The organism is Leptospira weilii (genome assembly GCF_006874765.1).
Taxonomy (GTDB): domain Bacteria; phylum Spirochaetota; class Leptospiria; order Leptospirales; family Leptospiraceae; genus Leptospira; species Leptospira weilii.
Window position 1 is genome coordinate 2,495,001 of sequence record NZ_CP040840.1, and the last position, 55,082, is coordinate 2,550,082.

Annotated in this window: 64 protein-coding genes and 4 pseudogenes (2 of these 68 cut by a window edge); 46 read left to right on the plus strand and 22 right to left on the minus strand. The window is 41.3% G+C overall.

The genetic code is table 11. The features are described from left to right. Positions 1-481, minus strand: the 5' portion of a protein-coding gene (locus FHG67_RS11975) for a DedA family protein (protein ID WP_016758643.1). Its footprint begins 125 nt before the window's first position; the window shows 481 of its 606 coding nt (coding positions 1-481); its start codon is at positions 479-481; its stop codon lies off the left edge, out of view. A 127-nt stretch (positions 482-608) separates the two neighbouring features. On the opposite strand from FHG67_RS11975, the gene FHG67_RS11980 reads away from it, so the two are divergent. Then, positions 609-1,754: a deoxyguanosinetriphosphate triphosphohydrolase gene (locus tag FHG67_RS11980; RefSeq protein WP_172616500.1), complete on the plus strand. Its 1,146-nt coding sequence runs from the start codon at positions 609-611 to the stop codon at positions 1,752-1,754. Positions 1,755-1,786: 32 nt separating this feature from the next. Here the strand turns inward: FHG67_RS11980 and FHG67_RS11985 are convergent, their stop codons facing one another. The 8 genes from FHG67_RS11985 to FHG67_RS12020 form a co-directional block, all read right to left on the minus strand. Continuing rightward, complete coding sequence (locus tag FHG67_RS11985; protein WP_004498445.1) at positions 1,787-2,476, minus strand: LA_2272/LA_2273 family lipoprotein; 690 nt, start codon at positions 2,474-2,476, stop codon at positions 1,787-1,789. 63 nt (positions 2,477-2,539) lie between these two features. Further along, a complete protein-coding gene (locus tag FHG67_RS11990; protein ID WP_036075267.1) occupies positions 2,540-3,178 on the minus strand; it encodes an LA_2272/LA_2273 family lipoprotein in 639 nt (212 codons plus the stop codon). Between the two features lie 153 nt (positions 3,179-3,331). Then, positions 3,332-4,060: an LA_2272/LA_2273 family lipoprotein gene (locus tag FHG67_RS11995; RefSeq protein ID WP_004498489.1), complete on the minus strand. Its 729-nt coding sequence runs from the start codon at positions 4,058-4,060 to the stop codon at positions 3,332-3,334. A gap of 2 nt (positions 4,061-4,062) precedes the next feature. Further along, positions 4,063-4,767 carry an LA_2272/LA_2273 family lipoprotein gene (locus FHG67_RS12000; RefSeq protein WP_004501314.1) on the minus strand — a complete coding sequence of 235 codons (705 nt, stop codon included), beginning with the start codon at positions 4,765-4,767 and terminating at the stop codon, positions 4,063-4,065. Positions 4,768-4,884: 117 nt separating this feature from the next. Further along, the gene (locus FHG67_RS12005; RefSeq protein ID WP_232423617.1) at positions 4,885-5,130 is read right to left on the minus strand and encodes a hypothetical protein; all 246 of its coding nucleotides are present in this window, start codon (positions 5,128-5,130) and stop codon (positions 4,885-4,887) included. A gap of 147 nt (positions 5,131-5,277) precedes the next feature. After that, positions 5,278-5,571, minus strand: a complete 294-nt coding sequence (locus tag FHG67_RS12010) for an LA_2272/LA_2273 family lipoprotein (protein ID WP_244947465.1) — start codon at positions 5,569-5,571, stop codon at positions 5,278-5,280. A 128-nt stretch (positions 5,572-5,699) separates the two neighbouring features. Continuing rightward, positions 5,700-6,830 (minus strand): cysteine desulfurase family protein, encoded by a 1,131-nt coding sequence (locus FHG67_RS12015; RefSeq protein WP_142499797.1) that lies wholly within the window; start codon positions 6,828-6,830, stop codon positions 5,700-5,702. Then, positions 6,805-8,094, minus strand: a complete 1,290-nt coding sequence (locus tag FHG67_RS12020; protein WP_142499798.1) for a hypothetical protein — start codon at positions 8,092-8,094, stop codon at positions 6,805-6,807. The genes FHG67_RS12015 and FHG67_RS12020 overlap by 26 nt, the downstream gene beginning before the upstream one ends. Before the next feature lie 134 nt (positions 8,095-8,228). Between FHG67_RS12020 and FHG67_RS12025 the strand changes: the two genes are divergently transcribed. From FHG67_RS12025 to FHG67_RS12035, 3 genes are all read left to right on the plus strand, one after another. Continuing rightward, positions 8,229-10,247 (plus strand): tetratricopeptide repeat protein, encoded by a 2,019-nt coding sequence (locus FHG67_RS12025; protein ID WP_142499799.1) that lies wholly within the window; start codon positions 8,229-8,231, stop codon positions 10,245-10,247. Positions 10,248-10,372: 125 nt separating this feature from the next. Next, positions 10,373-11,161, plus strand: a complete 789-nt coding sequence (locus tag FHG67_RS12030) for a LolA family protein (RefSeq protein ID WP_061218850.1) — start codon at positions 10,373-10,375, stop codon at positions 11,159-11,161. 130 nt (positions 11,162-11,291) lie between these two features. After that, a complete protein-coding gene (locus FHG67_RS12035; protein WP_004498467.1) occupies positions 11,292-12,059 on the plus strand; it encodes an enoyl-CoA hydratase/isomerase family protein in 768 nt (255 codons plus the stop codon). Positions 12,060-12,534: 475 nt separating this feature from the next. On the opposite strand, the gene FHG67_RS12040 is transcribed toward FHG67_RS12035, so the two are convergent. Further along, positions 12,535-13,614, minus strand: a complete 1,080-nt coding sequence (locus FHG67_RS12040; protein WP_142499920.1) for an ankyrin repeat domain-containing protein — start codon at positions 13,612-13,614, stop codon at positions 12,535-12,537. A 237-nt stretch (positions 13,615-13,851) separates the two neighbouring features. Beyond that, a complete protein-coding gene (locus FHG67_RS12045; RefSeq protein ID WP_142499800.1) occupies positions 13,852-15,543 on the minus strand; it encodes an FAD-binding oxidoreductase in 1,692 nt (563 codons plus the stop codon). A 334-nt stretch (positions 15,544-15,877) separates the two neighbouring features. On the opposite strand from FHG67_RS12045, the gene FHG67_RS12050 reads away from it, so the two are divergent. Further along, on the plus strand, positions 15,878-17,527 hold the full coding sequence (locus tag FHG67_RS12050) for a glycerol-3-phosphate dehydrogenase/oxidase (RefSeq protein ID WP_142499801.1): 1,650 nt from the start codon (positions 15,878-15,880) through the stop codon (positions 17,525-17,527). Positions 17,528-17,532: 5 nt separating this feature from the next. On the opposite strand, the gene FHG67_RS12055 is transcribed toward FHG67_RS12050, so the two are convergent. From FHG67_RS12055 to FHG67_RS12065, 3 genes are all read right to left on the minus strand, one after another. Continuing rightward, positions 17,533-18,111, minus strand: coding sequence for a TetR/AcrR family transcriptional regulator (locus tag FHG67_RS12055; protein ID WP_002632796.1), 579 nt, complete (start codon positions 18,109-18,111; stop codon positions 17,533-17,535). 125 nt (positions 18,112-18,236) lie between these two features. After that, positions 18,237-18,728, minus strand: coding sequence for an Mpo1 family 2-hydroxy fatty acid dioxygenase (locus FHG67_RS12060; protein WP_002632799.1), 492 nt, complete (start codon positions 18,726-18,728; stop codon positions 18,237-18,239). A gap of 399 nt (positions 18,729-19,127) precedes the next feature. Then, the gene (locus tag FHG67_RS12065; protein ID WP_004498085.1) at positions 19,128-20,024 is read right to left on the minus strand and encodes a hypothetical protein; all 897 of its coding nucleotides are present in this window, start codon (positions 20,022-20,024) and stop codon (positions 19,128-19,130) included. A 72-nt stretch (positions 20,025-20,096) separates the two neighbouring features. Between FHG67_RS12065 and FHG67_RS12070 the strand changes: the two genes are divergently transcribed. From FHG67_RS12070 to FHG67_RS12080, 3 genes are read left to right on the plus strand one after another with little or no spacing between them, the layout of a single operon-like run. Next, on the plus strand, positions 20,097-20,594 hold the full coding sequence (locus FHG67_RS12070; RefSeq protein ID WP_002632811.1) for an NYN domain-containing protein: 498 nt from the start codon (positions 20,097-20,099) through the stop codon (positions 20,592-20,594). Positions 20,595-20,596: 2 nt separating this feature from the next. After that, positions 20,597-22,081: an MBOAT family O-acyltransferase gene (locus tag FHG67_RS12075; protein ID WP_142499802.1), complete on the plus strand. Its 1,485-nt coding sequence runs from the start codon at positions 20,597-20,599 to the stop codon at positions 22,079-22,081. Between the two features lie 9 nt (positions 22,082-22,090). Then, positions 22,091-23,161, plus strand: coding sequence for a DUF1574 domain-containing protein (locus FHG67_RS12080; protein ID WP_142499803.1), 1,071 nt, complete (start codon positions 22,091-22,093; stop codon positions 23,159-23,161). Positions 23,162-23,296: 135 nt separating this feature from the next. On the opposite strand, the gene FHG67_RS12085 is transcribed toward FHG67_RS12080, so the two are convergent. From FHG67_RS12085 to FHG67_RS12100, 4 genes are all read right to left on the minus strand, one after another. Continuing rightward, the gene (locus FHG67_RS12085; protein WP_004499702.1) at positions 23,297-24,031 is read right to left on the minus strand and encodes an SIR2 family NAD-dependent protein deacylase; all 735 of its coding nucleotides are present in this window, start codon (positions 24,029-24,031) and stop codon (positions 23,297-23,299) included. Then, complete coding sequence (locus tag FHG67_RS12090) at positions 24,028-24,576, minus strand: DJ-1 family glyoxalase III (RefSeq protein ID WP_004501337.1); 549 nt, start codon at positions 24,574-24,576, stop codon at positions 24,028-24,030. The genes FHG67_RS12085 and FHG67_RS12090 overlap by 4 nt, the downstream gene beginning before the upstream one ends. Before the next feature lie 174 nt (positions 24,577-24,750). Further along, the gene (locus FHG67_RS12095; protein ID WP_061218732.1) at positions 24,751-25,308 is read right to left on the minus strand and encodes a hypothetical protein; all 558 of its coding nucleotides are present in this window, start codon (positions 25,306-25,308) and stop codon (positions 24,751-24,753) included. A 108-nt stretch (positions 25,309-25,416) separates the two neighbouring features. Continuing rightward, positions 25,417-26,124: a queuosine precursor transporter gene (locus tag FHG67_RS12100; RefSeq protein WP_142499804.1), complete on the minus strand. Its 708-nt coding sequence runs from the start codon at positions 26,122-26,124 to the stop codon at positions 25,417-25,419. Positions 26,125-26,287: 163 nt separating this feature from the next. On the opposite strand from FHG67_RS12100, the gene FHG67_RS12105 reads away from it, so the two are divergent. Together FHG67_RS12105 and FHG67_RS12110 are read left to right on the plus strand one after the other, a co-directional pair. Beyond that, positions 26,288-27,907 carry a glycosyl hydrolase family 18 protein gene (locus FHG67_RS12105; protein ID WP_142499805.1) on the plus strand — a complete coding sequence of 540 codons (1,620 nt, stop codon included), beginning with the start codon at positions 26,288-26,290 and terminating at the stop codon, positions 27,905-27,907. Then, complete coding sequence (locus FHG67_RS12110; protein WP_004497503.1) at positions 27,888-28,832, plus strand: L-threonylcarbamoyladenylate synthase; 945 nt, start codon at positions 27,888-27,890, stop codon at positions 28,830-28,832. Before FHG67_RS12105 ends, FHG67_RS12110 begins: the two co-directional genes overlap by 20 nt. A 523-nt stretch (positions 28,833-29,355) precedes the next feature. On the opposite strand, the gene sppA is transcribed toward FHG67_RS12110, so the two are convergent. Continuing rightward, entirely contained in the window at positions 29,356-31,110 is a 1,755-nt protein-coding gene (sppA, locus tag FHG67_RS12115; RefSeq protein WP_061231085.1) for a signal peptide peptidase SppA, read from the minus strand. A gap of 109 nt (positions 31,111-31,219) precedes the next feature. On the opposite strand from sppA, the gene uvrA reads away from it, so the two are divergent. Then, positions 31,220-34,117 (plus strand): excinuclease ABC subunit UvrA, encoded by a 2,898-nt coding sequence (gene uvrA, locus FHG67_RS12120; protein ID WP_142499806.1) that lies wholly within the window; start codon positions 31,220-31,222, stop codon positions 34,115-34,117. Between the two features lie 38 nt (positions 34,118-34,155). Beyond that, positions 34,156-35,205: an acyl-CoA dehydrogenase family protein gene (locus FHG67_RS12125; protein ID WP_004497496.1), complete on the plus strand. Its 1,050-nt coding sequence runs from the start codon at positions 34,156-34,158 to the stop codon at positions 35,203-35,205. Between the two features lie 34 nt (positions 35,206-35,239). Here the strand turns inward: FHG67_RS12125 and FHG67_RS21770 are convergent. Continuing rightward, positions 35,240-36,051 (minus strand): annotated as a pseudogene (locus FHG67_RS21770) (IS5 family transposase). Between the two features lie 340 nt (positions 36,052-36,391). On the opposite strand from FHG67_RS21770, the gene FHG67_RS12145 reads away from it, so the two are divergent. The 33 genes from FHG67_RS12145 (at position 36,392) to FHG67_RS12305 (ending at position 53,678) form a co-directional block, all read left to right on the plus strand. Then, positions 36,392-37,276: a S1/P1 nuclease gene (locus FHG67_RS12145; RefSeq protein ID WP_004497495.1), complete on the plus strand. Its 885-nt coding sequence runs from the start codon at positions 36,392-36,394 to the stop codon at positions 37,274-37,276. A 247-nt stretch (positions 37,277-37,523) separates the two neighbouring features. Next, a complete protein-coding gene (locus FHG67_RS12150) occupies positions 37,524-37,919 on the plus strand; it encodes a hypothetical protein (RefSeq protein WP_080634023.1) in 396 nt (131 codons plus the stop codon). A 2-nt stretch (positions 37,920-37,921) separates the two neighbouring features. Further along, positions 37,922-38,143, plus strand: a complete 222-nt coding sequence (locus FHG67_RS12155) for a hypothetical protein (RefSeq protein ID WP_004501335.1) — start codon at positions 37,922-37,924, stop codon at positions 38,141-38,143. Then, positions 38,140-38,364, plus strand: a complete 225-nt coding sequence (locus tag FHG67_RS22395) for a hypothetical protein (protein ID WP_036075240.1) — start codon at positions 38,140-38,142, stop codon at positions 38,362-38,364. The genes FHG67_RS12155 and FHG67_RS22395 overlap by 4 nt, the downstream gene beginning before the upstream one ends. Beyond that, the gene (locus tag FHG67_RS12165) at positions 38,361-38,735 is read left to right on the plus strand and encodes a hypothetical protein (protein ID WP_004497419.1); all 375 of its coding nucleotides are present in this window, start codon (positions 38,361-38,363) and stop codon (positions 38,733-38,735) included. Before FHG67_RS22395 ends, FHG67_RS12165 begins: the two co-directional genes overlap by 4 nt. Further along, positions 38,732-38,935, plus strand: coding sequence for a hypothetical protein (locus FHG67_RS12170; protein WP_004497340.1), 204 nt, complete (start codon positions 38,732-38,734; stop codon positions 38,933-38,935). The genes FHG67_RS12165 and FHG67_RS12170 overlap by 4 nt, the downstream gene beginning before the upstream one ends. After that, positions 38,916-39,122: a hypothetical protein gene (locus tag FHG67_RS22400; protein ID WP_080634022.1), complete on the plus strand. Its 207-nt coding sequence runs from the start codon at positions 38,916-38,918 to the stop codon at positions 39,120-39,122. Before FHG67_RS12170 ends, FHG67_RS22400 begins: the two co-directional genes overlap by 20 nt. Positions 39,123-39,558: 436 nt before the next feature. Next, on the plus strand, positions 39,559-39,810 hold the full coding sequence (locus FHG67_RS12185) for a hypothetical protein (RefSeq protein WP_004501341.1): 252 nt from the start codon (positions 39,559-39,561) through the stop codon (positions 39,808-39,810). After that, positions 39,803-39,991: a hypothetical protein gene (locus FHG67_RS12190; RefSeq protein ID WP_004501309.1), complete on the plus strand. Its 189-nt coding sequence runs from the start codon at positions 39,803-39,805 to the stop codon at positions 39,989-39,991. Before FHG67_RS12185 ends, FHG67_RS12190 begins: the two co-directional genes overlap by 8 nt. After that, on the plus strand, positions 39,991-40,797 hold the full coding sequence (locus FHG67_RS12195; RefSeq protein ID WP_004501339.1) for a hypothetical protein: 807 nt from the start codon (positions 39,991-39,993) through the stop codon (positions 40,795-40,797). The genes FHG67_RS12190 and FHG67_RS12195 overlap by 1 nt, the downstream gene beginning before the upstream one ends. Positions 40,798-40,944: 147 nt before the next feature. Continuing rightward, a complete protein-coding gene (locus FHG67_RS21775) occupies positions 40,945-41,100 on the plus strand; it encodes a hypothetical protein (RefSeq protein WP_004501316.1) in 156 nt (51 codons plus the stop codon). A gap of 249 nt (positions 41,101-41,349) precedes the next feature. Then, positions 41,350-41,544 carry a hypothetical protein gene (locus FHG67_RS21780; RefSeq protein WP_004501345.1) on the plus strand — a complete coding sequence of 65 codons (195 nt, stop codon included), beginning with the start codon at positions 41,350-41,352 and terminating at the stop codon, positions 41,542-41,544. After that, the gene (locus FHG67_RS12205; RefSeq protein ID WP_004501350.1) at positions 41,537-41,920 is read left to right on the plus strand and encodes a DUF736 family protein; all 384 of its coding nucleotides are present in this window, start codon (positions 41,537-41,539) and stop codon (positions 41,918-41,920) included. Before FHG67_RS21780 ends, FHG67_RS12205 begins: the two co-directional genes overlap by 8 nt. 169 nt (positions 41,921-42,089) lie before the next feature. Next, the gene (locus FHG67_RS12210) at positions 42,090-43,241 is read left to right on the plus strand and encodes a replication initiation factor domain-containing protein (RefSeq protein WP_004501334.1); all 1,152 of its coding nucleotides are present in this window, start codon (positions 42,090-42,092) and stop codon (positions 43,239-43,241) included. 133 nt (positions 43,242-43,374) lie between these two features. Continuing rightward, on the plus strand, positions 43,375-43,635 hold the full coding sequence (locus tag FHG67_RS12215) for a DUF4160 domain-containing protein (RefSeq protein ID WP_061231181.1): 261 nt from the start codon (positions 43,375-43,377) through the stop codon (positions 43,633-43,635). 1 nt (position 43,636) lies between these two features. After that, a complete protein-coding gene (locus FHG67_RS12220) occupies positions 43,637-43,903 on the plus strand; it encodes a DUF2442 domain-containing protein (RefSeq protein WP_061231182.1) in 267 nt (88 codons plus the stop codon). A gap of 43 nt (positions 43,904-43,946) precedes the next feature. Further along, positions 43,947-44,498 carry a hypothetical protein gene (locus FHG67_RS12225; protein WP_061231183.1) on the plus strand — a complete coding sequence of 184 codons (552 nt, stop codon included), beginning with the start codon at positions 43,947-43,949 and terminating at the stop codon, positions 44,496-44,498. 96 nt (positions 44,499-44,594) lie between these two features. After that, positions 44,595-45,704 carry a hypothetical protein gene (locus tag FHG67_RS12230; RefSeq protein ID WP_061231184.1) on the plus strand — a complete coding sequence of 370 codons (1,110 nt, stop codon included), beginning with the start codon at positions 44,595-44,597 and terminating at the stop codon, positions 45,702-45,704. Positions 45,705-45,706: 2 nt separating this feature from the next. Next, entirely contained in the window at positions 45,707-45,892 is a 186-nt protein-coding gene (locus tag FHG67_RS12235) for a hypothetical protein (RefSeq protein ID WP_061231185.1), read from the plus strand. 33 nt (positions 45,893-45,925) lie between these two features. Then, on the plus strand, positions 45,926-46,477 hold the full coding sequence (locus FHG67_RS12240; protein ID WP_004497334.1) for a hypothetical protein: 552 nt from the start codon (positions 45,926-45,928) through the stop codon (positions 46,475-46,477). A 42-nt stretch (positions 46,478-46,519) separates the two neighbouring features. Continuing rightward, complete coding sequence (locus tag FHG67_RS12245; RefSeq protein WP_004497383.1) at positions 46,520-47,203, plus strand: hypothetical protein; 684 nt, start codon at positions 46,520-46,522, stop codon at positions 47,201-47,203. A 21-nt stretch (positions 47,204-47,224) separates the two neighbouring features. After that, a complete protein-coding gene (locus FHG67_RS12250) occupies positions 47,225-47,644 on the plus strand; it encodes a hypothetical protein (protein WP_172616531.1) in 420 nt (139 codons plus the stop codon). 12 nt (positions 47,645-47,656) lie between these two features. Next, positions 47,657-48,349, plus strand: coding sequence for a hypothetical protein (locus FHG67_RS12255; protein WP_004497452.1), 693 nt, complete (start codon positions 47,657-47,659; stop codon positions 48,347-48,349). A 3-nt stretch (positions 48,350-48,352) separates the two neighbouring features. Further along, positions 48,353-49,888 carry a hypothetical protein gene (locus FHG67_RS12260; protein ID WP_004497274.1) on the plus strand — a complete coding sequence of 512 codons (1,536 nt, stop codon included), beginning with the start codon at positions 48,353-48,355 and terminating at the stop codon, positions 49,886-49,888. Continuing rightward, positions 49,885-50,337 (plus strand): D-Ala-D-Ala carboxypeptidase family metallohydrolase, encoded by a 453-nt coding sequence (locus FHG67_RS12265; protein WP_004497447.1) that lies wholly within the window; start codon positions 49,885-49,887, stop codon positions 50,335-50,337. Before FHG67_RS12260 ends, FHG67_RS12265 begins: the two co-directional genes overlap by 4 nt. A gap of 4 nt (positions 50,338-50,341) precedes the next feature. Then, entirely contained in the window at positions 50,342-50,935 is a 594-nt protein-coding gene (locus FHG67_RS12270; protein WP_004497346.1) for a hypothetical protein, read from the plus strand. Beyond that, positions 50,932-51,300, plus strand: coding sequence for a hypothetical protein (locus FHG67_RS12275; RefSeq protein ID WP_004497285.1), 369 nt, complete (start codon positions 50,932-50,934; stop codon positions 51,298-51,300). The genes FHG67_RS12270 and FHG67_RS12275 overlap by 4 nt, the downstream gene beginning before the upstream one ends. Then, entirely contained in the window at positions 51,293-51,697 is a 405-nt protein-coding gene (locus FHG67_RS12280; RefSeq protein WP_004501312.1) for a hypothetical protein, read from the plus strand. Before FHG67_RS12275 ends, FHG67_RS12280 begins: the two co-directional genes overlap by 8 nt. Further along, on the plus strand, positions 51,697-52,131 hold the full coding sequence (locus FHG67_RS12285; protein WP_004501323.1) for a hypothetical protein: 435 nt from the start codon (positions 51,697-51,699) through the stop codon (positions 52,129-52,131). The genes FHG67_RS12280 and FHG67_RS12285 overlap by 1 nt, the downstream gene beginning before the upstream one ends. 14 nt (positions 52,132-52,145) lie before the next feature. Beyond that, positions 52,146-52,610, plus strand: coding sequence for a hypothetical protein (locus FHG67_RS12290; protein WP_004501347.1), 465 nt, complete (start codon positions 52,146-52,148; stop codon positions 52,608-52,610). Further along, positions 52,610-53,044: a M15 family metallopeptidase gene (locus FHG67_RS12295; protein WP_004501330.1), complete on the plus strand. Its 435-nt coding sequence runs from the start codon at positions 52,610-52,612 to the stop codon at positions 53,042-53,044. Before FHG67_RS12290 ends, FHG67_RS12295 begins: the two co-directional genes overlap by 1 nt. Next, positions 52,999-53,199: a hypothetical protein gene (locus tag FHG67_RS22405; protein WP_004501342.1), complete on the plus strand. Its 201-nt coding sequence runs from the start codon at positions 52,999-53,001 to the stop codon at positions 53,197-53,199. Before FHG67_RS12295 ends, FHG67_RS22405 begins: the two co-directional genes overlap by 46 nt. A gap of 284 nt (positions 53,200-53,483) precedes the next feature. Next, positions 53,484-53,678, plus strand: coding sequence for a hypothetical protein (locus FHG67_RS12305; protein WP_004501346.1), 195 nt, complete (start codon positions 53,484-53,486; stop codon positions 53,676-53,678). A 219-nt stretch (positions 53,679-53,897) separates the two neighbouring features. On the opposite strand, the pseudogene FHG67_RS12310 reads toward FHG67_RS12305, so the two are convergent. Then, positions 53,898-54,191: pseudogene (locus FHG67_RS12310) on the minus strand (transposase); the annotation flags it as partial. Between the two features lie 10 nt (positions 54,192-54,201). Next, positions 54,202-54,699, minus strand: a pseudogene (locus FHG67_RS12315) (IS66 family transposase); the annotation flags it as partial. Positions 54,700-54,755: 56 nt separating this feature from the next. Between FHG67_RS12315 and FHG67_RS12320 the strand changes: the two are divergent. After that, positions 54,756-55,082: pseudogene (locus tag FHG67_RS12320) on the plus strand (IS630 family transposase); it runs 675 nt beyond the window's last position.

Sequence of the window (55,082 nt, forward strand, 5' to 3'; positions counted from 1 at the left end):
CGAAGTATCCCAAATAAACCCAAACCGGAACCGAAATGATTGCGGCGAGAAAATCAAGGGTTACAAAACGATAGAATGAAATTCGATCCGAGGTCCCGGCCGTGAGATAAATCGGCATTCTGAGACCCGGCATAAAGCGAGCCATAAAAGTGACCCAGTTTCCGTAGCGAGAAATTTTATCCTGAACCTTTGCAAAACGTTCGGGAGTAACGATCCTTGAAATCATTGGAATCTGAAGAACTCGTACTCCGTAAATCCTCCCGATTAAAAAAACGGAACCGTCTCCGATGAGAACCCCAGCCATTCCTACGAGAAACATAAAATGCGGGTCCGCTTTGCCGAATCCTGCGATTACTCCTCCGGAAACCAAGGAAATGTCTTCGGGAACCGGAAGTCCGAAACCACAAAGAATGAGCGCTAAAAAGACGGCAATGTATCCGTATTCCGAGAAAATACTAACCAGAATATTTAAAAATTCCATTTCTTTCAGTAAATGCCTTGTGAATTTAGGATTTCAGGACAGTAAAAAACGTCTCGTTTAAAATAGCAGTAAACAAAACAAAAAAAGTAAGCGGACTTCTAAGTAAAGTTCCGAAATTTTGTAAAACGTGTATTTTTCCAGAAATGATTTGATCCAAAAAGAAATTGCGGGACTTGCTCCTTACGCGATTTCCAGTACAAACAATGGGGGACGATTTTACGAAGAAGAAGAGCATTCTTACCGTCTTCCGTTTCAAAGGGACAGAGACAGGATTCTGCATTCCAGTGCGTTTAAACGTCTTCAATATAAAACTCAAGTGTTTATCTTTTCTGTCGGAGAGAATTACCGAAATCGAATGACACATACTCTCGAAGTTGCCGGTCTTTCCAGGACGATCGCAAGCGCGCTCGGACTGAATTCTCATCTTTCCGAATCTATCGCTTTGGCTCACGATTTAGGTCACACTCCTTTTGGTCATGCGGGTCAAGAAATTTTATCTAGTCTTATGAAAGACCATGGCGGTTTTGAACACAACAAACAATCTCTTCGAATTGTAACTTCAATCGAAAAGAAATATCCGAATTTTCCGGGACTGAACTTATGTAGGGAAACTTTGAAAGGTTTGATGAAACACGGTACCGATTATGATCCTTCCATGATGCTTTTGGAAAGAAAAGAAAGCGGTCCTTCTTTAGAAGGAATGATCGCGGACCTTTCGGATGAAATCGCCTACACGAGTCACGATATTGAAGACGGTTGGGAGATGGGTTACCTGCATCTCGGTGATTTATCCGAAAATCCCTTTTGGAAAGAAGTCTACGAAAATTGCAAATCCCAATACAAAGACGCGGGTGAAAAAATTTTAGTCCGAACGACGATTCGCACTCTTACCAATTCCATGGTTTCCGATCTGATCCGCAATATCTTCCATCAGTTGGAAAAGAATCGGGTGGAGTCCACGGAAGATTTGATTCGTCTATGGAAACAGGGAATTCGAATCGCTTCTTTTTCGAAAGAAGTCGATTCCAAATTCAGGGAACTCAAATTCTTTTTGTACGAAAAACTTTATCGCCACGAGGATTTGGTTCGTATGAGCGACTATGGAAAAAAAATCATAGAATCCTTATTCGATTATTTTTTAAAACATCCTGAAAAAGTTCCGGATACTTACAAAGAAAGAATCGAAGAGGAATCTTTGTACCGCGTGATCAGCGATTATGTGGCGGGTATGACCGATCGTTATGCGGAGAAAATCTATCAGTCGCTACCTTAATATTTGAAAAATGGAATGTTTCTTTTTTGGGATCATCTCATAAAACTTAGGTTCCAACAATAATTGAAACCAATCATTACGGAGGGAAAACCATGCTCACAGAAGTTCAGGATTCCGATTAGAAAGTTGCCGTCTTTGCCGGTATTGATCGCGCCTACACTCAAACCAATTCCTCTCGGGCTGCTATTGAAAAGTCCTATCTTCACGCCTCCGCCTCCGTAGTTATAGACACCAGCTGTGAAGTAGGTACCGTCGCCCATGATTTGATTGCCGGATTGTTTGAGAGTTACTTCATTGTAAAAGCCGAGTTGAATTCCGCCGTTACCCTTGCCTTCGTTTTCAACCTGATTCACTGCTCCGGTTTGGATCGTGAACCCTCCTTCGGATTGATTGAAGAGACCGAGTTTTAGGCCGTAATAATTGCTATCGCTGTTATTCAAGATTCCAACCTGGAGTCCGATGTTCTTTTTTCTGCTTTTGGAATCGGCCGAGTTTAAAAGTCCGATCTGAACGCCAATCAAGCGATCTTTGATGATATTGACGATTCCTAGGTTGAGACCGTAAAGATTTTCAATTTCTCCATGAAATACGTTAAATCTTAAAACTTCCGTTTCCGTGTCGGGCGGAACTTTTACCGTGGCCTTCGGAGTCAAAGCGACGCCGCAGCTGTGGAAGAACCAACAAAATAACAAGAGAAGGATGAGTTGAATTTTTTTCTTCATAAATTTATTCTAATTTTAAAATATTCATTTTAATGAATTTATTTCTATGGATTTTGGTTTGATCTAAAAACTTGTGCAATAATTTGCGATGAGCATAAAGCGAACGACTCTGTTTTTTGGACAAACGTTTAAGAATCCGATTTGAAATTGTCTCTCTTCTCCAAAATTGACGATTCCTAGATTGAAGCCAGACGCGCCGAAGTTTACGATTCCTAAATTGAATACGCTTCCGCCACTGAATATTCCTACGTTGACGAATCCTTGAGTGGCGTTGAATAAACCGATGGACAACACAGCTCCGATTTTTTCCCTATCTTTCTCCACCTCTGATCCGGGCATCGAATCGCCCAGTCTGAAAATTTCAACGTTGAAGATGCCGAGTTTTAGGCCGTAATAATTACTATCGCTGTTATTCAAGATTCCAACCTGGAGTCCGATGTTCTTTTTTCTGTTTTTGGAATCGGCCGAGTTTAAAAGTCCGATCTGAGCGCCAATCAAGCGATCTTTGATGATATTGACGATTCCTAGGTTGAGACCGTAAAGATTTTCAATTTCTCCATGAAATACGTTAAATCTTAAAACTTCCGTTTCGGTTTCCGGTGGAAGCTTCGCGGTCAATTTAGGAGTCAAAGCGACGCCGCAGTCAAAGAGCGATATGAGAACGATAAAAAGAAAGAGGGCATAAAAAACGAATTTCTTCATTCTGTATTTGATTCCATTTTTAATCAAACGATTGCCGATCTTGTTGTATTCGACGTCGGATGGATTTGCTACGTTTGGAATTTTTTTGTCGTAGCAAAAATCATAGACGTGTCTTTCGAGATAGATTCATATTTTAAAATGTTTGAATGTGTTTCAATTATTTCGAGGAGTCTTTTTTCTGCTCTGTTCCGGGAGTTCTACTTTTGTTTCCGCAGGTTTCGAACAATAATTCAGAACGATCATGATAGGAAAGGGGCCTTCCGTGCAAAAGTTGAGAATTCCGATTTGTAAATTTCCGTCTTCTCCTATGTTCAACGCCCCGATACTGAGTCCTTTTCCGGAATTGACAGCGCCGACGTTGACTCCGTATCCGTAGTTATATACACCCACGTTTACGCCTAGGCCTTCGTAGTTAATGAGACCGATGTTGGCTCCGCTGCCGCTTTTATTGTAAGCGCCGGCTGTAATATAGACGCCTTTGTTTTCGCCTCTATTATAAAGGCCGACTTGCAATCCGGCGCCGCCGCCTTCCACATTGTTGGCGACTCCGGCTTGAACGGTAAAGCCGCCTTTTTTCGCTGCGTTAGAGACCAAACCCACTTGTGCGGCGTATGTTTTTCCTTCGGAGTAATTGGCGCCTCCGACTTGTAGACCGATCAATCTTTCTTTGATTACATTGACGATTCCTAAGTTGATTCCGTATAAGTTTTTCACTTCTCCGTGGAGCAAGTTTGCGTGAAAGACTTCCGTTTCCGTTTTTACGGGAACACGAACAACGGTATGTTCGCCGGTGAATCCGGTGACACCGCAGCTCAAAAGTAAAAGTGAGAATCCGAAAAAGGAAAAAGCGTTTTGTAATATTAGGAAATATTTATGTTTCATGGTTATTTACAATAGTTGAATCCGATCATGACGGGAAAAGTTCCCTTTCCGCAGAAATTGAGAAATCCGAACTGTATCGTCGGCTCGTCCGTTTCCTTTTCGCCCGAAGCGTTGATCAAACCGATATGAACTCCGGTTCCTCCGTTTAGAATGCCCACGTTGACTCCGCCGCCTTTGATGTTCAATGCCCCCAGGTTGAAGCCGCTCGCTTTTTCATTTAGGATTCCTATGTTGACTCCGGTTGAATAGAAGTTGAAGGCCCCGATCATCAAACCCTTGGTGTCATAATTTCCGGCGCCGATCGTTAGATCAAATCCGGTTCTTTTATTTCCGATGTTGACGATTCCCGCCTGAAGCCCTCTGGAATCCCCTTCGGAATAGTTCACGATTCCCGCTTGGATTCCGGCTCCTTTATCGCTCGCGATATTGACTACGGCGACTTGCGCTCCATACGTTTTTTTAGGAGAATAGTTTACGATCCCGATTTGGCCTCCGATCATTCGATCTACCATATTGAAGATTCCTACGTTGAGTCCGGCAAGATTTTTGAGTTCTCCGTAGAGAAGATTCAATCGGAACACTTCGGTTTCCGTTTTGGGAGGAATCCGAGTCGTGATTCGGGGGGTCAGCGCAAAACCGCAGTTAGTCGTCGCGATCCAGAATAGAAGGAAGAAGAGATAAACGATAGGATTGATTTTGTTTTTCATAATTCGAGTTAAAACGCTGATATAATTTAACGCGACGAAAATTCGTTGTCAATATTATTTGGTTTCAAACTTTTTAAAAAGAGGTTTTTCAAGGATTCGGTTTCGATTGGAAAAAATTTATTGCGTTTCCGGATCGGATGGATTTTCGTTTGCGGTCGGATTTTTGATCGGAGTCGGTAGACAATAGTTTACGACGACCATGAACGGAAGTAATCCTTCCTTACAAAAGTTTAGAATTCCGATTTGAAAATTCTCCTTTTCACCGATGTTGACCGCGCCTATCGAAATGCCGGAATACCCTGCGTTCCAATTGACCAATCCTGCGTTGAGCCCGTAGCCGTAGTTGAATAATCCAACATTCACTCTACCGCTTGCAAGATTAGCAACACCGATCGAAAGAGCAAGATCTCCCTTAATTCGCCGTTCAATGCTTTCTTGTGTATCTCCGGGTGGTTATGTTAGAGAGCAACACTTTAGTTTCTTATTCGCCCAAACTTTCTTACGACCGGCTCACGTTAAAAAGAAGTTCAAATTAAAAATTCCGATTTTCAAAAGGACGAAGGAAGGCTTCGCATTATTGATCGCGCCGATTTGAATTCCTGTGCCTTCTTCCGCGCCGTTTACAATTCCCAATTGCGCTCCGATCAATCTTTCTGTGATGGAATTGACGATTCCTAAGTTGATTCCGTGCATACGGTTCGTTTCGCCATAGAGTAAATTGACTCGAAGAATTTCCGTCTTTGTTTTCGGAGGAAGTTTTAGGGTCGCTTCGGCGGTAAGAGCGATTCCGCAATCAAAATTCATCAAACAAAATAATATTAGAAAAATAGAATGTATGAAAGTTCGTGTCATGTTGCACCTGGAGCTTGTATTCGATAAAAAACGAAAAGAGATTTGGTAATTTTTTAACAAACGTTTTGAAACGAATTTGTTTAGGAATCGTTCTTTAAAGCGCGTAAAACGTTCCGGATCTGAACGCAAAGTTCTTTCACTTCTTCCTCCGTAGTAAACCAACCGGTGGAAATTCGAATGGCGCGTAATGCTTCTTCCTTAGAATAACCCATGGATAAAAGAGAAGAGGCCGGTTCTCTGGATCTGGACTTACAGGAGGATCCGGTGGAAACCACAAAACCCGCTTCTTCCATTCCCATCATAAAAAAATCCACGTCGTCAGTCGGAAGAATACAAAAAGAGGTCGTAGGAATTCGAGACATTTCTTTTCCGATCAGTTTGCAACCGCATTCTTCCAGGACAGTTTCGATTTGGATTTGAAAATTTTTTAGGATTTTGTTTTTTTGTTTTTGTTCCGGAAACCTATGTTTTAGTACTTTAGAAAGAGCTAATATAGAAGGGGAATTTTCCGTTCCCGCCCTATGATTGTTCTCCTGATTTCCTCCGTGAAAGATCGCAAATTCCTTATCGGAAACCAAGTCGGAGCGGATCCAAGTTCCGGAAGCGCCCATTCCCGCCCCGATTTTATGACCGGAAAAGGTAAATCCGTCGAACAACGCAAAAGGAATTTCTACTTTACCGAAGGATTGCATCAGGTCGGAAAAAAAAGGAACGGAGAATTTCTTTGCAAGAGAGGAAATCGCTTCGATCGGTTGAATGACTCCCGATTCGTTGGTGACGTGAAGAACGAAAATCGGGGCGGCTTCTTCGTTTAACAATGTTTCAATATGAGCGATGTCTACGGTTCCATTTCGAGTCGAACGAATTTTTCTAAAATCAAAACCCGCGAACTCCAACGCGGAATACATGGAAGAATGTTCCAAAGAGGATACAATCACGGAACCGGAAAATTTTCCTCGAATTGCGTGTGCGAGTAGGTGATTCGCTTCGGTTCCTGTGGAAGAAAAAACGAATTCCTTTGCGGGTTTACCCGTGTATTCCTCCAAAGTTTTTCGAGCGGATTCTATTTTTCCCTGTCTAGCCAGCGAAAATCGGGTAGAGCCCGACGGATTATAAAAGTCGGAAAAGTAATCCTTTTGAACTTCTAAGAGAACGTCTTGAAACGGAGGATGGGTCGCGTTATAATCAAAATAACGAATCTTCTTCGACATAAAGTTCGTCCGCTTCTTCGTATCTTCCTTTTTTTCTGAGAACGTATCTGAGGAGTTTTTTACGATCTTCCATAAGATCGCTTCTTCCACTGCCAGTGACTAGATAGGACTTATCAATCGTATACAGTGTCGTTTCGAGTTGTTGTAATTCCGACAAAGCGCTGTCAAATTGTCCTCTGCGAATCTCTGCGCGCGCAATCATCAGTCTGGATTCAAAAACGGAACCTTTTTCTAAGAGGTTCGATTTGGAAACCTCGCTAAAATAAAAGATCGCTTTGTTCAAAAAAGAAGGATCTCTTTTCCCTAGTTGATAATTGAGCATTCCCCTCTTCATTAGTAATTCGTCATACTCTACCGTGCCGGGATCGGAAAAAAAAAGCAACTTTTCTAAAATCCCGTCCGCTTCCAAAGGAGAGATCGAATTAAGTCCCGTTTTATAAATCCCGAATGCGAGAAGATTGAGAGCCTTTTTAAAATCATTTGCGCTGACTTTCAAATTTCTTTCCGGATCGATCACGAAAGAATTGGACTTGATCTGAGACCAAATTCTCATCTGATTTTGCTTTTCAGTGAGTACGTTGGGTTGATTTTCGACTTGATTACAGGAGAAAAACGATTTTGATTTTTTCGTATTTTCCATCCTAAGTCGAACCGTCTCCTCGGTGTTTCGAATATAGTCCGCGTATGCAAGAAGAACTTCTTCAGAGCGACAAACGGCTAAGGCGGCTTTTTCGATTTTTTTGGGAACGCTCAAGTCGGGTCCTGAAAAATTCAGAGCCCTTTTGTAATAGTCCAACGCTTCGAGTACGTTCGGAGAAACAGCCTTCCAATACTCTCCCGGATTAAAACTCCCCGTAATCGGATTTCTGGATTTAATTTTGGAAGAAAGTTTTTTCCCATCCGATTCTCCATCCATTCCGGCATCTTTAAATCTCCAAATCGACATGGAGTCCGTCCAAGCCGGTCTGTATAAAACGCTATCCCTTTCACTCAAAGAATAATAATAAAGACAGGCTTCCCGCATTATTTCCAAATCGGGAATTCTTTCTCCTAAATCTTGATAAGCGACTTTCTGTTGTAAAATCGAGTCCCCCTTTTCGATAAATTCTCCCGCAATTTTGGGATCATAGCCGGGAGGTTGAATCATCAGGGCGAGTTTACTCAATAATTTGTATCGATTGGGAAGAATCCATACGGCCGCGATCACCCAGACAAAAAGCAGGAACAGTATGTACTTCCTATTTTCTCGAATGTAAGTTAACAAAGTTTCGAGCTCTCCGGCATTGGAAAATTGATTCGACTCCTGAATGGATTGACTACAAAATGAAATTCCGGACTTATGAACGGGATGGTTCCTAACAAACGGAACATTCTTTTCAAATCTGTTCTGTTACCCGAATGAATCAAGCAAATAATAAAATCATACAGAGTCGACTTTCTTATATCTATTCCGTTTTCCCTTGGTATTTGACTTTTCTATTCTTCTTTTTTCCGATTTCGATTTTTTCTCAATCCGAATGCGAATATTCGGGATCGTTAGTCGCTCCGGAGTTTTTTCTTTCTCTTGCGTTTGAACGGCAGGCGGAAGCCTCGAAAATTCCTTCTCAAGAAAAATCTAGAAAAGTTTACGAAGATTCCGTGGAATATTACGATCGATACATTCGTTGTTCAGTAGCTCTCAAAAGACAAGTTTCTCCCGTGTCCAGAGCGGCCAAAGCGAACGTCCACTTTTTTCTGGGGCAATTCGAAAAAGCTGAGAAGGAAGCGGATGCGGTCATTTTTTCCGATCCCAATTTCAGAGACGGTTATCTTTTAAAGGTCAGAATTCTCATTCGTTTGGGAGAATTCCAAAAGGCGAGTGACTATCTGGAAACAAATCTGAGTCGTTTTTCGGACGATTCCGATTTTCTTTATCTCTTGGGCTCTCTCAATCAAGAACTTAAAAACTATCCGAAAGCGATTTTGTATCTGACATCGCTCAGCGATTCGATTCGAAATCGGGAAGGAAATCAGAAATACAGATCGTTTGTAGATAAGTCTTTGGGTGAAATGTATTTCGCGAGCGGTCAATTTAAAAAAGCGCTCTATTTTTTAAGCTCTTATCTGCATCGAAATCCCGGAGATATTTCTGCAAGACTGACTCTCGCCAAAACCTGGAATCAACTAGGTAAGTTCTCCTCCGCGAGAAAGGAACTGAACAAAATTATAAAAACGAAAAAAAACCTTTCCTCGGTGGAACATCTACTGGCGGAAATGTATTTCATAGAGAGTAGGGCGGCCGCATTCGAATATTTTAATATTCTCAATCAGAATTCCAAAATTCCGAAAGAAAGCGTTTTGGAAGGTCTTTATCTCGTTTTTCTTGGGAAATACTCGGAAGCGAAGAAATTGCTTCTTCCCATAAAAGAAAAATTTCCGGGTCGTTTGGCGGTTCGTTTGGCGATGTTGGATGTGTATGAAAAAGAAAAGAATATCTCCTCGTATCTAAGAGAACTTAGAGAAGTTTCGGAACTCGTGTTCGGAATGCAACAGTTCGAACTCGCGGAAAGGACTGCACAAAAAGCGTTGGCGATTCCGAATAAAACTTCCGAATGGAGCGACGCGGAGATTTATGATTTTCTCGCCTCCTGTCACGAACAATCCGGCTATGTATATCGTGCAATCTTGATGTCCAGAAAGGCGGTTGAAAACGCGCATAAAGAGGAAGAAAAACTCAAATTTCAGTTGCATCTTGCGTATCTACTCAGGGCAAATCCCCCCGGAAAACAAGAGGAAGCCGAGGCTATTATTCGCAAAGTTCTTCAAGCTTATCCGGAAATGGCCTATGCGAGATACTTGCTTGGAATCGTTTTGGCTTCCCAGGAAAAGCATAAAGAAGCATTAGAAGAATTGAATGCTGCAATCGAGATCGATCCAGGAAACGGCGCCTATTACTTCTATAGGGCTTCCGTTCATGAAAAACTAGAACAACAGGAACTCATGGAAAAGGATCTGAAAAAATTCATCGAGATCGATCCTGGAAATCCGATCGCTTATAACTATTTGGGGTATTATCTTTCCGAAAAAGGAATCCGCTTGAACGAATCTCTCCTGCTCGTTCAAAGAGCCGTTGAGCTCGCGCCGGATAACGAAGCGTATCAGGACAGTCTGGGTTGGATTTTTTTCAAACTGGGAAATCATGACGAAGCGCTCCTGCATCTACAACTTGCGTACCAGATTCTAAAAGACAAAGGAGAAGAAGACCCGGTCATTTTAGAACATATTGGTGACGTTTATAAGGAAAAAAACCAATTCGCAAACGCTATCGCTTATTGGGAAAAAAGTCTCAAACTTTTCAAGAAGAAGGAAGACATTTCCAGAATCCAAAAAAAAATACCAACTGGTTCTCCCGAAAGTTCGGGAAAATCGAAACAATAGAGTTGTTGAAAAATTCAATAGTCGATATGAACAACCCCTTGAATCGCCATTTCAATGAAACAAAAACAAATGAGAATTAATTTTTCAACAACTCTAATAAATAAAAAGAGAAGATTCGATCGGTCATGAAATTTAAAGTATATTTTAATATTCTAATGTTTATTTTGATTCTTGGCAAATGTGCCGCGGCTCGAATCGAAGAAATTTCCTTTCCGGATAAAGGAAATCTGAAATTCCTTTCTTCTAAAAATCCAGAAGCCTCCCGCGTTTTAAAATCTGTCCGAGATTTAGAAACGAAAAATTCTTCTTACTCGGGCGAATTTTCGATGCGGATCGAAAACTTTATTCCGAAAAAGGAAAGTTTTTCCGCAAATGGAAAAATCCTTTACGATAAACCTTCCGGAAAAATGTACATCGAACTTTCCGATCCTTTTTTCGGAATGATCGTTTCCAAAGTATATACGGATGGGAACTCGATTCATATCAAAACGGCAAACGGCGGGACTCAGATTTTTCCGATGGGGGACATTCTTTTTAAAGATCCGAGCGGTAAAAAACAATCCACGATTCCATTTCCAGTTTTATACTCTCTTTTATCCAACAACAGTTCCGGCCTCGCCGGAACCGATCCGACTTTTGTGAATCTTTCCGAAAGGGCGATCCTCGTTAAAAAACCGGGAGAAGATATCACATTCTGGATGACGGATTTTGGAATCAGCTCCGTGGAACTTCTCTCCAAAAAGAGCAATCTCAAGGCGATTACGAAAGTTCAAGGAACGGTTTCTTTTCCGCCGAAAATCACGATCACAAGAATCGTTGAACCGAAAACAAATCTGGATCAGAATAAGATAGAAATTAAAATGAAAAAAATCGCTCTTTCCGAAACGATTCCGGATTCTAAATTTCGGTTTTAAATGACAAAGATCAAGGTTTACAACATTCTTTCATTCATCAATTTGGAAGAATCCAAGATCGAACCGTTGAATTCTTTTTTTCGGAGCTCGGGAAAGAATTCGAATTCAATTGAAAACAATAGGAGTAAAGATGCTTTCCGAAATTAGAAACGATCATATTCTTGAACTATACATCGAAACCAACGAAGTAAACTCATTAAATGGGGATTTTTTCAAAACGATTTCCGCGAAGTTAGACGCGATTAACAAGGATTCGACAATCAAAGCAGTCATTTTGACTTCCAAAAACGAAAAGTTTTTCTCGAACGGTTTTAATCCGGAAATTTTTGTCGGAAAAACCTCGGAGGAAATCCAAGACGTTATGCGTCTTGCTTTGGATACGGCTTCTAAATATCTATTTTTAGAAAGACCCGTAATTTGCGCTATGAACGGGCACGCTATGGGATTGGGAGCGGTACTTGCGATTTTTTCCGATTATAGAATCATGGTCGAAAAAAAAGGAAGGATCGGTTTTCCAGAATCTCAAATCGGAATCAATTTTCCCGCGGTTCCAGGTTTTATGCTCAAAGAAATCATAGGGATCGCAAAAGCTCGGGATCTTTTATATTCGGGAAAAGGGTTAAAAGCGGAGGAGGCATTACAAATCGGTCTCATCGACGAAATCGCTTCTTCCTCGGAAGATTTGATGGCGCGCGCCCGCAAATACTGCGATCCGTTTAAGGACATGGCGATCGGTTCTGTGATCGGAATTAAGGTATCCTTACGCGATCCGATTCGATTTTTCGCGGAACACAATTCGGAAAGAGACGTCAAACTTATTTCGGAAGCGGTATTTTCCAAAAACGGCCAGGAAGGTATGAGGTCCATCTTGGAAAGAAGAAGACCAGTATTTCAATAAATTAACGTGAGTTCGACGGTTGAAAGTTTGGACGAATAAGAAACTAAAGTGTTGTTCTCTAACATAACCAACCCCACAAATACTTAGATCCGAAGATAAATCTGTCGGAATTCCGACAAATCCTCTGTGAAACTTACCCCACCTGATTTTTGGGTGGTGGGGCGGAAAGACTCGGGAGACTTTTCTCTATCAGAAAATCATACTTTTTGCAAGTAAAAATTATCATTCTTGTCGGAACACTTGAAAAATATCAGTTTTTGATCCTTATTATCCCAAAAGCCTTCTTAATTTGTAGGGTTAGGTTACGGCTCTCTACGAATCGTAACATAATAATTGTTTTCGCATTTTCAACCGCCGAACTCACGTTATTTTAAGAATTCAATTTTTCGAATTGAGTTTTGTTTGAATGTCAATCAGGGTTTTGATTGGATCCTTGCGATTTCTTTTTCGTAAATTTCGATTTTTTGAATTTCAGTTACTTATTTTTGAAGAGATCCGACATATGCCCCATTCTTTTTGCCAATTCAGCCGAGCTTTCCTTATGAAGGCCATCTTTGATATTTGGATCGGCTCCATGTTCCAGAAGTATTTTCGCACATTCTACAAAGTTGAATCCGACGGCAATGTGCAATGGAGTTACTTTTCCCCATCCGGAATAGTGAATATTAGGCAAAGCACCATGTGTTAGGAGGAGCAGAACGATTTGCGGCTGATTTTCTTTAACCGCGAGATGAAGTGGAGCCCTCTCATAATCTAGCCACTTGGCATTTACATCCCCTCCGTTTTGAATGAGAAATTGAACTAAATCAGTATAATGACGCTCAATTGCAAGATGAATCAGAGTGTAGCCTCGATTCGTTTTGGCTTTGACGTCTGCCCCCTTGCCCATCAGAATTTCGACGACATTCTTATTTCCAGATGACACTGCAGAATGTAACGGCGTCCATCCGGTTTGAGTACTCGCATTCGGGTTTGCTCCCTTGCTCATCAGAATTTCGACGACATTCTTATTTCCAGATCCCGCTGCAGAATGTAACGGCGTCCATCCGGTTTGAGTACTCGCATTGGGATCTATTTTTGCAGCGATCAAATCTTCTACGAACCAATCGAGCCCGCCACCTGCAGCATAGTATAGTAGAGTCTCTCCAGATTTATTTTTAGCGAAAGGATCGGCTCCCTTAGATAACAAGTACTGAACCTTCTCTGAGGAGCCAGCGTGAGCGGCTATCATAAGTGGGGTCACTCCATTGTCATCCTGGGCATTGACGTCGAGTCCTTTCGATACAAGATACTCGATTACGTCCAGCCCTTCCCGTCCGCAAGCTGAGTGTAATAAAGTCCGCCCAGAGTAATAGCCAGAGTCTTTCAGAATGCCATGGATATTTTTCCCCTGAGCTACAAGAGATTTGAGTTCTTGAAGGGTTCCCCATCTCACAGTATTGAACAATTCTGCATGTTCTCCTCTAAAACCATCTGCTCTCAGTTCCCAAGTGAGCAGCATTACTGCGAGAATAACTAAGAGTTTGTCCCAAAACGTTTCGGATTTTTTCGGCATTGGATTCATTTTCCTATTTTTATCGGTTTTCTCATTTTGTTCGTGAGTATCGAAAAGAATCTATTAAGAGCTTGTCCCAAAACCTATCGAACGACCCTAGGAGGTGAGACTTTAGTTTCACAAAAATGTGGGAACTCCTACGTTTTTAAATGATGAGAAAAATCGCATAAAAGCTTAAAGACCGTCAAGGAGACGGTTTCTGTGGGAACTCCTACAAATTTCTCTAAAGACCCCCCCTCAGTGAAACACCTTTCCCGGATTCAGGATTTCCTTTTTATCGACTTCCTTTTTGAAGGCTCTCAGTCCGAGTAAGGCAGGTTTGGAAGTCGCCTTTTCATACCAAGTCTTATGATCGAAACCGACACCGTGGTGGTGAGAAATCGGAGCCCCGTTTTGAAAGAATGTTTCCGAAATCATTCGTTTCATTTTGAACCACTGGTCTGCAGGTTTTTTCTCATCCATCGGAAAGATGATCGTGTAGTAGAGACAAGCGCCTTCGTGATAGCTGTGAGAAATATGACACATCGCGATTCCGCCGGGGATCGATTTTTCCAAAGAAGCGATTCCTTCTTTGTGAAGATGCAAAACCCGATCATAGGTCGTGGAAGTTTCCATCGTATCCACCCCGATTCCGTTTTCCATCAAGTGATTGCGTAAGAAGGGCATGTTGTATCTGGAATGAATCCATTGTTCTCCCAAACGCGTTCCCGCATAAAGACCGCGATATTTGTCGATGATCGGTTTGATTTTGGAAAAATTTTGGGAAACGTTTTCCTTACATCCGTCGAGTCCGAGAAGAACCACACATTTGTCTTTGCCGAGAGATTTCCATTGGAGAACCTGATTTTGAATCCGATTCTTGATCCATCGAAGAGGAGTCGTTTTCTTACCAAGAGCGCCTAACGTTTGATAAAGACGGGTTTCGTTTTTATCGGAAAGACGGATCATGGAAGTAGGGATCTTTCTATGATTGATTTCCCGGATGAATTCGACTCCGGTCGCAAAATTTGGAAACACGATTCCGAAATACTTTCTCGTTTCCGGGAGTTTGTGGACCTTGATCGTTGCTTCGGTAATAATTCCAAGCAAACCTTCGCTTCCCGCAAAAATTTGATTTAGATCCGGACCGGTGGAAGAGGCGGGTTCTCTAAGCGTCTCGACGACGCCCGAAGGAGTGACGATCTTTAAACAGGTGAGAATCTCTTCGATCTTTCCGTAACGATTGGATTGTTGTCCAGCACTTCGCGCGGCTATCCAACCGCCTAACGTAGAATATTCGAAAGACTGCGGAAAATGACCGAGAGTAAATCCTTTGTCGTTTAAAGATTCTTCGAGTTTTGGCCCATAAATTCCCGCTTGGAACGTAGCAAGATGACTTTCTTCGTCGAGAGATAAAAAAGAATTCATCCGAGTCATATCCAAGGAAAGTGCGCTTTTTTGTCCCTTACCTTTGACAACTTCCAATCCTCCCACGACGGAGGAGCCGCCTCCGTATGGAATTACGGTGATATTGTTTTTAGAACAATATTCTAAAATTTTAAAAACTTCGGATTCCTTACTTGGATAGATGACTCCGTCTACGAAGTTTTTGAGAGTGTTGAACGAAAGCCTTAGAACGTCGTAATAACTTCTTCCCGCGGAATGGAAAATTCTTTCTCTTCTTTCTACGGAGAAATGTTTGACCCCGCTAATCTTACTCAATTCTCGAATCTGAGTCTGAGTAAAGGAGGATTTCGGAAGTGTAATTTCTTCCAAAGAGGTCGGAGGAGTCTTTCGAATTTCGGAGATACGAAGTTCGTCTGAGAGAAACGCAAGAATTTCCTGCATCTGTCCCACTCTGAAAAAATCCTGGCCATAAGCGCCCCAGGCGTTCCATCTGAGCCCATCTCTTGAATAATCAATTTTAGAATTGAGTTCCGTATAAAACATAGTTCTAAAGTCTCCGAATGATCATAAATAAAAAGTCTTTCGATGCACAAGAATGAGGATTCAATCCGATTTCGCAACAGAATATCAAGATCCGTCCTTAAAAACCGATCCTTAATTCCACCTTTGATTGATGAAATTCGAAAAAACGATGCGGTTCTTTTCAAGCTTCGAAATTCTATCGATGTCTAACACGATTCAGACGGAAAATACCGAATCAATTGAAATCGTCTCTGGTCGATAAAAAAAATAAGATTTCAAATCATAAAATCATTAATCTTGCGCACTCGATCTAAAAGCGATTGACCCTAACTATTTTTTAGAAATCAATATCTTTATGTCCAAGAATAAAAAATTTCCTTCCAACATTCGATCGGCCAAACCTCCCAGCTCGTTCGTATATGATTTGTTAGTGATCGGAGGTGGAATCACGGGAGCGCACGTTCTTTGGGATTCAACTTTGAGAGGAATGAAATCTATTCTTTTGGAAAAAAACGACTACGCTTCAGGAACAAGTCAGGCCACATCGAAAATGATTCACGGAGGTTTGCGATACTTAAAGAATTTCGAGTTGGGGCTTGTGAGAGAATCTCTTCGTGAAAGGGCAATTCTTGCGAGAATTACTCCACAAGCAGTTCAAACAATGGGGTTTTTGGTTCCGATTTATTCCAATACCGAAAGATTCGTTTTGAAAGTGGGAATGGAGATGTATAACGCGCTTTCCTACGATCGAAACGCGAACATTTCCAAAGATCGATCGATTCCAAAATATAGTTTTCTTTCCAAAGAACAGACTACCATGGAATCTCCCACGATCAAACGAGACAAATTGAAGGGTTCTTACTTATATTACGATTATCTGAATATCAATCCGGAAAGGCATACCTGCGAGTTTATTTTCTCTGCGAGGGAAAGAGGAGCCGAGGCAAAAAATTATACCGAAGTAACTTCCATTACCCTTTCCACCGATTCCCTATATACGGTAATTGCAAAAGACAAAATTTCCGGAAAAGAAATCGCGTTTCAAACCAAGTCCGTTGTAAACGCTGCCGGGCCCTGGGCGGATCTTATCGAATCCCTTGCCGGTGTTGAAGTCGAAAAACATCTTGTGAGATCCAAGGGAATTCACATAGTTACAAGAAAAATCTGCGGAGATAAAACTTTGGTGACGAAAAAAAAAGACGGCACACATCTCTTTATCATTCCGTGGAGAAACAAAACAATCATAGGAACTACCGACACAGAGTATATAGATAGTCCGGACAGGTTTCGAGTTACGAAAAAAGACATCGAAGAATTATTAAGCGAAATCAACTATTCTTTTGGGTACACGGACCTGACCTTGAACGACGTAGATTTTTATTACGGCGGTTTAAGACCGCTTGTAGAAGATCCGGGAGAGACGAAGTCCACGTACAACGCATCCAGGAAGACGGAAATTTTCGATCATAAGGAATTCGGTCTTCCCGGATTTTTCACGGCGATGGGAGGTAAATACACTACAAGCCGCAGCGTGGGAGAAACAGTAGTGAACAAAGTCGCCGATTATCTTCCCGGAAATTTCAGAGCTTGCGAAACTTCAGTGACTCCCCCTTCCACGGGGAATTATTCAGATCTACTTTCTCTTACAAAGGGACTCGCAAAAAAATTTCCCAAATTAAGCGGAGAATCGATCGAGACGATCGCGTTTCGCTACGGTTTACAGGCGTATCAAATTCTTGAGAAGAGCTCTTCTCAAGAGGAATTTTATACACTCCAAAACGGAGAAAAGTTCTTTGAAAGCGAAGTTCGATTTATTGCAAATAGGGAAGATATCCGTTTTGCGACAGATTTTTTCTTTCGCAGATCCGGCGTGGGTGTTCCGGGTTTGCCGGAGGAGAAAGAAACGACTAAACTCGTTCGTTCCTTGGCAAAATATCTACGTTGGAATCAAAACAGAATCTCCAAAGAGATCAAAGCAGTGAAAGAACGCTACAGAATCTACTAAATACGTTAAAATGTGAACGAGTTGGAAAGAAGGATCGACAGGAAGTCTTTTATGATTTCGGAACTATCAGAAAGATGAATCCCATCTTCGTCCACGATTCTTTGAATTACGGTTCCTAAAATTACACTGATTAGAATCCGATTCAAAGCGGGATTTGTAATACCGAAATGTTTCGAAATGATATCTGCGTATTCTTTCATCGCATCCGCGATCAATGATTTCTCTTCTTCGTGATTTTTCAATCGAGAAGCGTCGCAAATGATATAAAGAAGATTTTGGAAGTATGCCTCTCTATCTTGAATCATTTGGAAAAGAGATTCAACTTTGGATTCAAGAGTTTGTCCCAGATTTCCTTTGGAATAGAGTTGTATTTCCTCGATATCCTTGTTCAGAAGAAACTTTACCAATTCTTTAAATATATCCTCTTTTGTCGCAAAGTAATGATATAAAGTCCCTGTTGAAACGTCGAGTTCGGTCGCAATTTCTCTCATTGAAACCGCAGAGTATCCTTTTCTCGCTAGAATGTCCACACACTTGGATAGAATTTCCGTTTTGTATTTTTCATGATTCACTATCTTTGGCATTGGATTTCCTTAGGCACTTCTTTTTGGTAACTCCGAATTCTTCGATGTTTGAGACCACATTTGCAGTCGATCCGAAAAATCGGCTTTTCTACGGTCGGGTCCCGAACAAGGAAGAAAAAAATCGATCAATAAGCGATTTTTAATTTTTGATAAATAAATCCAAGCAACCAAATCGGACCGATCAGTAAAAACTGAAGATCTTTAAAGAAAGAAGGTTTTTTACCTTCGATCTTATGTCCGATAAATTGTCCGATCCAAGCTAAAATAAAAATCGTAATCGAAAGTTCCAAAATGCCATAGGAATAAGCTCCGAATATTATCGGGAAAACAGTTCCTTGAAGAAGAACGATCAGATAAATCATCAAAGAGCTTAAAATCAGCATTCCCAGAGCCAACATAGGCGAAAGTTGCACGTAAAACGCAAGCGATAGAACAAGAGCGATCGTCGCAAAATTTAAGTAAGGGACGGACTGAAGCAAAGCAGGCACCGGGATCGACCAAAAAAGACCGATGACAGTAAAGTAAATCAACGGAACACAGATCCAGTGTATGTTTTTATTAACAGGATTTTGATGGCTTTCTGAGTATTCGCTAAACCAGGTTTCTACGGATTTCATAACAACTCCTTTCTGCTAAAAAATTTTAAATGTTCGAAATAGAATCGCAAGTGTTTTTTATAAAACCCTATGAGTAAAAAATCTAAAATTAGATATTTTACTTGGATTCGAAGATAAATCTGTCGGAATTCCGACAAATCCTCTGTGAAACTTACCCCACCCTGATTTTTGGGTGGTGGGGTGGGAGGCGGGAAGACTCGGGAGATTTTTCTCTATCAGAAAATGATACTTTTTACAAGTAAAAAGTATCATTCTTGTCGGAACACTTGAAAAATATCAGTTTTTGATCCTTATTATCCCAAAAGCCTTCTTAATTTGTGGGGTTGGTTACGGCTTCTACGGATCACAACATATAATCGCTTTCGCATTTTGTTATATCGAACTCACGTTATTTTAAAATTAATTCGGAAAAGGTTTTTCTTCGGAAACAACTTCTGGCTCTTCTTCTTTAAATTCACTTTCCAATTGTGATTGGACTGCAGGTTCTGCTTCCAACGGCCTTGTGATTCTTTCGATCGGTAATTTTTTTACGTGATTTGCCATTTCTTTCAAAATAGCTTCCGTAATTTGCTTCATGATTTCTCCGCTAACTTGGTTTTCCAAAATTTCGGTAATCATCAAACTGATATCTTCTCCAAGTCGTTTGGAAATCTCTCCCATAAAAGGAATTTTAGAAAGTTCGCCTAACAAAAACTTAGATTTAAGTGCCTCGTTCACTTTTATATTGAATTGATCTTGATGAAGTTCAAAAGCCTTTTTAGCCAATTGGCTATAATCCAGGCGAACCATCACTTCTTTCACTCTTTCCAAAGAATGCAGAAATACTGCGTCTGCGATTGTGTCCACAATCACATCTCTAAATCGGAATGTAATTTCTCTCGTAACGATGTCGCTTAGGTTTTGTCCGGACTGACCTAACTTATAAAATGCGATTAGAATTTTCATCCCTCTCAAAAGTAAAAAAGGACGAAGAAAATAAAACGGAATCACTCCTACGATTTCATACCAATTCATCGAGAAAAATGTTCCCGGCTCTTTAGATTTTCTGAATTTAGAGATGAGCTCCATTACCCAAACCACTAAGACAAAAAAATCAAATCCGATCACGTAGATGTACAGTTCTCTCGGAAGAATTTCGTTATACGAATTATAGGTCAAAAGTAGAAAAACATCCAAAGCCGCGATAGGAAGAAGAAATAAATCTCTTCCCGAACCCGGCAACGCTCGAAACCAAAGATAGAAATGCCAAATGTTAAATTTGTTGACCCGGACCGAGTGATGTTCGGAATCAGCCATTTTACTCATAACCTCCTTGGAAAGGTTGGTTTACAGTATTTATGAGAATAGAATTCTGGTCACTACAATTCCATGTCTTCTCAAGTGGCAATTGACGGCTTCAATCTGATCTATAAATTTCCCGATTTGGAAGAATGTATGGTTCGAAATCGGCTTTTAGAAGCCAGACAAGGACTTTTGGAATTGATTGAGTTGTACTCTCAAAAAAAGAAAGGGCAAACCTTTCACGTTTTCTTCGACGGAAAGAAAGAAGTCGGTAGCGAAATCTTTCAGGAAACTTTCGGAAAACTAAATGTGTATTTTAGTCATGGTAGAAAGGCGGACGATGTGATTAAGGAATTTGTTCGAACAAATATTCGCCCTTTTGAAATCGAAGTGGTCAGTTCGGATAAAGAGATTTTTTTTCACGCAAAAAAATGGGGGGCCAATCCGATCACCTCCGAGGATTTCGCCACAACTGTCATCGCGAAGATTTCTCCTTCCAAACTCGATGCCGAAGAATTCGGAGATAGAATTTTGAATTCCGACGAAGTGGAACATTGGAAAAACTTATTTAGGGAAGACGAATAATAGTGCTGTTCAATTCAGTGACTTTTGCAATTTTTTTTGCGATCGTTTATGTGATCTACTGGTCGGTTCCGAAAAAAAACCGTCCTAATCTTTTGATTTTTTCCAGTATGTTCTTTTACGCTTGGTTTTCTTGGATTTTTTTTCTTCACTTCTTACTTGTAATTTTACTCAATTATTTTTTCTATTTTCGCATCAAATCATCTCAAAAAAATTCGAAACGATGGATGATCGCATCGATTCTTTTTAACTGCATCAATCTAGGATTTTTCAAATACTTTTATTTCTTTTCCAGAGTTCTGGCTGATCTTACGGGTTATCCTTTCTTTCAGGAAATTCAGGGAATCATTCATATCGTTCTCCCTCTCGCGATTAGCTTTTACAGTTTTCAAATGATTGCGGCAGCAGTTGACGCAAAAAGAAATCCAAACATAGAAACCATTTCTCTCAAAGGATACTTTCTATTTGTTCTATTTTTTCCGGTTCTGATCGCCGGGCCGATCATGAGAACCGGAGATTTTTTTCCGAACTTAGATAACCTCGAACCGGACCGGAATAAGATCTATAACGGCTGTTATTTGGTAATCAGCGGTTTACTCAAAAAGGTCCTGATTGCGGATCCTGCGGCAGGTATTATTTCGCCAATTTTTTCGAATCCGGAAGTGTATGATTCGACTTCTTTGATTCTTGCCGGAATCGGATATTCAATTCAGGTATTCTGCGATTTTTCGGGTCTTACCGATATGGCACGGGGAGTGGGGGCGCTTCTCGGATTTTATCTGCCGGAAAATTTCAAAGCCCCTTTTTTCTCCCTAAGCGGAAGAGAACTTTGGCAAAGATGGCACATAACGTTATCCTTCTGGCTTCGGGATTATATCTACTTTTCCCTGGGCGGAAGTAGGATTGCACAATGGAGAACGCATTTAAACTTAATTCTTACCATGACTATCGGAGGTTTTTGGCACGGAGCGGATTATACGTTTATCGCGTGGGGCTTTTATTGGGGGGTTCTACTTGCAGGAGAAAGATATTTAGAAACATCCCTTGGATGGAAACTGGTTCCGGAAAAGAACATCGTTTTGAAAGCTCTCAAAGCCGGTATCGTATTTTTATTCTTCTCTTTTGGCGCCGTTCTTTTCCGAGCAAACAATGCGAGCACTATGGTCCAACACGTAACCGGAATTTTTAAAAACTCTCCGAATAAGATCGAAACCGAACTTGCTTCGTCCTCTCTTTTCTGGCTCGGGGATGCGGGAAATTTGGTCGACGGAGGTTCTTTCTTTTTACTCAATCAAATGGAGAACGTGGAAAAGTTCCTTTATCTTTTTTTAGCTTTGGTTCTTTTCAATTGGATCCAATACGTTCCCGATTTTTGGAAACGATTTAGAAAATACGATCCTTGGCTTCTTACGTGTGTGGGAGTCATCTCCATTTTTTTACTCGCCTTATTTTCGGAAGACTCGGGCGCTTTTATCTATTACAAATTTTAGGAAAATAGAATGTTTCGAAACCGATTTCTCTTTGTTCCTTTTGTAATATTCGTCATCGCATTCGGCATCGATAAACTGATCAGCTCGACGAAGTTCGAGCCGTATTATTCTTTGACTCTCTCCGATCTAAATTTCAGGCATAAGGAATTTCTTTTCGAAGAGTTAAAAGATTATCTGAGAAAAGAAAACCGTAAAAAAGTTTTGGTCTATTTTGGAAATTCAAGAGCGCTTCTTTTCAGAAACGATTATATTGAAAAAAAATATCCGAATTGGATTTTATTCAATTTTTCCGTACCCGGTGGTTCTCCAGATTATTATCTCTATTGGTTGGAAAAATTTCGATCCGACTCCGTAAAACCGGATTTTATCTTGTTGGACGAATCGATAGAAATTTTTAACTCCTCTTCCGTGCTGACCCTGGACGAAGTACTCTTCTACGGGCTCAGCCCATCCTTCGTGTTCAGACACGCGGATCGTTATTCTTCTTCGGATCTTACCGGATACATCGCAAAAAAATTATTTCATACGCATAAAAATCGACCGAGGTTCAACGTGATTCGAGCAAGAGCGAAGGATGAAGGGCTTCTTGCCGCGGGTTACAGCAAACTTCGTTCAACAATTTGGGAAAATCTCAAAAAACAAAGGGGAAGCGCAACTTCGGACGCAAGCCCGAGGGTCGTCTTACCCGCGGAACTTTTGAAAAAAAGATCAAATACCGATTTTAAATCGTATCTGACTCCGTTTACGTTCAATCCCAAGATGCTCGCCAATCAAGAAGACGCGATTCGAATCATAAAAGAAATCGGAGTTGCCTATGCGGCGATCTGGGTGCGGGTCGCTCGTCCTTATTTTGAATTGTACAAAACACGCAAGGTTCCAACGAATGATAAGGACGAAAAAACTCCCTATGAAATTATGATTCCTATATTACAAAAATTGCATGAATTAACGAGAACGGAGTTCTGGAATATGAATGAAGATTCAAAATATCGCTGCGACGACTTCAGCGATCCAGGCCACATGTCTCCGAGTTGTTTTAACGATTACGCAGATTTTATCTTTCAAAGACTTCCAAAATGAATTCGGGGCGATTTCATACAATCGGCGATTTTCAAAATTAAAAATCCGTACACTTGATAATGGAAGTGAGACGTTTTAAGTTTCACAAAAACATAGCTTTTATTGAATGAAAGAATAAATCGACTCTTCCGTATTTTAAATCGCTACGATTTCCGAAATTAACTCAGGAAGAATTTCTCCTGCTTTTCCCTGGACAAAAAGATCTACGGAAGAAGAGAAAGAAGAACGTTCCGGATTGACTTCAATAAGTATGGAGCCTGAACGTTTTGCGACCTGAGTCAGATACACAGGCATACTAACAAGACCGGAGGTTCCGAGAATCAGTAATAGGTCCGTATTTTCCATTCTTCGAATGGAGAAATTCAGCTTCTCTTGGTCGTAACTTTCACCGAACCAAACTACGCCCGGTCTTAAAAAATTCCCACAGAATTTGCACTTAGGGGGAAGTAGATCTTCCTCATTGAGGATTTTTTCGTTGGATTCTTGACGGCAGGATACACAACGATTGATAAAAATATTTCCATGCATTTCGATCAACTTCTTGGAGCCCGCACGAATATGAAGCCCGTCCACATTTTGCGTAACTAGAAAAAAATCGGAATGCATTTCCTCCAACTCTGCAAGTGCCAGATGTCCACGATTCGGTTGTTTGGCGCTGATAACGTTTCTTCTCCAAAGATACCATTCCCAAACTAACTGGGGATCCTTTTGAAAGGCTTGTGGAGTTGCTAAGTCTTCGGCTCGAAAATTTTTCCAAAGGCCGCCGCTTCCCCGAAACGTGGGAATTCCACTTTCGGCGGAAACACCAGCTCCGGAAATCGCAGTGATTCTCTGGAATTTACCTTTATGTTTCGACATGAATTCTTTCATAAAGCAAGTTGAAGGGCGGATTTCACTTCCAACATAGATTCTTTCCCGCATAGGATTTTTACGAGTTCCAAAGAAAATTCGAAGGCAGAACCGGGACCGATACTTGTAACGATCTTTCCGGAAATTTCCAACCGGGAACCGGTATAACCCGGTGTGTCATCTGATACGACTCCCGGAAAGGCGGTAAAACGATCTTCAGTAGTTAGTATATTTTGATGTACTAATATACTAGGTGCGGCGCAAATGGCGCCGATCCATTTGTTCTCTTTTTTCGCTTCTTTGAGAAAATCGGCGATTTTGCGATCCGCTCCGAGAACTTTGGTTCCTCCGCCTCCGCCCGGAAGTACGATCATATCGAAGTTTTTTAAGTTTACTGCGCCTAAAATTGTATCGGCTAAAAGACAAACTCCCCTGGAAGCCTTTACCGGCCCTTCCTTTAGGGAAGCACTCGTAACTTCCACCCCGGCCCTGCGGAGAACATCTACGATGATAACCGCTTCCATTTCTTCCATTCCTTCTGCGAACGGGACCAAAACCTTAGGCATATGCTTCTTCCTTGAACATTTATGATTAAATGCAATTTAAAACCGTAGAATCAACATACATAGGAGAATAGGAGAGAGCGAGACGTCTTAATTACCTAACTCATTTAATCTTTTGGATAAAATACAATTAGATTTTAGAGCGCACTATTGACAAAACCCAGTAGACTTAAAATTCTATTGAGAGATTTTTCCACTGTTTAAATCATAATAGACGTTATCTATTCTTCCTTGAAAAATGGACAGTTTAGAACAACTTAAATCGACCTTCCAACGTATTTGAAACGCCACTTTTTGATGGATGAGTGAATAGGAATAGTCTGGTCCGCATTCTTTCCAATCTTGATTTTCTAATCGATCTAAATCAATGAAACCTTTTTTTGATCGTAAATGATCAAAATAATATATTTCCAAATCTTCTGCGAAAAAAGTCTGATAATTTGGAAATTCTGTTTGTAAAAGATTCTTATTTATCTTAAAAAAACGAGTGTTCCAGGTGTATTTGTAGATGTCTGTTTTTCCAAAATAAGCGTATTCCACGTCTTCAAATAAAGGTGTTACATTTGTGTTAAACTTTAGTTTTCTTCGATTTTTTAACCAAAGTTGAAAAAATTCATCAAAAGAAATTTCAGAGATTTTTTCTAAATCTTTTCCCTTTTGTACGGATTCAAATGTCATTTGAGGTTTAAAACAAAATGTAAAACTGAGAATAATAAAAAAAATCTTTTTTTGCATCTTTCTCTTTAACCAATAGATCAATCTTGATCTTTCTAAACAACGTGAGCTCGACGGTTGAAAGTTTGGGCGAATAAGAAACTCAATGTTTCTCAAAGGCCGCGTTTTTCAACCCGGCGAAAGAGGCTCTGTGCCGGATCTTCCTTCTTTCATCGCAAATTCAATCATTTCTTCCGCTTCTTCCCCCAAATACCAATTGATACAACGATGTGCCCCGTAAATCAGCGGAGTAATCGCAATTGCAACCCCGCATTTATATATAAAGTTGTTTGTGGAAATCTGATTCAATTCTTGAAAACTGAGTTTGCTTCCGCCAAGCGCAATATAAATCACTACGAAAGAATCCACAAGCTGAGAAACGATTGTGGAACCAGTGGCTCGTAACCAAATATACTTGTTCTCGGTTTTAATTCTGAGAAAGTGAAAGATCTGGATATCAATCAATTGCCCGATCAAATACGCTACAATGGAACCGACGATGACCTTTCCCGAGTTTGAGAAGACTACATTGAAAGAATGGTTGTCCACCGGAGAATTGGGGGCCGCCGGAATCGACATGTCCAACATCAAAAGGAAGTAAGCCAGGAAGATCATCACCATTCCCAAAAGTGTGGTAAATCGAACTCCCTTTCTTCCATAGTATTCGTTGAGAAGATCGGTCACAATAAATGTAACCGGAAATGGTATTACACCCATCGTAAGAGTAAAACCAAAAGAAACAAAAAGTTTGGAACCTGTCACTTCGGCAAGGATCAAGAACGTCAAAAAGAAAGCATTTAGGATGATGAATAATTTCTGTGACTTAGAAAGAGGCATAAGCGGTTTTTTCCCTTTATCGCACGAATTCGTCAACTTGTAAAAAGAACCGTTTGACAACCCTCAATCCAATAAATCTCTGGAAGTGAATTTCAAATTCATCAACTTTAGGAAACTTCTTTATTTTCTTAGATTTCGATTCGATAATGAAATTGTAACACCGATGGCACACGAACAAGAAGACAAATACGATATTCCCGAAGACTTGATAAAACCGCTTTCCTTTCAAAAAGATTCAGAACCTAAGCATAAGATCTTACTTTACTCCTTTACTTGGTTTTTATTGTCCTCACTTTCCTTTTCCTTAGGGATTCATCTTCTCAAAAAGGGTGGTTCCTCTTTTCCAGGGGAAAACGTTCGCGTGGGTTCTGTCGGAATCATAGACGAAATTCGAAATCTCTTCCCGATCCATAAAACAATAGATTCTTCCGAAACGGAAGATTCGTCTTCAAAATCGGAATCCAATTCGAGTTTCTTCTCATTTGGAAAAGACAATGATGCATCCGGGACTGAAGAAACTCTATTGTCAAAAGCGGATGAGAATTCTAATTTCCGCGCTTCCACTTGGTTTTCGGATTACGAAGCTATGAAGAAGACCGTACATCTTTACAATGAAATCCACCCGTTTATTTACGGAATGAAAGGTCGTGAAACAAACAACGGGGATCTTTATTCCAGTTGGGGAAGTTCTCAAAAACACGAACGTGTCGCAGAGTTACGTAAACTCAATCCGAACGTCAAGATCATTCCTACCATCTTTCGCTGGGAAAATAAGTACGAAAAAATTTCCGAAAACATCGGAATGAAGGGCCGCAACGATATTCGTGATAAACACCTCGCCAATATTCTTTACGAGCTGGATACATATGGTTACGACGGGATCGATATTGATTACGAAGGAATGAGCTGCGAGAAAAAAGAAAAATTCGAAGAATTCATTGTAATTCTTTCTCAGGAAATCCATAAACGCGGAAAAATTCTCTCCGTTGCAGTTCATCCGAAAACTCCGGCCAAAAGAGAATCCATGAAAGTCTGCAAAGGTCTAAAAGATAAAATCAAAATGGATTATGCGGAAAATTGGAGAGGACCTATGACTCATGATTATGCCTTCCTTGCTAAATACGCAGATCGCATTAAGATTATGGCATATGAATTGCATCCTAGAAAATATAGAAATCCGGGTCCGGGTCCGCAAGCACCAAACACCTGGATCAAAAGTATTATCGAATATGCGAAAGCAAGAGTTCCGTCTCGTCAGTTGTATATGGCCATTCCTACTTATGGATACGATTGGGCTTTAAATTGTAACTCGAAGATCAAATCGGTTTATTATCAGGATGCCGTTCGCAAAAAAGGACTGGGAATCCATAGACAACCGACTAATATCGATCAGATTCTTGCAAACACTAAGAATTCCGGCTCCTGGACCAATCTTTCCAAATTTTCCTGGGTTCATACTGGAAAAACTTATGAGGATCCAAGTATCTGGTATAAATCAGAAGGTTGTGATCGTGTCGCGTTTTATATGAACCGTAAAGCATTCGAAGATAAGATGAATCTTTTAAGACAGTACGATTTGGGCGGATTCTCTTTCTGGCAATTGATCAGTGATAACGATCCCGGAATCAACGATTACCTAGAATTATTGGTTTCTAATAAACTTCCTCCCGTGGAAAAAGTGAGAGATCCCGTACAAGATCCGACCGCAGAACAAACCGTTCCGGAAGAAGCAAAAATGGATCGTCAGCATCATTCGGAGAAATTTGTCAGAAAACAAGGTTGATACTCTCATTACATACTCTCCTTTCGAAGCGGCAAAAATCCTGCTTGAAGGAGGGATCGTCGTTTTTCCCACAGAAACGGTTTACGGAATCGGGGCATCTGCGCTTGACTTCAAAGCCTGCAAAAAGATCTATGAAGTTAAAAACAGACCTTCTGATAATCCTCTCATCCTTCACGTAGAAAATCTTTCCTCCTTAAAAGCTTGCGGAAACGTCAGTGAGAAGGCCGAACTTGTATTTCAAAATTTTTCTCCCGGGCCTATCACCGGCATTTTTACAAAGAGGAATCAAGATCTTTTTACCGCTGGTTTGAATACGGTTGCCCTACGAATTCCCTCCAATTCAACAGCGCAGTTTTTTTTGAGTTTCTGCGATGTTCCAGTCGCCGCTCCCTCTGCGAATCTTTCCGGAAAACCATCCTTAACGAAAATTGAATATATTTTGGAAGAGTTTTCCGGTAAGGTGGACTGCATTCTAAAAGGAGAAGAACCGAAGATAGGAATCGAATCGACCGTAATCGACTTCAGCTCCGAGCCTCCGGTTCTTCTTCGTCCTGGTTTTGTGGATCGAAACGATCTTCTGAAAATATTACTGGATCTTAAAGGAACCGAATCGTTTAATGAACCGAAAGAAACGCCCAGAAGTCCGGGTCTTAAGTATAGACATTATGCTCCTGTTTGCAAAGTCGTATTAAAGGATTCATTAAAGGGAATTTCGAGAGATTTCGCACAAATCGGTTTTCGCTTCGAATCAGAATCAACGTTTCAGATTTTGGTTTCTTCCAATGAAGAATATATGAAGTCCATTTACCCCTTTTTTGTGGAATGCGATCGTAAGGGAATTAAGGAAGCATGGTGTGAAATTCCTAAAGATGGAAATGGTAAAGAAGCATTAATCAATCGAATTTCAAAAGCCGCTTCGAAGTAGGTATGTTTTATCTGTTGTTCTTTCAACATTTCCTTTGTTACGGCTCGTTAAATACGCGATTCTGATCGTTTCTTTGTGATGCCGAACGCGCTAAGAAGTGAGGCTGTCTGAGATAGCGGAACGTTATCTCAGACTCTCGGCTTTGTCGAGATGAGCTTCATTTTGTTTAAGCCGCACTCTTTTCACTTTAGTTCCTTCTGTTGGTTTTCTTGTTTTGTGTTAAATGCAAACTTTGTGTCTAACCCACAATTTTCAAGCCCAGAAGGGGGCGTCATTTGTCTTAGGAAATTTGCAATGAGAGCAAAGATGAAAACTGAACATAATAAATCCGACATCTTATTATTTAACGAGAATTCGGTGGTCGAAAATGAGAAAGAATTTTCTAAAAGTAGGAGTTCCTACTTTTAGAATTTGTTCGTAAAATCGCGGTTTGTGTAGCCCCACATTTTAAAATCAATTTACAAAGTTCAAATTCCTACAAAAAATGAATCGTGCCGAACTCACGTTATTTATGAAATAGAACTCAACCTTGATTCCAAAACGAGGATTGTACCAAGAACTCCGCTTCCGTGCATTGAAATTTTCTTCTCAAGGGATCCATCATATTGATGGAAGTAGATTGCAAAACCTCCGGAAAAGGAGAAGCGAAATTTCCGCCCAATCGATTGATTAAAAACCCAGGCTTTAAAGATCTAAGAAAATTCTGAAATGTGAAAAGGGTGGGTAAATATCGAATCTCCAACCGTTGCGTTTTTAATTCCTGTTTAATATCTTCTAATAAACCCAAAAAGTCCGTGATGGAATCGATCATCTTTTCCTTTAAAAATTGACTAGATGTGAAAACTCTTCCCTGACCGAATCGTTTATCCAAAGTCGAGATTGGAATTTTTCTCGCCTCGGAAACTCGTTTGTAAAAAAGTCCTTCCGATTCTTGGATTTCCCGTTCCATCAACTTTTTGGATTCTGGATGAATCGGCCCATACTCGGAAAGAAGATCTCTGTATTTGTAAAAGCCGACCCTGTCCTTAGTCACTCCCAATTTAGAGTAAAAGTTTTTCAGATCCAAACGAAGAGAAATGCTACCGATACTTCCAACAATTCCATATGGAGAGGCGTAAATTTTTGAAGCCCCGCAGGAAAGATAATAACCCCCGCTTGCAGAAACGTTTTGTACATATGCGTAAACCGGTTTCTTCTTTTGTAATTTTAGAATTTCTTGATAGAGAAGTTCCGAAACAAAGGCCGAACCTCCGGGAGAATCCACCTCCAGAACGACCGCTTTTACGGAAGATTCGTCTCTCAGTTCCTTGAGCGCATTTCGAACTGCGTAATACGAAATTCCATCTGTTTTACCTTCTCCCTTACCGATCGTGTCGTGATGAATCGTTCCTTTGAGCGGAAGAACCGCGACGATCGGAGCCCTCTTCGGAAGTAGTTTAAAATTTCTTAATTTAGAAAAACGATATAAAGAAGAAAGAGTCAATTCTTTTGCGAGTGGCTTTTGATCTTCTTTTTCGTTTTCGTAGTTTAAATAAAGAAAATTCTCCTTAAAATCCTCTTCGTTTAGAAATCCTGTGATGAATTTTCTTTCCTTGAACGTTTTTGCGGATAGAAAAGGTTCAGAAAAAGTTTTGAGCGCAAAGCCAGTATAACATTTAAAAAGAGACTCCAAATCGTCCGTCATCTGTTTTAAGAGAGAGTTTAGATTTTCTCGCGCTTTCGGCGAAAATTTATCCCTTTGAAAGGATTCTCCGAAGGATTTATACGGCCCGCTTTGGAAAGTTTCCACTTTTACCCCCCATTTCTTGCCAGCATTCCCGAAAAAAAATGACTCTGTAGAGGGTAAAACGGGAAAGAATTCCGACGATTCCGAACTGAATCTTTCATTACAGATTCCTAAAAGAAATAAGGATTTGAGTCCGCCGGTAAGCGCAAATCCCTCCAGAGTGACTCCGGATTCTTTCAGAATCCGTAATCCTTCCGCTATGCTTAAGACTTCACCGAATCCGTATTCCGGTTGCTGAATCAAAACCGAAACTTTTTTCAACCCGGGAACTTGAGAAAGTAGTTTGAGCTCTAACAGAAAATCCGTGAAAAAAGCATTTTCCTCTTTGGAGGAAAGTAATCTCATCAAAAAAGATTTACGATGGTTTGTAAATTCGGATGGAATTTCCAAAAAGTAGTGACGATTCGATAAGAATCGAAATCGAATCCAACGGATCAGTTGAAAAATGAGTCGGAACGGAATCAACACGATTTGGAGAAAATTTAGAAACATGACGCCAGTTTGAGAATTGGATTCCTACTGAAAAAGAAGAATTTCTTTTAGGAAAGGAGTTTTCAGATTTTAGTACACCGTAAATTCTAAAAAGAGAGAGGGTATTTCATTGCAGGAAATTCGGATTCGCGGAGCAAGAGAACACAACCTTAAAAACATTAACGTGGATATTCCCAGAGATAAGCTCGTAGTTATTACGGGTTTATCCGGTTCCGGAAAATCTTCTCTCGCGTTTGATACGATCTATGCGGAAGGTCAGAGAAGGTATGTGGAAAGTTTGTCCGCATACGCACGTCAATTTTTGGGTCAGATGGAAAAACCCGATCTGGATCTGATCGAAGGTCTTTCGCCCGCCATTTCCATAGAACAAAAAACGACCCATCGAAATCCGAGATCCACTGTCGGAACAGTTACAGAAATCTACGATTATCTCAGGCTTTTATATGCCCGAGTCGGAAAACCGCATTGTCCAGAATGTGGAACTCCGATTCAATCCATGTCCGTCGATCAGATCACCGCGCGGGTTCTCGCGTTTCCGGAAGGAGCCAAACTACAGATTCTCGCGCCTATCGTTGCGGGAAAAAAAGGAGAACACAAGGATGTTCTCGAAAAAATCCGCAAAGACGGTTTCAATCGGGTAAGAATCAACGGAGAAATCCGAACCCTCGACGAAGAGATCGTATTAAAAAAGAATTTTAAGACCTCCATCGAAATCGTAGTCGATCGAATCGTGATGAAGGATGGAATTCGCAGCCGTCTCGCCGATTCCGTGGAAACCGCTCTCAAACAATCCGAAGGTCTCGTGATTTTGGATGACGGTTCCAAGGATCATATTCTTTCGCAGAAGATGGCTTGTCCGAACGGACATGATATCGGTTTTACCGAACTTTCTCCTCGAATGTTTTCCTTCAATTCTCCTTATGGAGCTTGTGAGGCCTGCGACGGTTTGGGAAGTTTGCTCGAATTCGACGAAGATCTTTTGGTCAACGATCCCGAACTTTCTCTGGTGGACGGTTGTATCGAAGCCTGGGCCGGTTCCAAGAGCAACGGCTTTTGGTTTATGGCTACATTGAAGTCCTTATCCGATTCTTTAAAGTTTAAGATGAACACTCCTTGGAAGGATCTTCCCGAAAAAACGAGACAAACGATTTTGTACGGAGATAAGAAAATCAAAATCGAATACGATTTCCGAGGAGCCAATTCCCATTACGAATTCACGAAAGAATACGAGGGTGTGATTCCGAATCTGCAAAGAAGATACAAGGATACAAAATCGGATTCCATGCGACAGTGGTTCGAATCCTACATGACCAATCATCCTTGTCCTTCCTGCAAAGGCAAACGTCTGAAACGGGAAAGTCTTTCCGTAAAGGTGCATAATGTTCCCGTGGACGAATTCACTTCGTATTCGATCGAAAGAGCCTTGAAGTTCGTCGAAAGTCTCAAGGTTACCGGAGCGGAGGAAATCATCGCGAAACCGATCTTGAAGGAAATTCATCAGAGACTTTCCTTCTTAAACGACGTAGGAGTCGGTTATTTAACCCTGGAAAGAAGCGCGGGCTCCTTGTCGGGAGGAGAAGCGCAGCGTATCCGACTTGCGACTCAGATCGGTTCGAGACTGATGGGTGTTCTTTACATTCTGGACGAACCTTCCATCGGTCTTCATCAAAGAGACAACACAAAGTTGATCTCTACTCTTAAAAATCTGAGAGATTTGGGAAACACCGTTCTTGTGGTGGAACATGATCACGAAACCATGGAAGAATCCGATTGGCTGATCGACATGGGTCCTGGCGCAGGAGTTCACGGAGGTTCCGTAGTTTGCGCGGGAACTCCCACGGACGTGGCCAAACACAAGGATTCTCTTACCGGTAAATATCTTTCCGGAAGAAGAAACGTTCCGATTCCCGCAAAGCTCAGGACCGGAAACGGAAATCGGCTTCAGATCATCGGAGCCAAAGAAAACAATCTCAAGAACATAGACGTAAACATTCCTCTTGGAAAGTTAGTCGTCATTACGGGCGTTTCCGGTTCCGGCAAGTCCACTCTCATCAACGACATTCTCTACAACGCCGCCGCGCATAAAGTGATGAAGATGAAAACCTTGGCGGGAAAACACAAATCGATCAAAGGTTTCGAGAACATCGACAAGATCATCAATATCGACCAATCTCCGATCGGTAGAACTCCCCGTTCCAATCCCGCGACTTACACGGGATTGTTTACTCCGATACGGGAAATGTTTTCGGGTCTGGAAGAGGCGAAACTACGCGGTTACGGTCCGGGGAGATTCAGCTTTAACGTGAGCGGAGGACGCTGCGAAACCTGCGAAGGCGACGGGATTCTCAAGATCGAAATGCACTTTCTGCCGGACGTGTACGTGACCTGCGAAGTTTGCAAAGGAAAACGATACAATCAAGAAACATTAGAAGTTCGTTATAAAGGAAAGAATATATTCGACGTTCTTGAAATGACCGTGGAGGACGCGAACCAATTCTTCGAAAACATTCCCATCGTAAAAAGAAAATTGGAAACCCTTTTGGAAGTGGGACTCGGTTACATACGGCTCGGACAACCCGCGACCACATTCTCCGGAGGAGAAGCGCAAAGAATCAAACTCGCGACGGAGCTTTCCAAACGGCCGACCGGAAAAACATTGTATATCCTCGACGAACCCACGACCGGACTTCATTTCGAAGACGTTAGACACCTTTCCGAAGTGCTTCACACGCTTGTGGATCGAGGCAATTCTATGATCGTGATCGAACACAATCTGGACGTGATCAAACAAGCGGATTGGATTGTGGACATGGGACCCGAAGGAGGGGATGGGGGAGGGTGTGTCATAGCGGAAGGGATTCCGAAAGATGTGGCAAAAGTAAAAAATTCCTATACAGGTCAATATCTTAAGAAAGTATTTGCATCCGAAAACGGTAAAACCCCTGTATCATCGAGCGGCTCTTCGAGTAAAAACGGAATACAGAAAAAAAAACCGCCCGGGAAATAAAATGAAAAGTGAATCGTTAAAATATCCAACGAGGCATTATGAATTTAAAAGAATTCTTATCTTCTATCCCATCCGATGAATATAAAACCGTTTTTAGGGACGCACTTCCATACTTAGTAGAGGAAGGATACTTTGAAGCAATCGCTGGAGGTTCCTTTGAAACGTTTCACAAAAAAATCTATCAATTAGGTTCTTATCCGAGAGGGATTGGACTCGGAATCGCGATGATGGCGCAAACCAATGTCGCGGGAAGGGTTTTAAAATTTGTTTCGGACGGTTTTTTAAACGAAAACGGAACGACCAGAGTTTTTCAGAGAGAAGAAACGATCTCAATTGGCGCCAGACTTTTAAAGGAAATAAGTTCTGGGAAAGATATTATTTCTATGGGAGTCAGTGAATCAGGATGGAAAGGAAGGATTTCCAATATCGCCACTAGATATCGGATTGAAAATAATCGAATTATCTTGAGTTTATCCAAATCTTTTTTAACAAATGGCGCAAACTGTAGCGGATTTTTGATCGTAGCAAAGTCACCTTCCGAAACATTCGACGTAATTTATATAGCCCGTGATTCTTACGGTCTTGAATTGGAAGTATTCGATTTAGAATACGCCAAAGAAGCAACTCACTGTAGACTTAAAGGGAACGATTTGTCTCTTCCTTTGAAAAATTTATTCTTTTTTAACTACCAAAACTTTGCGCCCGAAATCCATCTCTCGGAAATGTTATCTGCTTCAGCGCTTTTTTGCGGCTACGTGGATTTTATTCTAAAAACTCTTTTGAAAGAGAAAAAAGACGTGGACCCAAAAATCGCCGGGAAAATCATTGATATTCAACAATTGTTATATTCAAAAGTTATCGATATATCCAAAAAAAAGGATCAAGATCCGAATTTTAGAATGGAAGGAATTCATCCTTACGGCTATGAAACGGCTTTAGATTTGATTTATTCCTGGCTTACGGATTTGGTAAGCGGAGTGGAATTATCTAACATGTTTCCAGACATAGGACTTTTTTATTCCATTCACCCAGGTAAAACCCCGATCTATCAGAAGAACATTCTAAAAAAAATAAGATCCTTGCGTTAAAACAAGTTTTACTAAGAGGAGCGTGTCCCAAAACCTATCTCCGCGACATCCTAAATAAAATAAGAGCGGATACGAGTTGAAATAATGCGGTGTAATTTTGGAGTTTGAATTCCCAACAAGTTTTTATTCCCCTAAAAGCATTAAACCAAGCAAAAGTGCGTTCAACAGTCCATCTAAAAGGTTTTTAAGGGGTAATCTTTTCTGGTTTTTTAGCGTTCTTCTTATTTGGAATTCGATACTTAATTTTATCCTTTTTTAACTTACTTTTAATCGCGTTAGTTGAATAAGCTTTATCTAATGAAATAATCTGCGGCTTCAAGATCCTGTAATTCCGCAATATTCTAAATTTTGCTAAATTAGGAAATAATAATTTAGAATCATGAGTTTCAGCAGAAGCGATTACAAAGGCTACAATTGTGCTCCACGCCTATCGACGAGAATATGCCTTTTAATCCCTCTTTTGCCCCGATCCGTCGGGTTTTTCGACCCGTGAAGACCTCCCTTTTGGAGCCTTCGCGAAGCTTCCGTCTGCTGCCATTCTTTTCGTTCTAATTTTAACAGAACGCTCATAAAGTTTTAAGGCTTCCTTCTCAATTTTATCAAATACTCCAGCTGCTACCCATGCCTGAAATCTTCTATGTAACGTTGATTTTGATCCGAACATCGAGGGTATATATCTCCACTGAACTCCCGTTCGAACTCTGTAAAATATTGCTGCCATTACTTTTCTATCCTCTACTCGGGGACGACGCCTTTCAGTCGGTTTGTTTTAATCTTTGGTAATAAGGGATAAAGCCGTCTCCATATCTTTTCCGGAATATCTAAAGGACCTAATTCTGTTTTCATTAGTCAGTTTTATTTCCTTAAACTATCGGTATAACCAGGTTTTGGGACACGCTCTAACGGTAAATGAAGAAAACAATTGATTTTTCCTAAACTTTCAAGTTAAAACGCTTACAAAACACGAAGTTAGACTCCAAACAAATCTTTAAAAAAATTGAAATCTTAAAACAGACAACTTTGAAAGTTGTTTGAGACAATCAAAGTTTCAAAAGACTATTAAAATACATACTATTATTTTAATATTGTGTTACTTAAGAAGTATAATATATATACATCTGTTTTTAAATTTTACTTGTAAATAAATTTCAAGTTTTCAAAAATTTTACAAGGAAAAATGAATTCTATGAAAACAATCAATCGTATAAAATTCACGGCTTTAACTATAATCGTTTTATTAGGAAATTCAAATGTTTATGCCTGGGGACATCAGGGGCACAAAGCAATTGGAATTATTGCGCAACATCTATTGGCTAATTCCAAAGAATTTGAAGAAATTAATAACATTCTAGGAGGTTTCACTTTAGAAGAGATATCAACATGTCCTGATGAACTTAGAGTATTCCAATCTGCAAAGAAGCCGATGAGCCCAGTTTGCAATCAAATCTTTACTAATCCCGAGCCACCTACAAACACCGGTTCGTGGCATTTTATAGACACTCCCATTTCACAGTCCAATCATCCTACGCACGAAGATATAGTAAAGGCTTGCAAATCCGCTTGCGTAATCACTGAGATAGATAGATGGAGTAATATATTAGCAGATGCTACTCAGGCTAATGCTAAGAGATTACAGGCTCTTTCATTTGTTGTGCATTTTATTGGAGATATACACCAACCTTTGCATGTCGCGGAAAGGAATCATGATTTTGGCGGCAATAAAGTAAAAGTGAGGATCGGGAAATATAAGACTAACTTACACAGTTTCTGGGATACAAATTTAGTAGATTATATCAGTACAAATCCCATCTCAACGACTATCCTTCTAAAATCAGATATAGCTTTTGCACAAACTGAAGCACAAACTACTCCCGAAACCTGGGCGCTTCAAGGTTTTCAATTTGCTCGTAATGTCGCTTATGACGGGATTCCTATCGATTATTCTTCTATCGTAAAGATTTCAAATACATATATCCAAAACGCTATACCAGTAGTGAAGCATCAGCTGGCAAGCGCAGGGGTCAGATTATCGCAACATCTCACTAAGATATTTTCAAGTCCCCGTAAATAAAACATGAAAATGGAATATAAAAGAAATTTTAAATTTAATATTTTCGGGGAAAAGAAGAAAAAACCTCTGCCTTTACCAATTCATTGAACGCGAGTTTTTTACATGATTCTCAAAAACAGTTTGGAGTAGATTCTTATGTGAGGCAACGAGTGGCTTCCCATAATAGGTATTATTGTCCCTAAACATTATGTCGCGTTAGATAACATTTCTAAATAATATAGTTTAGTGGTTATTACTGAATTATATTATGACTGAATCAAAATTTCAAACTGAAAGAATTTCTAATAATGGCATATTCGATGATTCGAATATGAAGTTAATACGACGTTCTAAAATACAAATAGGGGAGGGTGACACTCCCTCTATTATTCCAAACCGACTCACTCACGCCTTGCGGCAAACCGTAAACGAAACAATCACCCCCGAGGCACTGTCTCGAATTGCAACCGGCCTAACTGCACTTCTCGAACAAACTCAAACCGTAAAATTCCATATTTCCGAATTCTCTCACGTAATGAAAAAAACGAGAGAACTCGGAGCCGCCGCCGGTTGTCACGAAACCGGAATCGCCGCCCGTGTGTATACCAAGCAGGAATTAATGAAACTGATCATACAACTCAAGGACCTTTACAGGAAGTATTGAACATGGAAACGGAATTTACATTAGATGAATTGCGCGAGTTGAGTTATCTCGTTTGGAACAAAAAAACAAAATTGCGTGAGCAGGCTGATGGCTATACGAGATCGAAAGCTATTTGTGACGATGCTATTTTTAAAAAATTGGCGGAACGAACCGAAGCGGAATTCGAGTTATTTAAAAACCTTGAATCTAAATTAGAAAAAATGAAACATTCGGTTCTCATATGAACGAATATTTTATCTACTTCAGAGAGTTGAGTGGTTTTGCACGAGTTTTTAGAATACGATCTAAAAGCCTGTTGGGAGCAAAACAACGGGCGTCGAGAATATTCAGCCAACGGTCTGGCCTGTTGGTTTCGGCGATAGAGATTCAAGACGCGGATTCAACTGACCCGTTTTGGGTAGCGCACAGATTTATCGGATCAAAAAAGTGGAGTTCGTTCGCATGAAAGTTGTTTCGATCGAATTCAGTCACGGTCCTGTCGCAATATATGCACACTCGTTCGAGTCGGAACGGGTGACGATGCACGTAAAAGAATTTCTCTCGACGTTTCGACAATTCCAGGACGTAACACATGAGTTGAGTCCTGGAATTGGACGCGTAACGATTTGTTCCACGAATCCCAGCCTGTTTTCATTCACATTGCCCGAAAGGATCGGAACCCTGCATCTACATTTTTCAAACGGTAGAGAGACGATTGAGCAGGACGTGGTTATTTCGATTCTGCACAATCAGGAACGGAAAATCGCAATGGAGAAATTATTAACCACACTTCGATTATTAATACAAACCGCTAAACCGGAGCATATATCAGCATGAAGTATTTCAAATATTCAATTTTCTTTTTTTCCGGAACGGCGGTTGCATTTTTTATTTCGTTTTGGATTGAAACGTTAAACGCAGAACCGCATGAGGGCGCACTTTTGTTTGAGTCGTTTGCGTGGTATGCGTCTACGTTTGTCGCGGGCGTATGTGGTTTTTTGCATGGGAGTAGGGCAAATGAAAAACTTCGTGGATGAGTTAAATACCGAACTCAAATCCAAAGGGTTGCCGGAAGTCCAGCGCGGCAGCCAAACGCAACTCAAAACGTGCGCAAGTTGCGGGCGCGGTTCAACCGTATTATATTCAATGAATCGTTGCAGAGTGTGCATATCAACCGGCTACCGGAATCGTTTTTTACCACCGGGACGGATTAAGTTTTTTTAATATTCAATGAGACATAAAGGGAGATTAAATGGAAGGTCTTTTAATTTTTATCATATTTTTGATGGTTTTCATGTGCTTTTTTATAGTTTGCTCCGCTTCAATATCATCACAGCCTAGAACGAAAACACGAACAGATGCGGGAAAACGTGCCATTGACGCGATGCGTGGACTCAAGAGCCTAAGTAAAAGACTTTGTGTTTTTTCTGAAACTTTGAAGTTTCAGAAAACAATGTTAGATAACGTTTTTGAATATGATGAAAATCCGGACTATGTCCATATACGAACCGAATTAGAAAATCTGATAAAGTTAGTAGATTCTAAAGTTCTAAAATACGAGTGAGATAATGGAACTATTTCTAATACTACTCATCGGAACGTCTGTGTCGTTTGGACTGTTCTATCTCGATCACGTAGCGAACATACGAGCGAATAAATAATGAGTTATCTCGACGAAATCATAACGGAAGAACTGAGCAAGTTGTTCGGAATCGTAAAAAACAGATTTCAGAGAGAGTTTGAGAAAGGGATTCAAAATGTATCGTCGGAACTGCAAACGTATATAACGCAAGGTGACAAACATAATGAATCTGAAATATTTGAGTTTATGTTATGCGAGCAGTGTGAGCGTTATCATTTCGAAAACGAAAAACACGTCTGCAATATGTTAAGGGGAAAACGGAATGCCTAAAACGTTACGAACGACCGACTTTGTCTCAGAGGTGAAAGACCTCGCAAGACGCGGATATACCAAAACGGACATATCCAAAAAGCTTTCCGAAAAATATTCTTCAGACGGGAAACGAATCTGTCCGGCGACAATTCGTAGGGCACTCACAGAAGGGCCGTTTAGAGGGAAAGGGAAACAATAATGGCATTGGATCTAAAAACAGCCAGACGAACACTCTCGAACTTGGCAACCAGTACGGGCCCCGAATCCAGTTATCGAATAGAGTTTTTGAATGTAAAAACGGAAATGTTTTTCTCAATCAAAAAGCTTTCGATCCCCGGAAGCCTTCCTTCCGGAACGTATCGGGCTGAAGTGTTCGAGGTCACGAGTGAAGGCGAGAAAACGCTTTCCAATTTTGAATTCAGTATCCCGTTCAAAGACGAGTTTGAAATACAAAATCCGATTTCAATTACTCCACCGGTAGAGGTTCAAGGTCCGAAGGATGTGAATTTAAGTATATTGTTAGAATTACGTAAACAAGATCAAATCTCACACGAGAACGAACGACAATTGTGGGAAACGAAACTGGACGGACTCCGCGCGGCGTATGAGGCGGAAAGCAGACGACTGAATGAGTCACACAAAAACGAAATCGATCGAATTAACAAAGACTGGGAATACAAGTTAGAGATAACAAAAAACAATCAGCTTTTGTTAGAGGCAGAACGGACCAAACTCACGCGAGCGATTGAATCGCGAGTCAAAGGGGAACTCAAAAACGGTTCTCAGACTGAAGGTTTTGATCTGACTAAGGCCCTTGAAAATCCACTCGTATTATCTCTACTCGGCAAAACTCTCGGAATCGAAGTTCCGAATATACCGACCGGTAACGCCAACGGAATCGATATGGCTCAGATTATGCAACTCGCGTCCGGCCTCATGAACCAAAGCCCTTCCACCGGCGGCCCAACAAACAGCATCATGGAAATAATCAATCGAGGTAAGTAATGGAAGAAAGAATTAAGAAATTGGAATATAGCAATTCGCTATTGATTGCGGTACTAGAAACATTGTATCCGTTGTTTTCAAAACATCTGTCATCCGAGCAACGAGAACAAATCAACCTGGCACTACGTGAGGCGAAGAAGGAGTAATATGAATAACGAAATCGAATCGGTAACGATTGTGTTCCGGGACAAAACGGTGGTCGTTTTGGATGTTGCATCCATGAGGATCATTAGTCCCGCAATGGTGGAACAAATCCAAACGGCAGTTGAAAACTCTGGAGTGGTTCCGAGCAACAGTGTCTAAGGCCTATGTTTACGATCCACGGAAAACGCGTCTGCGTCGTGTGCGGTATACGCCTAAAAACGATGGACTCGACTGGCAACGAGAACTGTATTCCGTGTTTTGCTGCACGTTAGTTCCACCGGAATCGTATTGACCGGAATGGAAAGCGATCCATGAAAAAATCGGACTGCCTGGAGTGGGATTCCTGTAAATCCCCCGACGGTAGTCGGGAAGCATTCAAATTAAAGAATATACCAAAAGGAAAAACAAATGTTAGAAACAACAAAAACGACAATCAAACGAATCACGGAAACGGAAGGGGTAAAATACGAAATTTACATTCCGAGGGACGAAAATTCGATCCTCATCTATTTGGATGAGGGTAGTTTTTTGTCTTTGATGGAAACGCTGCGAGAAGCGTTTGAGCATGCGGGCAAAAACTTTGAGGTGAAATCCAATGAGTAAAACAGTCGGACGTATGGAAGAGAGGGTAGATAAAAAGGAGGGAGTGAAATTTTTTAACTTAGAAATCAGTTTTCCGTTTTCGCCTAAGATGGAATTTTACGTGAGAGAAAATTCTAAAAAAAACGCGCCCGATGCCAAGGCCTCCGCACCCGATTTCCTTGTTTACTACGCACGGAATCAGGTGGGAGCCGCTTGGAAAAAGACATCTAAGAACAACTCTACAGAATATCTTTCTTGCGAGATAATGGCACCCCTGCATCTACAGGGCAAGCTGAATTTTGCGTTGTTTCCGGACCCGGACGCACCTGGGGACTACAACGTTTCGTATTCGGAACCGATGGAGAAAAAACCGTCTCAAGAAGAGGTTCCGTATTAATGGCTTTATTTGTATGGCTGGGAAGCTAAGGGAATAAGGCCCACGTAAAGGCAGACCGGGGGACAATACCGTCCTCCGGTTTTTTTTGTGCCCGGATTTTTCCGGGGTGGAGGGGGGAGAGTAATACCCCCCCGCTAACTTAATTTTAATAAAAACAAAGGGGAAACTAATGGATGAAGTTATTTCTAAAACTTCCGTTCCTGATTTTTTAAAACGTCCGTTTGTGGACTGGCTTTCATTTACCGTGGAATATTCGGACGTATCTTGGACGTGGCTCCAAAATACGTTTGGGGAATTAAAAGTAGAAGAGAAAGGATACAAGACCGGCCATACGCACACGTTCCGGGCAAGCGGGGATGTGTTCGGTGCGTTCTCTCCGAATAGACGGAGTCAAAAAATTTACGTGTCTTTGTCGTCGAAGGCCCTTTTTAATTTAGGACTTTCCGCGGACGGCCTTTCTAAATTGATTGAGGAGGCGATTCAGTTAAAGGGTAGATTTACCCGGATTGATTTAGCCCAAGATGATTATGAGGGTCTTTTAAATCTGGATCGTATCTATGAAAAATTGGATCGAAAAGAAGTCCTTACGCGTTTTCGAGGATACACCGAGTTTGAGGCGATTGGCGATAGAATAGAATCGGGTTCTCTATTTGTCGATCCAAAGCTTGGAAAAATGGGATATACGTTGTATATCGGAGCGATGAGAAAGAGTAACGTATTCGTCCGAATTTATGACAAAAAATTACAGGTAGGTCCGGAATGTGTGTGGCCAATTTGGAATCGGTTGGAATTTCAGTTAATGGGTCCGGCCGCCGATCAGTATTGTAATCCCACATGGAACGTAAATCCGGAGACCGGCGAAATTCTAAATACGAACGAACGTTTTCCGGATCCACGACGTGCGAGGTTTGAAGATAGGAGTTTTCCTAAAACCGCGTATTACTATATTAAGTTTTTGGAACCTACGTATGTTCAGAAAACAAATAGTTTAGGGCATTACTATTTATCCGAAAAACAAAAACATTTTTGGATTCCTTGTAAATGGTGGACCGGGTTTTTAAAAACTTCACAAGGCCAAACGATCGGATTGCCGAAGCATGAGACTGGACTCGAAGAAATAGACAACTGGTTACGGAATCAAGTTGCTGGAGCATTTTCGCTGATGGCTGACCTGCATGGAGACAATTATTCTGAAGATTTAAGAGCGGAAGGGACCGAAAAACAAAAAAGGAACAAAAAATACCAGAGACTAAAAGAAGAATTTTTAGAGAAAAAATCAAAATCGAAAGCTTTGGAACCAAAAAATGAGGTCCCGTTTTAAAAAATGGAACTTATTCGGCACTTGTTCGAGACTTATTCGGAACATATCGCTTTTCAAATTGCACTTGTTCGGAACATATCTGGAACTTGTTCGGGAATTGTATGGAACTTAAAAACAAAAACGGAATGGAAAAATGCCTTTAATCAGCGAATTCTATGGAATTAAAATATACATAAACTACTTAGACCACAATCCTCCTCATATTCACGTCTATTACGCCGAACATTCCGCTGTAATTGGAATCAATGACTTAAAGGTCATGGAGGGACATTTACCGAAGGTTGCGAAAAAATTGGTTTTGGAATGGATGTTTAAAAATCGAAAAGCGTTGCAAAAAAATTGGGATCGTGCTACCAAAAGGGAAGCGCTCGTTAAAATAAAGCCGTTAGATTAGTATGAAAAAAATTATCAGTGTAAAACCGGAATTTGATTCCCTATCCGTTCGAGTTAAATTTGATTCGGGGGAAGATTTTATGTTTAATCTTTCTGACAATCTTTTCGGCCCGATCGGAACCGAACTTAAAAAACGTTCCCAATTCGATTCTGTAAAAGTGGACCCGCTGACGGGTTCAATCGAGTGGGAAAATGGGTTTGATGTTTGTCCGGATTTTCTCTACAAAGAATATAAAAAACAGAGCAAACGAAGTTTTAAAAAAATTTAAACGGTCTCTGTACTTTTTTCTCAAAATGTGATTTCCTATTTCCATGAAATCACTTCTAAATCTACCTCAAAAAAATCATCCAGCCGTTCGGGAACTAATCCGCGTCGTAGCGGCAAATCCCGAACAGTTCGAACGATTAAAACCGACCCTAACCAAACTGGAATCGTATGAGGATACGGTAATGGATGTGTTCCGACTTGCGTATCAATATCCGGAAGATCTTGGAGAATATACGAATAAAAGTATATTCGAATTGTATAACGTTGTTCGATTACTTCCGTATCACGCGGACCCGATAGGCCTTGAAACAGTCAGTCGTTTTAAATACACAAAGGATTTAAATTTTCCGATTAGAGACTGTGACGACAAAACAGTTCCGATTTTAGCAAAAGCGATTCTCGACAAAATTCCATGCCGCGCTGTCGTGTGCGGAAAAGGAATCCGGCCTCATCATATCTACCCCGAAATCCAGTTAAACGGACATTGGATCCCGGCTGACGCAACGTATCCGGAACGATCCGTATTCGGACAAAAACTCTACGGAGAAATGTTTCGACGTGAGTTCTACCTCACTGATTTTCAAAAAAAATTCTAAAAACAGAACTTGTGTGGAACTTGTCTGAGACATATAACCCCAACCTAAAAATTCGAAGCTTGTACTAGAGGGCGAAATAGATTACTCTGTTGACAGATGAGTAATCGACTGACACTCGAAGGCGACCCGACATTACCGGAAGATTTTCAAATTACCCGGGTATATGGAAAGTATATTCCAAAAACGGAATTGAACGGAGAACTGTCCGGCGATTTGTATGTGGAACGAATCGACGGATACTCTCCCAGAGTAGCGCAACTGAACGGATTCGATGACGCCAAGCACTCCGAGTTTTTCGGAACCTTCGTTCACGACGACGCGATTCCGATTTCTCTTTCCGGTGACGAACTCGGTGCCTGGGGTGCCCTTTTAAAGGCGTTTAAATTCAAAGCACCGGCAATCAAAATGCCGGCACTTCGAGGCTTCAAACTAAACACTCGGGGGTTATCTCGTGGATTTTCTAACGTTGGAAAGAGCATCGGAAAGGTTGGAAAAGAAGTTCAAAAAGGGGTTAAAAATTATGCCAAGGCGCATCAAAAAGCGTTTAAGGACATAGGGAAAGGCCTTGGCAAAGGGCTGAAGGGCGTGGGCGATATAGTCGGCCAAGTCGCACAAGGCGGCATGGGACTACTCCAGTCCATGGGACAAGGGCAGGGCCAAGGCGAAGAACAAACTGAACCAACCGAAGAAGAGTCGTTAGACGAAACTCAAAACTACGAAGATCCCGGTTATTCCGAAGAAGCAGAAAACTACTCGGAAGTTCCGGACGAAATTCCAACGGATGAATCAATGGAAGAAGAAGTAAACGGAGAACTCGGATTTTTACCAACGGCAATGATGGCGGCGGGAACCGCGGGCCAACTGTTCAATTCGTTTAACAGTATGCAACAGCAAAACACGGCGGCCAAACACGCGCGTTCTATGGACAAACTAAACTCGTTTGCCTCCCTACTAAAACCCCAACCGAAGGCAGTGGCAAAAAAGCCGGTTCCTAAAAAAGCGGTATCAAACTCGTCATTCTCTAATCCGAAACTGGCACAAACTCCGGAAGGGGGTTACAAACTCAGTTATTCCAATCGGAACATGGACCCCGATTCGGGCGGTGGATCCACAGAAAAGAAAGATGATAAAAACCTAATGTATATCGGTGGCGCAATTGCCGCCGGTGCGCTGGTTTTCGTAATGATGAATAAAAAAGGGAAATAACAATGGCATTAAAAAAACCTAAAAAACTAAAACTACCGAAAAAACCAAAACGGTCGGCCTCCCCGGAGATAAAACAGCGTTATCTCGATAGAGTAGCCGAAGTTGAAAAACAAAACAAAACGAAGCTTTCCAATTACGAGACTCGCAAGAAAAAGGACAACGAACTGAATCGTAAGATTTACGGATAGAGTTCGTTTCACAAAAAATCCAGGAAAAACAAAATGGCATTCAATCTACAAAAAGAATTCGATAAAAAAACTCTCATAGGGGTCGTCATAGGGGTTGCAACACTCGCGGGGTCGTATCTCGCACAGAACTTTGTTCCGGAATCTCTGGACACAAAGAAAAAATTACGGCCGATCGTAGTTCCCATACTCGTTGCAATCATAGCGGCATTGGCAATCAAAAAACGGGAATACAAACCCTTTGCAATCACCGGATCCGCGATTATGTTAATATTCGGAATTCTGAAACTGTTGGATGAAGAAAAGTCCGAAGACAAGAAAATCTTGAAAAAAATCTTCGGAGTGAGTTTGGCCGGAGACAGACAAGAATTAGATTTTCAGAATATGAGTGAACTGAAAGGTTTCGTCGACGCGGCGACCCAGGTCGACGGAGACGGGTATATAGAGATTTCCGCCCCTATGGCAAACCAAATTCACGGGGAAGAAGTCCTGTATGGAGAAGACGAGATTCATGGGGACGAAGTTCTTCTCGGGGACGACGAAATCCACGGTGAGGAAGTTCTCTACGGGGATGAGGTTTTACTCTAACACACGAAACCATTTTTTAAATTTTTAAGGAAAAAAAACACAATGTCACGCAGAATACACAGCAAATTCACCACAGTAAAAAATCCGGACGGGACTACATCCAAGGTTAAAAAGGTATCTCCTGAACTTCAATTCTACTACAAAACATTGGGGTCCGCGATTCCGATTGATTACCAGAAACGTTCCTATTCGTTTTTTAAAAACCTACCGGGAGAGATTAAAAATTACGAACCTGGTTCCAACCCACTTCCGAATAATTTCGGGAAGGTGGCACTTCTCTATTTCGGAGTCGCTGGCCCGAATATGGGAATGATTTCGATCAACGAAGCGACTGTGGGCGCGGTAGACGTTATCGAACGAATTCGAAATTCCGCCACTGTAACGTTAAAAACCGGTGGGGATATAAATCACGTAGAAGCGCTTCGTAATATCCTCGAACCGATGCCGTTTATTTTTAGAACCACAGACGTTGGTTCCGCAAGCACCGGATTGATTCGTCCACCGATTCAGAGTTCACAGAGAAAGTCTCACTCTGCGTGGATCAAACGCAGTGATGCGTTAGTCGTTCCGTTTGAATCACCACTCCCAGTCAGAACAAACGAGTCTCTGGAGTTGGAACTTACAATCGCAGACGGTGTAACGATTCCTAACTCCGCGGACGGTTACTATCTCATCGCATATCTGGGAGTAGAGGCAGGCTTTTCCCGGGGAACAGCAGAGAGATAACGGATGCATAACGTGAATACGATGCCAAACAAGCCGGTAGCAAAACCTACCGGCGTCGTCAGACCCTTCAGACAAAAATACGATATCGTATTGTCGAGTGAGTGTTCCGCGTTGTCTGCGAATAGTCAGTCTCAGAAGGTTCTATCAATCAAAAACGATCGCAGTAGATCGATTCAGATTCGGGCGATCGCACTCGTTTACAAAACGGGCTTAGAAGATTGTTTGATCGAAATCAAACGATCGGGTGCAAACGGGGAACTCGTAACGGGACAAACTCAAATTTCAGTCATCGGTCGTGATCGGACCAAAGACAAAACACTCGATTTTCCTGTAGAGTTCCTTCTCGGGGACACACTTGAAATTGAACTTCATGTCAAAACGAAAGCGGTTCCGCTCTCCGCGGGTGACGTTTGTATGTCCCTACTGGGTGAATACGTCTAACGTTGGTTATGTATGAGCCAGGAAGTTTTGTTCTCAAAAAAATTGGCGTTTTCTGCGGAGAATATTCTAAACCCGCAGACTAACGAAGTTTTGTTCGAAACTTCCGTTCCGAAATCGGCATACAATTTGCCGGGGAATATGGAATTTACAGTTGTTGCAATCAGACTGAAACCCACTCAGAAACAAAAAATCAAATCGATTCTGTGGACTCTGTCTCAGAACTATTCGTATGTTCGTAAATCATACATCCCGGTTCAATGGTTGAATTTTTTCGGGACCTCCGATCCGACGTTATCCGGAATCCTAAAGAACTTTTCAGATCCGGAAATTCTTTCCTCGTTAGTAACCCTGGACGGTGTATCGGTTCCGAACCTCGCAACTGCGAAAACTCTCTCGTTCAAAACGGAAAACTCGGACAAAATCGCTTCAAACCGTCTGCGGTTTTCCAGTTTTGGTCCCAACTATGATTTTCTTTTCGCTCCCCGAAACAACGGGGTGAAAAGTATTTTTGATAACATAGAGCCGTTTTTTTCGGTCTCTATGATCGACTCTCTGGATTCTCAAATCAAAATCCCAATTCCAAGACAATATGAGTATCTACTAATATTCCCATACGCGTCTTCTCCGACTCCCGTTTCAAAGTCTCAGACCAAAAGTAATGTTTCTATTTCGTCTCTCTTAAATTTAGTCATCGAGGAAGATTAATATATGCCCTGGATTCAGGTGGAGACAGGTCGTTTTGAAAACGGTTCCGGTTGGATTTTGGAAAATGACGGAATCTTCGGCTGGATTATGTATAGCGAGGAGATTGAGGATGAGTTTCCGGACACGTTCCTGGTCCTTTCGGACCTATTTACAAATCCGGGATTATCCGTAATTACAGCCGATCCAGCAACCGGAAAACTGCCGACTCAGTATCTGCCTGCACTCGCAATCAATGATACGTTTGTTGTGAACAGTCAAGCCGGGATGTTGTCCCTCATTGCACAACGCGGGGATATTGCGGTGAGAACGGATCTGCCCGGTCCCGGGATGTTTATTCTCGCGGGGGATGATCCTGCGTTTTTACCGAACTGGATTCCGCTGACAACTACCTATCCGGATTGGAGTAATATCCAAAATAGACCGACTTCGTTTCCGTCGTCTAATCACGATCACGATTCCCGTTACTATACAAAGTTGGAATCCGATAACTCATTATTACAGAAACGGAATATATCCGTTCCGATTCCTGTAGAGGATATTACAACGGATGAGTTGCATCAGTTTGTTACAGACGCAGAGAAAATTGTGTGGAACAATCCACCCGTTTCCGACTGGAATACGATTGCAAACAAACCGGCTTCTTTTCCGTCTTCCGCACACGATCATGATTCCCGCTATTATACCAAATTGGAAATCGACTCCTCATTATTACAAAAACGGAATGTGTCTATTCCGATTACCGCGACGGAAGTTACAGAGGATACGACTCACCGTTTCGTAACGGATGCAGAGAAAGTCGCTTGGAACGCGGCCGCCGGTGGTGGTTTTCAGGTTCCACTGGGTGGAATTACAGAAGATCCGTTCGATCAGCTACCGAGTTCTAATTTCAAAGAAACGAATTGGCAGGAAATTTCTCGCTCTACGTTTGCAACACTTTGGAATTTGGTCTATCGAACGGTTACGAGTATCGCACCGTTAACAGACAGAGTTAATGTCACGGCGCACGGTCTTGCAGAAGGGCAGTTAATTAAATTTTCATTCACGGGCGGCGGAATCACCGCACTCACAAATTATTATGTTCGTAACCCTACCGCAAACGATTTTCAAATCTCTCTAAATCCTACGGGTGGGGTAGTAAATCTAACGTCCTCTCAAACCGGGGAACTGATTACAAATGTGGAATATGGTTTTGGAAACGGAGTCAGCACGTTTAACGTTCCCGATCGTCGAGGAATCTTTCCCAGGGGTGCGGGGGTTCACGGAAGTAGAACGAAAACGACAGGCGCATACTACGACGGTGGATCGGTTGGGTTTGCGGGTCAAGACAGGCAAATTCCGCACCGTCACCAACAGTATGCCGGGGATATTGCCGGTGGAACTTACAACCAGGGCGGACGATATGGGGATTCCGGCGGGCCAAGCGCGGCTACAATTCTGTATACGGGTTCCCCCGTATCCGACGGAACCGGAAGCCCTCGAAGTGGGGATGAAGTGGCCCCCGCCTGGGTTGCAGTAAAATACAAAGTGAGAGTGCTATGAACCTTTCTAAAAACTTTACGTTAGCCGAATTAACGGTTACTCAGACGGGTCTTCCAAACGTTCCCGACGAAAAACAAATCGCAAATTTAAAACGACTTTGTGAAACAATCCTCGAGCCTTTGCGTGAGACAATCGGGTGCCCGGTCGGGATCAATTCCGGTTATCGTTCCCCGGCCGTGAACAGAAAAGTCAAGGGAAGTGTAACGTCCCAGCACATGGCAGGCGAAGCCGCGGACATTTGTGTTGTGGGAATGAGCACTCTGGACCTTGTGAAAATAATTGTGAGGTTGAAATTGCCATTTCATCAACTCATCAACGAAGGGACTGCGACAGGAGTTACCTGGGTTCACGTTTCTGTTGCGCCTATTGGAATTAAACCGAAACGGGAAATTCTAAACGCGTTTGGGATCCCCGGAAAAATGAAATACCAACGGGTTTCGGTAGGATAACATTATGGAAACCGTATATTTAGAAATGATTAAGTTTATTAATGAGGGTTCCATTTTCAGAGTCCTTCTCGTTCTATTTTCATTTTTTTCGTTTCTACTCCTTGCGGGTGTTGGGTTTTTGTGGTTTAAAAATCCGGAATTAATTTCAGAAATCTTGCACACGCTATCACTCAAAAAATCCCCGGAGGTGATCATCGAACCTGGGCCTCAGTTCCACCAGGTTGATCTAATCCGGGGTCTTTTTTCTATGTCACTGGATTTCAATTTCACGGAGAAGGGGGCGAATTTGCGTTTCCCTCCGTATATGAGAACGCGGGTAGAAGACGGTCTGGGTGAGTTGTTACAAACGATCGTTTCGTCTGTTCGAGAGGTTTCCACCGAGAACCGTCAAATCGAATTCGATTTTACGAATACGTTAGTCGTAAATCCGTATTCTGCGAATTCTATTTTCGAGGTCATCGAGGACGTTCAGACAAACAACGGTGTCTATCTCGTTTTGTCGTTTCGTGGAAAACATCTAAAAGAGTTTGAAATGTCGGTTCGAAAACTTCTCTCTCGTTCCGATTCTAAGTCTGTCAATGTGAGGAAAAGAAAATGAAATATATAATTTCAATTTTATTAATACTCTCCTTTGTTTCGTGCGCGTCTTACTCCGAGCAGGTGGAGAAAAACAAAACCGACTTGGACCGGATGGAACAAATCGTATTCGCGTCTAACGATATTCCAAAAAAGGATATGGAGTTTATTAAAAATACTCTTTCTAAAACGAAAGAACTTTTAGACAAAGGGGTTTCGGAGTCCGCGCTTGCGGATCGTTGGAGAGAGTGGATTTTCAATAAATGGCTGTTTGTTTGTCTTTTCGTTTTGGGCGCGATTACGTTTCTCGTTTGGAAATTTAATTCCTTCACGTCCCTGGTCCCGGATTTTTTAAAATTCAATCTTGGAGGAATGGGAAATGCCTGATCCTACGTCCAGCACGAAAGTATTTTTGTTTCGATTGAACAATTGGACAATCGAAAAGGAGAATGCTCTATTAGATAAATTCGAGGCCTATGGTTTAAACGACTACTGGCAGGGATACAATCCGCCGGGTCATCCGACAGCAGTTCGCGGACTGTATTTTGTTCCGGACATACAAGAATTAAAAACACAGGTAGAACGTTTGGTTTCTGAATCTATCACTCTCAACATGAGTATTTTGGGAACGTATGATTTGTTTGATAATCCATTTTCGAACATTGAAAAAAACAAGGATCCGGTTCCGCCGCCGGACATTGAAAAAAATAAAGATCCGGTTCCAATTGCATATATCATATTAGCGATTTTGATTATTTTATTAGTTTTAGGAGTTTTTAAATAATGGCACAACGTTATTATCTCTACTACAAACAAACTGGAAGCGGGAACTTGGTTGTTGGAAAACCTTCCGGTTATTCCAACTTTCTACACAACCCCGACGTCAAACGGATGAGTTTTATTTTACCCGAAAACCAGGGCAAAGCGCAAGAATCGATTGGAAGATTTGTGCAAGACTTTCAGAGACTCAACGCCGGTCGGTTTGCGATTGCAAGCGCGGTTACCGGATCAGTTTCGCAACCGACTCCTGGACCCGGTCCCACTCCGAAACCTCCCGTGGGTGGAACGGATCCAAAACCTCCATCTACTACAATTACAAATTCCGGGAAAATAGAGCCGGAGAAAAAGGATGAGAACAACAACGCGGTTATTATTGTTATCGCGATCGTTCTCGGTATCGTATACGGTCCTAAGTTTTTAAAAAAGCGGAAACGGTAAGAAAAAAATAAAATATGTCGATGCCCGAATATTCAGACTTATTCGATTTCAAATATACACCTAAGGGGATTGTATATCATGCGATTGATTTCTCCGGTTATTCTGGCACTGTGAATATTCCGGATTCTCTACGGTTATATAACGGATTCTTTGAAGATTCGGAAAAGCGTAGGATCGGGTTTCGTGTTCAAAACGGTTCGACCTATCGAGAAACAAACATTGCAAATATTTATTCAACTGATCCTCAGATTCCGGTTTTTAACAAAATCTTTTCACAAGAAAATTCGAATATTCCAAATTTCAATACTGTAATTAAAACATATGATTTTGATTCCGGTGGTCCGTCCGCTCCGTTACCTACGTCGTTAGTCGAATGGCTGGAAAAGAATTTTCAGGATGTTAAGACAATTCTGATTATTATTCTCTGTATCTATGCCGGTTGGAAAATTTTCGGTAATGATATCATGGGTCGGAAGTAGTGGCCGTCATTTCCTCTCTCGAATCTGTGGATCCGCGTCTCGTTTCGTTTTTCCAGGATTTGAAACGGACGCTTCCCGGCGTTTATGTTTTCGAGTCCCGCCGGTCGTGGGCAAGGCAAGCGAAACTTTATGCGGCCTGCAAGACAGGAACCGGTTCTTGTCCGGCGGCCGCGCCTGGAAGTTCCGCGCACCAATTCGGTCGTGCGTTGGATATCAACGGTTTTAGCGCGGAAAAGGACCGAAAATCAATTGAATCCGTTCTAGTACGTCATCCGGATATTGAGTGGGGTATCGATTGGAAACAATCAGACCCGCCGCATTTTCAAATTCGAAACTGGAGCAAAGGGCTTTCGTTCTCTGAAAAAATCTTCGATGGAGGTTTGTGGGTATGGGCTGTAATTGCAATCATTCTAATATACATTCTGAGTCGTTAAACGGGGAACTCGGGGTATGGCCGTTTGATTGGATCGAACAAAGGGCAACTCAGTTCTGTTTGGAAAAGGCGTATGACCATATCACGCCGGTTGTTGTGTTTGTTATCTGTATTGTTTTGATTCTCGTTTTGGGCGGGCGGCTTACGTGGGGTTAAATATATGAACAAGGTTCTCGAACAAGTATTTAATTCCTAATTTGGGAATATGTCTACTCGTAGAGTGTTTCTCATCTCCTTCCCCGTGAAACGTGTGATTTACCCGTTTCACAGTCCATTTTTCAGTATCCCGAAATAGAATAGGAAATACGTTTTAAATGTAAAATGGGAATATGTCGCCCAAAATATATGAGACATTTTTCCCGATGAGACAGAATTTTTTCGTTGACTTTCGTAATATCAGTAATATCAATAATTGTACCCATTGAAAAAGGAGGTGATACATGTTGGCAACCAAAGGAATTACTGTTAGATTAGATGAACGCACTTTGGATCGTTTTGAAAGATTAGCTCAAAAAGCCGAGAAATCGGCGTTCGGAAGCCTTTCAACCGGTTCAATTCAGGATCTAATTCGGCGACTCGTAGCAAACGAACTCGATCGATTAGAGAACAAGGTTGCCAATTCAACCAGAGCATAACCACTAAACTATATTATTTAGATATGCCTGTTCTGAATTGGGACATAAAATGACGGCATAATATATATTACGGGTTATTTAGGAGACATATCCTCAACTTCCCATAATAGGTATTATGTCGTATTATGAACAAATGTTCATGTGCGGCATAATACATCCTTTACACATCATACTCAATACAAGCTTTACAAAAAGAAACGTAACTAACGTGAGTTCGGTCTAATTAGAGATTAAAAGTTGTAAATTATCTTTGGATTTCAAATTCAAAGAAGGTTTTTTTGGAAAAAAGGAATATGCAACTAACCCGCTTAATAAATTAACGGCCCAATTGAAAAAGCTTCGATGTCTAGTATGTTGAATCTGACAGATATTTTTGAGTTCATCATTTACGGATTCAATGATAGCTCTTTTTCTTAGAAGGATTTTATCAACTAAGGGCATTAATTTATTTTTCATATTCTTTTTTAATTTTGTAATGAGTTGAATTCCCTTTTCATAAAGACTTTCAAACAAATGTAAGCGCCTAATGAAGCCCAGTCTCTCTGAATTGAGGTAAATCCTTGCAAGCAAGAGTTCTCGGGTGCGTTTCCCAAGATTTAAAAAGCTCCCGCAAAAACGCATATGGATCGAAACCTGCGAGCTTCGCACACTGAATCAGAGAATAAAAGCCCGCACTCGCAGTTGCCCCTTCTGGACAACCAGAGAAAAGCCCGTTCTTTCTACCGACAACAAAAGGACGAATATCATTCTCGACAAGATTCGTATCCAACTGTAACTCGGGATGATCTAAAAACAAAATCAACTTTTCCCATTGACCGGCAAGATACGAAAGAGCCTTCCCCATCGAAGATTTGGGAGCGACCTCGACGATCCGCTTGTTCATCCAAGAACGAATCACGTTAACAATTGGCTTGGATTCCGATTGTCTCAGACTTAAATGCTCTTCCGAAGATAACTTAGCCTTCGACTCGACTGCATACAATTTACCGATCTCTTTAACAATCCATTGTGTCGGAGCATTACTGATCCCTACAAAAAAGAGTACCAAAAATATATCCATCATATCCCATTGTCATAATGCAAAGCTTAGAAAGGGAAAAGTTAAAACGTTTGGAAAAACGTAGGTTGAAGTGAATTTGCTCTCTTGAAAAAGGGCTACACGTGCTACGGAGTATCAAAAAAGCTTGGCGTACGTAAACAATCGGTAATGCGTTGGCGAGATAAATATGAATCGGAAGGAATCGAAGGAGTAAAATGGAATGGCCAACGAGGTCGACCGACCAAATTGAGCATTTCAGAGAAGAAAGAATTAAAAAGAATCATCTTGAAAGGTCCGATAAGTAACGGTTATCCGAATGAACTTTGGTCAACGTATCGCGTATCGGAAATCATACGAAAAAAATT

What these genes read in the sequence shown, in the direction of transcription:
- FHG67_RS11985 (WP_004498445.1), bottom strand. Translation starts at nt 2,476, where the DNA reads ATGAAGAAAAAAATTCAACTCATCCTTCTCTTGTTATTTTGTTGGTTC.
- FHG67_RS11990 (WP_036075267.1), bottom strand. Translation starts at nt 3,178, where the DNA reads ATGAAGAAATTCGTTTTTTATGCCCTCTTTCTTTTTATCGTTCTCATA.
- FHG67_RS11995 (WP_004498489.1), bottom strand. Translation starts at nt 4,060, where the DNA reads ATGAAACATAAATATTTCCTAATATTACAAAACGCTTTTTCCTTTTTC.
- FHG67_RS12000 (WP_004501314.1), bottom strand. Translation starts at nt 4,767, where the DNA reads ATGAAAAACAAAATCAATCCTATCGTTTATCTCTTCTTCCTTCTATTC.
- FHG67_RS12010 (WP_244947465.1), bottom strand. Translation starts at nt 5,571, where the DNA reads ATGAATTTTGATTGCGGAATCGCTCTTACCGCCGAAGCGACCCTAAAA.
- FHG67_RS12015 (WP_142499797.1), bottom strand. Translation starts at nt 6,830, where the DNA reads ATGTCGAAGAAGATTCGTTATTTTGATTATAACGCGACCCATCCTCCG.
- FHG67_RS12025 (WP_142499799.1), top strand. Translation starts at nt 8,229, where the DNA reads ATGAATCAAGCAAATAATAAAATCATACAGAGTCGACTTTCTTATATC.
- FHG67_RS12030 (WP_061218850.1), top strand. Translation starts at nt 10,373, where the DNA reads ATGAAATTTAAAGTATATTTTAATATTCTAATGTTTATTTTGATTCTT.
- FHG67_RS12035 (WP_004498467.1), top strand. Translation starts at nt 11,292, where the DNA reads ATGCTTTCCGAAATTAGAAACGATCATATTCTTGAACTATACATCGAA.
- FHG67_RS12040 (WP_142499920.1), bottom strand. Translation starts at nt 13,614, where the DNA reads ATGCCGAAAAAATCCGAAACGTTTTGGGACAAACTCTTAGTTATTCTC.
- FHG67_RS12045 (WP_142499800.1), bottom strand. Translation starts at nt 15,543, where the DNA reads ATGTTTTATACGGAACTCAATTCTAAAATTGATTATTCAAGAGATGGG.
- FHG67_RS12050 (WP_142499801.1), top strand. Translation starts at nt 15,878, where the DNA reads ATGTCCAAGAATAAAAAATTTCCTTCCAACATTCGATCGGCCAAACCT.
- FHG67_RS12055 (WP_002632796.1), bottom strand. Translation starts at nt 18,111, where the DNA reads ATGCCAAAGATAGTGAATCATGAAAAATACAAAACGGAAATTCTATCC.
- FHG67_RS12060 (WP_002632799.1), bottom strand. Translation starts at nt 18,728, where the DNA reads ATGAAATCCGTAGAAACCTGGTTTAGCGAATACTCAGAAAGCCATCAA.
- FHG67_RS12065 (WP_004498085.1), bottom strand. Translation starts at nt 20,024, where the DNA reads ATGGCTGATTCCGAACATCACTCGGTCCGGGTCAACAAATTTAACATT.
- FHG67_RS12070 (WP_002632811.1), top strand. Translation starts at nt 20,097, where the DNA reads ATGTCTTCTCAAGTGGCAATTGACGGCTTCAATCTGATCTATAAATTT.
- FHG67_RS12080 (WP_142499803.1), top strand. Translation starts at nt 22,091, where the DNA reads ATGTTTCGAAACCGATTTCTCTTTGTTCCTTTTGTAATATTCGTCATC.
- FHG67_RS12085 (WP_004499702.1), bottom strand. Translation starts at nt 24,031, where the DNA reads ATGAAAGAATTCATGTCGAAACATAAAGGTAAATTCCAGAGAATCACT.
- FHG67_RS12090 (WP_004501337.1), bottom strand. Translation starts at nt 24,576, where the DNA reads ATGCCTAAGGTTTTGGTCCCGTTCGCAGAAGGAATGGAAGAAATGGAA.
- FHG67_RS12095 (WP_061218732.1), bottom strand. Translation starts at nt 25,308, where the DNA reads ATGCAAAAAAAGATTTTTTTTATTATTCTCAGTTTTACATTTTGTTTT.
- FHG67_RS12100 (WP_142499804.1), bottom strand. Translation starts at nt 26,124, where the DNA reads ATGCCTCTTTCTAAGTCACAGAAATTATTCATCATCCTAAATGCTTTC.
- FHG67_RS12105 (WP_142499805.1), top strand. Translation starts at nt 26,288, where the DNA reads ATGGCACACGAACAAGAAGACAAATACGATATTCCCGAAGACTTGATA.
- sppA (WP_061231085.1), bottom strand. Translation starts at nt 31,110, where the DNA reads ATGTTTCTAAATTTTCTCCAAATCGTGTTGATTCCGTTCCGACTCATT.
- FHG67_RS12125 (WP_004497496.1), top strand. Translation starts at nt 34,156, where the DNA reads ATGAATTTAAAAGAATTCTTATCTTCTATCCCATCCGATGAATATAAA.
- FHG67_RS12145 (WP_004497495.1), top strand. Translation starts at nt 36,392, where the DNA reads ATGAAAACAATCAATCGTATAAAATTCACGGCTTTAACTATAATCGTT.
- FHG67_RS12150 (WP_080634023.1), top strand. Translation starts at nt 37,524, where the DNA reads ATGACTGAATCAAAATTTCAAACTGAAAGAATTTCTAATAATGGCATA.
- FHG67_RS12155 (WP_004501335.1), top strand. Translation starts at nt 37,922, where the DNA reads ATGGAAACGGAATTTACATTAGATGAATTGCGCGAGTTGAGTTATCTC.
- FHG67_RS22395 (WP_036075240.1), top strand. Translation starts at nt 38,140, where the DNA reads ATGAACGAATATTTTATCTACTTCAGAGAGTTGAGTGGTTTTGCACGA.
- FHG67_RS12165 (WP_004497419.1), top strand. Translation starts at nt 38,361, where the DNA reads ATGAAAGTTGTTTCGATCGAATTCAGTCACGGTCCTGTCGCAATATAT.
- FHG67_RS12170 (WP_004497340.1), top strand. Translation starts at nt 38,732, where the DNA reads ATGAAGTATTTCAAATATTCAATTTTCTTTTTTTCCGGAACGGCGGTT.
- FHG67_RS22400 (WP_080634022.1), top strand. Translation starts at nt 38,916, where the DNA reads ATGAAAAACTTCGTGGATGAGTTAAATACCGAACTCAAATCCAAAGGG.
- FHG67_RS12185 (WP_004501341.1), top strand. Translation starts at nt 39,559, where the DNA reads ATGAGTTATCTCGACGAAATCATAACGGAAGAACTGAGCAAGTTGTTC.
- FHG67_RS12190 (WP_004501309.1), top strand. Translation starts at nt 39,803, where the DNA reads ATGCCTAAAACGTTACGAACGACCGACTTTGTCTCAGAGGTGAAAGAC.
- FHG67_RS12195 (WP_004501339.1), top strand. Translation starts at nt 39,991, where the DNA reads ATGGCATTGGATCTAAAAACAGCCAGACGAACACTCTCGAACTTGGCA.
- FHG67_RS21775 (WP_004501316.1), top strand. Translation starts at nt 40,945, where the DNA reads ATGAATAACGAAATCGAATCGGTAACGATTGTGTTCCGGGACAAAACG.
- FHG67_RS21780 (WP_004501345.1), top strand. Translation starts at nt 41,350, where the DNA reads ATGTTAGAAACAACAAAAACGACAATCAAACGAATCACGGAAACGGAA.
- FHG67_RS12205 (WP_004501350.1), top strand. Translation starts at nt 41,537, where the DNA reads ATGAGTAAAACAGTCGGACGTATGGAAGAGAGGGTAGATAAAAAGGAG.
- FHG67_RS12210 (WP_004501334.1), top strand. Translation starts at nt 42,090, where the DNA reads ATGGATGAAGTTATTTCTAAAACTTCCGTTCCTGATTTTTTAAAACGT.
- FHG67_RS12215 (WP_061231181.1), top strand. Translation starts at nt 43,375, where the DNA reads ATGCCTTTAATCAGCGAATTCTATGGAATTAAAATATACATAAACTAC.
- FHG67_RS12220 (WP_061231182.1), top strand. Translation starts at nt 43,637, where the DNA reads ATGAAAAAAATTATCAGTGTAAAACCGGAATTTGATTCCCTATCCGTT.
- FHG67_RS12225 (WP_061231183.1), top strand. Translation starts at nt 43,947, where the DNA reads ATGAAATCACTTCTAAATCTACCTCAAAAAAATCATCCAGCCGTTCGG.
- FHG67_RS12230 (WP_061231184.1), top strand. Translation starts at nt 44,595, where the DNA reads ATGAGTAATCGACTGACACTCGAAGGCGACCCGACATTACCGGAAGAT.
- FHG67_RS12235 (WP_061231185.1), top strand. Translation starts at nt 45,707, where the DNA reads ATGGCATTAAAAAAACCTAAAAAACTAAAACTACCGAAAAAACCAAAA.
- FHG67_RS12240 (WP_004497334.1), top strand. Translation starts at nt 45,926, where the DNA reads ATGGCATTCAATCTACAAAAAGAATTCGATAAAAAAACTCTCATAGGG.
- FHG67_RS12245 (WP_004497383.1), top strand. Translation starts at nt 46,520, where the DNA reads ATGTCACGCAGAATACACAGCAAATTCACCACAGTAAAAAATCCGGAC.
- FHG67_RS12250 (WP_172616531.1), top strand. Translation starts at nt 47,225, where the DNA reads ATGCCAAACAAGCCGGTAGCAAAACCTACCGGCGTCGTCAGACCCTTC.
- FHG67_RS12255 (WP_004497452.1), top strand. Translation starts at nt 47,657, where the DNA reads ATGAGCCAGGAAGTTTTGTTCTCAAAAAAATTGGCGTTTTCTGCGGAG.
- FHG67_RS12260 (WP_004497274.1), top strand. Translation starts at nt 48,353, where the DNA reads ATGCCCTGGATTCAGGTGGAGACAGGTCGTTTTGAAAACGGTTCCGGT.
- FHG67_RS12265 (WP_004497447.1), top strand. Translation starts at nt 49,885, where the DNA reads ATGAACCTTTCTAAAAACTTTACGTTAGCCGAATTAACGGTTACTCAG.
- FHG67_RS12270 (WP_004497346.1), top strand. Translation starts at nt 50,342, where the DNA reads ATGGAAACCGTATATTTAGAAATGATTAAGTTTATTAATGAGGGTTCC.
- FHG67_RS12275 (WP_004497285.1), top strand. Translation starts at nt 50,932, where the DNA reads ATGAAATATATAATTTCAATTTTATTAATACTCTCCTTTGTTTCGTGC.
- FHG67_RS12280 (WP_004501312.1), top strand. Translation starts at nt 51,293, where the DNA reads ATGCCTGATCCTACGTCCAGCACGAAAGTATTTTTGTTTCGATTGAAC.
- FHG67_RS12285 (WP_004501323.1), top strand. Translation starts at nt 51,697, where the DNA reads ATGGCACAACGTTATTATCTCTACTACAAACAAACTGGAAGCGGGAAC.
- FHG67_RS12290 (WP_004501347.1), top strand. Translation starts at nt 52,146, where the DNA reads ATGTCGATGCCCGAATATTCAGACTTATTCGATTTCAAATATACACCT.
- FHG67_RS22405 (WP_004501342.1), top strand. Translation starts at nt 52,999, where the DNA reads ATGGGCTGTAATTGCAATCATTCTAATATACATTCTGAGTCGTTAAAC.
- FHG67_RS12305 (WP_004501346.1), top strand. Translation starts at nt 53,484, where the DNA reads ATGTTGGCAACCAAAGGAATTACTGTTAGATTAGATGAACGCACTTTG.